Annotated in this window: 55 protein-coding genes (1 of these 55 only partly in view); 25 read left to right on the top strand and 30 right to left on the bottom strand. The window is 44.3% G+C overall.

Translation table 11 applies throughout. The features are described 5' to 3' along the window. The 15 genes in view from E2K93_RS07195 to E2K93_RS07125 are tightly spaced (at most 43 nt apart) and all read left to right on the top strand, a layout consistent with a single transcriptional unit that may run on beyond the window. On the top strand, nucleotides 1–228 hold the final stretch of the coding sequence (locus E2K93_RS07195; RefSeq protein ID WP_228445541.1) for a TIGR03013 family XrtA/PEP-CTERM system glycosyltransferase. It extends 1,155 nt beyond the left edge of the window; 228 of the gene's 1,383 nt are visible here — the last part of the coding sequence; its start codon lies beyond the left edge, outside the window; it ends in the stop codon at nucleotides 226–228. A gap of 9 nt (nucleotides 229–237) precedes the next feature. Further along, nucleotides 238–1,449 carry a TIGR04063 family PEP-CTERM/XrtA system glycosyltransferase gene (locus E2K93_RS07190; protein ID WP_135438445.1) on the top strand — a complete coding sequence of 404 codons (1,212 nt, stop codon included), beginning with the start codon at nucleotides 238–240 and terminating at the stop codon, nucleotides 1,447–1,449. Next, nucleotides 1,442–2,545 carry a glycosyltransferase gene (locus E2K93_RS07185; RefSeq protein ID WP_189637877.1) on the top strand — a complete coding sequence of 368 codons (1,104 nt, stop codon included), beginning with the start codon at nucleotides 1,442–1,444 and terminating at the stop codon, nucleotides 2,543–2,545. Before E2K93_RS07190 ends, E2K93_RS07185 begins: the two co-directional genes overlap by 8 nt. Then, on the top strand, nucleotides 2,542–3,048 hold the full coding sequence (locus E2K93_RS17870; protein WP_135438443.1) for a serine O-acetyltransferase: 507 nt from the start codon (nucleotides 2,542–2,544) through the stop codon (nucleotides 3,046–3,048). Before E2K93_RS07185 ends, E2K93_RS17870 begins: the two co-directional genes overlap by 4 nt. A gap of 2 nt (nucleotides 3,049–3,050) precedes the next feature. Continuing rightward, complete coding sequence (locus E2K93_RS07175; RefSeq protein ID WP_135438442.1) at nucleotides 3,051–4,190, top strand: glycosyltransferase family 2 protein; 1,140 nt, start codon at nucleotides 3,051–3,053, stop codon at nucleotides 4,188–4,190. Next, on the top strand, nucleotides 4,191–5,366 hold the full coding sequence (locus E2K93_RS07170) for a hypothetical protein (RefSeq protein ID WP_135438441.1): 1,176 nt from the start codon (nucleotides 4,191–4,193) through the stop codon (nucleotides 5,364–5,366). After that, nucleotides 5,366–6,358, top strand: a complete 993-nt coding sequence (locus E2K93_RS07165) for a polysaccharide deacetylase family protein (protein WP_189637876.1) — start codon at nucleotides 5,366–5,368, stop codon at nucleotides 6,356–6,358. Before E2K93_RS07170 ends, E2K93_RS07165 begins: the two co-directional genes overlap by 1 nt. Then, complete coding sequence (locus tag E2K93_RS07160) at nucleotides 6,352–7,530, top strand: hypothetical protein (RefSeq protein WP_135438439.1); 1,179 nt, start codon at nucleotides 6,352–6,354, stop codon at nucleotides 7,528–7,530. The genes E2K93_RS07165 and E2K93_RS07160 overlap by 7 nt, the downstream gene beginning before the upstream one ends. Continuing rightward, entirely contained in the window at nucleotides 7,517–9,265 is a 1,749-nt protein-coding gene (locus E2K93_RS07155) for an asparagine synthetase B family protein (protein WP_135438438.1), read from the top strand. The genes E2K93_RS07160 and E2K93_RS07155 overlap by 14 nt, the downstream gene beginning before the upstream one ends. Further along, on the top strand, nucleotides 9,262–10,209 hold the full coding sequence (locus E2K93_RS07150; protein ID WP_135438437.1) for a hypothetical protein: 948 nt from the start codon (nucleotides 9,262–9,264) through the stop codon (nucleotides 10,207–10,209). The genes E2K93_RS07155 and E2K93_RS07150 overlap by 4 nt, the downstream gene beginning before the upstream one ends. Nucleotide 10,210: 1 nt before the next feature. After that, nucleotides 10,211–11,293, top strand: coding sequence for a GNAT family N-acetyltransferase (locus tag E2K93_RS07145; protein ID WP_135438436.1), 1,083 nt, complete (start codon nucleotides 10,211–10,213; stop codon nucleotides 11,291–11,293). Further along, nucleotides 11,290–12,561, top strand: coding sequence for an O-antigen ligase family protein (locus E2K93_RS07140; RefSeq protein ID WP_135438435.1), 1,272 nt, complete (start codon nucleotides 11,290–11,292; stop codon nucleotides 12,559–12,561). Before E2K93_RS07145 ends, E2K93_RS07140 begins: the two co-directional genes overlap by 4 nt. A 2-nt stretch (nucleotides 12,562–12,563) precedes the next feature. After that, nucleotides 12,564–13,295: a hypothetical protein gene (locus E2K93_RS07135; RefSeq protein ID WP_135438434.1), complete on the top strand. Its 732-nt coding sequence runs from the start codon at nucleotides 12,564–12,566 to the stop codon at nucleotides 13,293–13,295. Between the two features lie 43 nt (nucleotides 13,296–13,338). Beyond that, nucleotides 13,339–14,346 (top strand): glycosyltransferase family 4 protein, encoded by a 1,008-nt coding sequence (locus E2K93_RS07130; protein WP_189637875.1) that lies wholly within the window; start codon nucleotides 13,339–13,341, stop codon nucleotides 14,344–14,346. Continuing rightward, nucleotides 14,343–15,842 carry a lipopolysaccharide biosynthesis protein gene (locus tag E2K93_RS07125; RefSeq protein WP_135438432.1) on the top strand — a complete coding sequence of 500 codons (1,500 nt, stop codon included), beginning with the start codon at nucleotides 14,343–14,345 and terminating at the stop codon, nucleotides 15,840–15,842. Before E2K93_RS07130 ends, E2K93_RS07125 begins: the two co-directional genes overlap by 4 nt. Nucleotides 15,843–15,849: 7 nt before the next feature. On the opposite strand, the gene E2K93_RS07120 is transcribed toward E2K93_RS07125, so the two are convergent. The 4 genes from E2K93_RS07120 to xrt form a co-directional block, all read right to left on the bottom strand. After that, the gene (locus E2K93_RS07120; RefSeq protein ID WP_135438431.1) at nucleotides 15,850–17,187 is read right to left on the bottom strand and encodes an alkaline phosphatase family protein; all 1,338 of its coding nucleotides are present in this window, start codon (nucleotides 17,185–17,187) and stop codon (nucleotides 15,850–15,852) included. A gap of 96 nt (nucleotides 17,188–17,283) precedes the next feature. Then, a complete protein-coding gene (locus E2K93_RS07115; protein WP_135438430.1) occupies nucleotides 17,284–18,771 on the bottom strand; it encodes a right-handed parallel beta-helix repeat-containing protein in 1,488 nt (495 codons plus the stop codon). A 34-nt stretch (nucleotides 18,772–18,805) separates the two neighbouring features. Further along, nucleotides 18,806–19,720, bottom strand: coding sequence for a glycosyltransferase family 1 protein (locus E2K93_RS07110; protein ID WP_135438429.1), 915 nt, complete (start codon nucleotides 19,718–19,720; stop codon nucleotides 18,806–18,808). Then, nucleotides 19,704–21,095: an exosortase gene (gene xrt, locus E2K93_RS07105; RefSeq protein ID WP_135438428.1), complete on the bottom strand. Its 1,392-nt coding sequence runs from the start codon at nucleotides 21,093–21,095 to the stop codon at nucleotides 19,704–19,706. The genes E2K93_RS07110 and xrt overlap by 17 nt, the downstream gene beginning before the upstream one ends. Nucleotides 21,096–21,221: 126 nt before the next feature. On the opposite strand from xrt, the gene prsT reads away from it, so the two are divergent. Then, a complete protein-coding gene (gene prsT, locus E2K93_RS07100; RefSeq protein ID WP_135438427.1) occupies nucleotides 21,222–23,975 on the top strand; it encodes an XrtA/PEP-CTERM system TPR-repeat protein PrsT in 2,754 nt (917 codons plus the stop codon). Beyond that, the gene (locus tag E2K93_RS07095) at nucleotides 23,956–24,747 is read left to right on the top strand and encodes a S1 family peptidase (protein WP_228445539.1); all 792 of its coding nucleotides are present in this window, start codon (nucleotides 23,956–23,958) and stop codon (nucleotides 24,745–24,747) included. Before prsT ends, E2K93_RS07095 begins: the two co-directional genes overlap by 20 nt. A 17-nt stretch (nucleotides 24,748–24,764) precedes the next feature. On the opposite strand, the gene E2K93_RS07090 is transcribed toward E2K93_RS07095, so the two are convergent. Further along, a complete protein-coding gene (locus E2K93_RS07090; protein ID WP_135438426.1) occupies nucleotides 24,765–25,580 on the bottom strand; it encodes a divergent polysaccharide deacetylase family protein in 816 nt (271 codons plus the stop codon). 368 nt (nucleotides 25,581–25,948) lie between these two features. Between E2K93_RS07090 and E2K93_RS07085 the strand changes: the two genes are divergently transcribed. Continuing rightward, a complete protein-coding gene (locus tag E2K93_RS07085) occupies nucleotides 25,949–26,509 on the top strand; it encodes an RDD family protein (protein ID WP_135438425.1) in 561 nt (186 codons plus the stop codon). Between the two features lie 68 nt (nucleotides 26,510–26,577). Here the strand turns inward: E2K93_RS07085 and E2K93_RS07080 are convergent, their stop codons facing one another. Together E2K93_RS07080 and gpmM are read right to left on the bottom strand one after the other, a co-directional pair. Continuing rightward, nucleotides 26,578–27,681 (bottom strand): murein hydrolase activator EnvC family protein, encoded by a 1,104-nt coding sequence (locus E2K93_RS07080; protein ID WP_135438424.1) that lies wholly within the window; start codon nucleotides 27,679–27,681, stop codon nucleotides 26,578–26,580. A gap of 46 nt (nucleotides 27,682–27,727) precedes the next feature. After that, nucleotides 27,728–29,272, bottom strand: coding sequence for a 2,3-bisphosphoglycerate-independent phosphoglycerate mutase (gpmM, locus tag E2K93_RS07075; RefSeq protein WP_189637874.1), 1,545 nt, complete (start codon nucleotides 29,270–29,272; stop codon nucleotides 27,728–27,730). Between the two features lie 194 nt (nucleotides 29,273–29,466). Here gpmM and E2K93_RS07070 point away from each other — a divergent pair, with 194 nt between their 5' ends. From E2K93_RS07070 to gpsA, 4 genes are read left to right on the top strand one after another with little or no spacing between them, the layout of a single operon-like run. Next, nucleotides 29,467–29,892, top strand: coding sequence for a rhodanese-like domain-containing protein (locus tag E2K93_RS07070; protein ID WP_135438422.1), 426 nt, complete (start codon nucleotides 29,467–29,469; stop codon nucleotides 29,890–29,892). Nucleotides 29,893–29,913: 21 nt separating this feature from the next. Further along, nucleotides 29,914–30,171 carry a glutaredoxin 3 gene (gene grxC, locus E2K93_RS07065; protein WP_135438421.1) on the top strand — a complete coding sequence of 86 codons (258 nt, stop codon included), beginning with the start codon at nucleotides 29,914–29,916 and terminating at the stop codon, nucleotides 30,169–30,171. A 47-nt stretch (nucleotides 30,172–30,218) separates the two neighbouring features. Continuing rightward, nucleotides 30,219–30,719 (top strand): protein-export chaperone SecB, encoded by a 501-nt coding sequence (secB, locus tag E2K93_RS07060; RefSeq protein WP_135438420.1) that lies wholly within the window; start codon nucleotides 30,219–30,221, stop codon nucleotides 30,717–30,719. After that, on the top strand, nucleotides 30,719–31,729 hold the full coding sequence (gpsA, locus tag E2K93_RS07055) for an NAD(P)H-dependent glycerol-3-phosphate dehydrogenase (protein WP_135438419.1): 1,011 nt from the start codon (nucleotides 30,719–30,721) through the stop codon (nucleotides 31,727–31,729). The genes secB and gpsA overlap by 1 nt, the downstream gene beginning before the upstream one ends. A 137-nt stretch (nucleotides 31,730–31,866) precedes the next feature. Here the strand turns inward: gpsA and rluF are convergent, their stop codons facing one another. The 3 genes from rluF to trxA form a co-directional block, all read right to left on the bottom strand. Then, nucleotides 31,867–32,769, bottom strand: coding sequence for a 23S rRNA pseudouridine(2604) synthase RluF (rluF, locus tag E2K93_RS07050; protein ID WP_416316107.1), 903 nt, complete (start codon nucleotides 32,767–32,769; stop codon nucleotides 31,867–31,869). Nucleotides 32,770–32,907: 138 nt separating this feature from the next. Then, nucleotides 32,908–34,167 carry a transcription termination factor Rho gene (gene rho, locus E2K93_RS07045; protein ID WP_135438417.1) on the bottom strand — a complete coding sequence of 420 codons (1,260 nt, stop codon included), beginning with the start codon at nucleotides 34,165–34,167 and terminating at the stop codon, nucleotides 32,908–32,910. A 222-nt stretch (nucleotides 34,168–34,389) separates the two neighbouring features. After that, nucleotides 34,390–34,713: a thioredoxin TrxA gene (gene trxA, locus E2K93_RS07040; protein WP_135438416.1), complete on the bottom strand. Its 324-nt coding sequence runs from the start codon at nucleotides 34,711–34,713 to the stop codon at nucleotides 34,390–34,392. Between the two features lie 219 nt (nucleotides 34,714–34,932). On the opposite strand from trxA, the gene rhlB reads away from it, so the two are divergent. Both rhlB and E2K93_RS07030 read left to right on the top strand, forming a co-directional pair. Continuing rightward, nucleotides 34,933–36,192 (top strand): ATP-dependent RNA helicase RhlB, encoded by a 1,260-nt coding sequence (gene rhlB, locus E2K93_RS07035; protein ID WP_135438415.1) that lies wholly within the window; start codon nucleotides 34,933–34,935, stop codon nucleotides 36,190–36,192. A gap of 5 nt (nucleotides 36,193–36,197) precedes the next feature. Beyond that, on the top strand, nucleotides 36,198–37,709 hold the full coding sequence (locus E2K93_RS07030; protein WP_228445537.1) for a guanosine-5'-triphosphate,3'-diphosphate pyrophosphatase: 1,512 nt from the start codon (nucleotides 36,198–36,200) through the stop codon (nucleotides 37,707–37,709). Nucleotides 37,710–37,773: 64 nt separating this feature from the next. Here E2K93_RS07030 and E2K93_RS07025 read toward each other — a convergent pair whose 3' ends face one another. The 7 genes from E2K93_RS07025 to tatA are packed head-to-tail and all read right to left on the bottom strand — an operon-like array spanning nucleotide 37,774 to nucleotide 42,418. After that, nucleotides 37,774–38,595, bottom strand: coding sequence for a DMT family transporter (locus E2K93_RS07025; protein WP_228445575.1), 822 nt, complete (start codon nucleotides 38,593–38,595; stop codon nucleotides 37,774–37,776). Nucleotides 38,596–38,640: 45 nt separating this feature from the next. Continuing rightward, complete coding sequence (gene hemB / locus E2K93_RS07020) at nucleotides 38,641–39,654, bottom strand: porphobilinogen synthase (protein ID WP_135438413.1); 1,014 nt, start codon at nucleotides 39,652–39,654, stop codon at nucleotides 38,641–38,643. 13 nt (nucleotides 39,655–39,667) lie between these two features. Beyond that, nucleotides 39,668–40,453: a TatD family hydrolase gene (locus tag E2K93_RS07015; protein ID WP_135438412.1), complete on the bottom strand. Its 786-nt coding sequence runs from the start codon at nucleotides 40,451–40,453 to the stop codon at nucleotides 39,668–39,670. A gap of 9 nt (nucleotides 40,454–40,462) precedes the next feature. Continuing rightward, the gene (locus E2K93_RS07010; RefSeq protein ID WP_135438411.1) at nucleotides 40,463–41,041 is read right to left on the bottom strand and encodes a hypothetical protein; all 579 of its coding nucleotides are present in this window, start codon (nucleotides 41,039–41,041) and stop codon (nucleotides 40,463–40,465) included. Between the two features lies 1 nt (nucleotide 41,042). Next, nucleotides 41,043–41,798 carry a twin-arginine translocase subunit TatC gene (gene tatC, locus E2K93_RS07005; protein WP_135438410.1) on the bottom strand — a complete coding sequence of 252 codons (756 nt, stop codon included), beginning with the start codon at nucleotides 41,796–41,798 and terminating at the stop codon, nucleotides 41,043–41,045. An 8-nt stretch (nucleotides 41,799–41,806) separates the two neighbouring features. Next, nucleotides 41,807–42,181, bottom strand: coding sequence for a Sec-independent protein translocase protein TatB (gene tatB / locus E2K93_RS07000; RefSeq protein WP_135438409.1), 375 nt, complete (start codon nucleotides 42,179–42,181; stop codon nucleotides 41,807–41,809). Nucleotides 42,182–42,184: 3 nt separating this feature from the next. Further along, nucleotides 42,185–42,418, bottom strand: coding sequence for a Sec-independent protein translocase subunit TatA (gene tatA / locus E2K93_RS06995; RefSeq protein ID WP_135438408.1), 234 nt, complete (start codon nucleotides 42,416–42,418; stop codon nucleotides 42,185–42,187). Between the two features lie 182 nt (nucleotides 42,419–42,600). On the opposite strand from tatA, the gene E2K93_RS06990 reads away from it, so the two are divergent. Then, nucleotides 42,601–43,590: a hypothetical protein gene (locus tag E2K93_RS06990; RefSeq protein ID WP_135438407.1), complete on the top strand. Its 990-nt coding sequence runs from the start codon at nucleotides 42,601–42,603 to the stop codon at nucleotides 43,588–43,590. A gap of 26 nt (nucleotides 43,591–43,616) precedes the next feature. On the opposite strand, the gene ubiB is transcribed toward E2K93_RS06990, so the two are convergent. The 13 genes from ubiB to E2K93_RS06925 all read right to left on the bottom strand — a co-directional run bounded on the left by ubiB (nucleotide 43,617) and on the right by E2K93_RS06925 (nucleotide 57,515). Beyond that, on the bottom strand, nucleotides 43,617–45,248 hold the full coding sequence (gene ubiB / locus E2K93_RS06985) for a ubiquinone biosynthesis regulatory protein kinase UbiB (protein ID WP_135438406.1): 1,632 nt from the start codon (nucleotides 45,246–45,248) through the stop codon (nucleotides 43,617–43,619). 16 nt (nucleotides 45,249–45,264) lie between these two features. Next, nucleotides 45,265–45,912: a ubiquinone biosynthesis accessory factor UbiJ gene (locus E2K93_RS06980; protein ID WP_135438405.1), complete on the bottom strand. Its 648-nt coding sequence runs from the start codon at nucleotides 45,910–45,912 to the stop codon at nucleotides 45,265–45,267. Further along, nucleotides 45,912–46,667: a bifunctional demethylmenaquinone methyltransferase/2-methoxy-6-polyprenyl-1,4-benzoquinol methylase UbiE gene (gene ubiE, locus E2K93_RS06975; protein ID WP_135438404.1), complete on the bottom strand. Its 756-nt coding sequence runs from the start codon at nucleotides 46,665–46,667 to the stop codon at nucleotides 45,912–45,914. The genes E2K93_RS06980 and ubiE overlap by 1 nt, the downstream gene beginning before the upstream one ends. 98 nt (nucleotides 46,668–46,765) lie before the next feature. Further along, nucleotides 46,766–48,844 (bottom strand): ATP-dependent DNA helicase RecG, encoded by a 2,079-nt coding sequence (gene recG / locus E2K93_RS06970; protein ID WP_228445573.1) that lies wholly within the window; start codon nucleotides 48,842–48,844, stop codon nucleotides 46,766–46,768. 186 nt (nucleotides 48,845–49,030) lie between these two features. Continuing rightward, nucleotides 49,031–49,741, bottom strand: a complete 711-nt coding sequence (gene trmH, locus E2K93_RS06965) for a tRNA (guanosine(18)-2'-O)-methyltransferase TrmH (protein ID WP_135438402.1) — start codon at nucleotides 49,739–49,741, stop codon at nucleotides 49,031–49,033. A 4-nt stretch (nucleotides 49,742–49,745) separates the two neighbouring features. After that, nucleotides 49,746–50,135: a RidA family protein gene (locus tag E2K93_RS06960; RefSeq protein WP_135438401.1), complete on the bottom strand. Its 390-nt coding sequence runs from the start codon at nucleotides 50,133–50,135 to the stop codon at nucleotides 49,746–49,748. 10 nt (nucleotides 50,136–50,145) lie between these two features. After that, entirely contained in the window at nucleotides 50,146–52,263 is a 2,118-nt protein-coding gene (gene spoT / locus E2K93_RS06955) for a bifunctional GTP diphosphokinase/guanosine-3',5'-bis pyrophosphate 3'-pyrophosphohydrolase (RefSeq protein WP_135438400.1), read from the bottom strand. A 147-nt stretch (nucleotides 52,264–52,410) separates the two neighbouring features. Beyond that, nucleotides 52,411–52,686, bottom strand: coding sequence for a DNA-directed RNA polymerase subunit omega (rpoZ, locus tag E2K93_RS06950; RefSeq protein ID WP_135438399.1), 276 nt, complete (start codon nucleotides 52,684–52,686; stop codon nucleotides 52,411–52,413). 138 nt (nucleotides 52,687–52,824) lie between these two features. After that, nucleotides 52,825–53,451, bottom strand: coding sequence for a guanylate kinase (gene gmk, locus E2K93_RS06945; protein WP_135438398.1), 627 nt, complete (start codon nucleotides 53,449–53,451; stop codon nucleotides 52,825–52,827). 135 nt (nucleotides 53,452–53,586) lie between these two features. Then, nucleotides 53,587–54,318 (bottom strand): hypothetical protein, encoded by a 732-nt coding sequence (locus tag E2K93_RS06940; protein ID WP_135438397.1) that lies wholly within the window; start codon nucleotides 54,316–54,318, stop codon nucleotides 53,587–53,589. Between the two features lie 4 nt (nucleotides 54,319–54,322). Then, nucleotides 54,323–55,249 carry an aminotransferase class IV gene (locus tag E2K93_RS06935; RefSeq protein WP_135438396.1) on the bottom strand — a complete coding sequence of 309 codons (927 nt, stop codon included), beginning with the start codon at nucleotides 55,247–55,249 and terminating at the stop codon, nucleotides 54,323–54,325. Between the two features lie 173 nt (nucleotides 55,250–55,422). After that, on the bottom strand, nucleotides 55,423–56,610 hold the full coding sequence (locus tag E2K93_RS06930; protein ID WP_135438395.1) for an amino acid aminotransferase: 1,188 nt from the start codon (nucleotides 56,608–56,610) through the stop codon (nucleotides 55,423–55,425). Nucleotides 56,611–56,810: 200 nt separating this feature from the next. Beyond that, nucleotides 56,811–57,515 (bottom strand): DUF445 domain-containing protein, encoded by a 705-nt coding sequence (locus E2K93_RS06925; protein WP_135438394.1) that lies wholly within the window; start codon nucleotides 57,513–57,515, stop codon nucleotides 56,811–56,813. Nucleotides 57,516–57,671: the final 156 nt, after the last annotated feature.

Raw genomic sequence — 57,671 nt, 5'->3', positions numbered from 1 at the left:
TTTGTCGACGAGCTAAAGCAGCATATTCCCTATTACAACGAACGACATAATGTTAAGTCTGGCCTGACTGGCTGGGCACAACTTAAATACCCTTACGGCGCAACCGTCGCCGATGCAGAGGAAAAGCTTAAATACGATCTTTATTACATCAAGCATCGCAGTTTCCTATTGGATTTGTACATTCTTATCCAAACCGCAGAAATCGTTTTATTTGGTAAGGGACGTTAGGAGATCGAGATGAAAGTGTTACATGTATTTGACTACTCTTTGCCGAACATCAGCGGTTATTCGCTGCGCTCGGATGCTATTTTACGCCACCAACGAAAGCTGGGTATCGAAACGGTGCAAATGACCAGTCAACGATACCAAGAATTTAAATCACTTAAAGAAACTGCACGAGGTATTGAGTATTTTCGTACCCCTGCAGACAGGTCTTGGTTAGCGAAAATTCCTCTGATTGGCTATGTGTTTTACGTTCGCCATTTAGCCAAGCATATTGAACAACACGTGGTAACCGAGAAGCCTGATCTTATTCAGTGCCATTCACCAATGTTGAACGCCTTGGCGGCGGTACGTGTTGCCCGTAAGCACAATATTCCTATCGCCTATGAAGTGCGCGCATTATGGGAAGATGCCGCGGTTGATACCGGTAAAGTGAAAACCAATAGCCCGATGTATCGATTGATCAAATCGGTAGAGCAAAAAGCCTTTGAAACCGTCGATGCGGTGAGCTGTATTTGTGAAGGCTTGAAAAAAGACATTCAATCGCGTGGTATTGCCAGCAACAAAATATTTATCACCCCGAATGCGGTTGATTTAAGTAAATTTCAGCCATTAGTCGAAAAAGATCCGGAGTTACTGCAACGCTACCGTCTGGAAGATAAAAAAGTGATTGCCTTTATTGGCAGCTTTTTTAAGTACGAAGGTTTGTCTTATTTACTAAAAGCCATGTCGCACATCCTCAAACAACGCAAAGATATTCATTTGCTGTTAGTTGGCGGCGGTAACGAACGTGAAAACCTAGTGGAGCAAACCATCAAGCTGAGATTGGCTGAACATGTCACCTTTGTCGACAGGGTCAGTGCCGATCAGGTTGCGCGTTATTACTCTCTCGCCGATATCATGATTTATCCACGCGAAAGTATCCGTCTTACCGAATTAGTCACGCCGTTAAAACCGTTAGAGGCTATGGCACAAAATAAACCGGTTATCGCCTCAGATATCGGTGGCCATCGTGAATTAATACAAGACGGTGAAACGGGCTATTTGGTGCCGGCGCATGACGCTAAAGCGTTAGCACAACAAGTACTAAACGTTATCGATGATGAACAGGAATTAGCGAAAATAACCGCCAATGGCCTCGATTATGTCACCGTGCAAAGAACCTGGGATGCGACCGCTGCTCAATACGCTGATGTTTATAGGAAGCTGGTTAGCGCGCATGAGTAAGTCTGTATTGGTGATTACCAATTTATATCCGGTTCCCTGGGCACCTAACCGTGCCAGTTTTAACCGTACGCAGTTTCAAAAATTGGCCCAATATCATCAACTCAATATGGTGGTCTTAGTCGGTTGGCTAGAGTGGTGGCGTCATCGTCATCAGGCAAAAAGCAGTGAACACGTGCTCTATTGCCCCTACTTTTATATCCCTAAATTTGCCCGCTCTTTGGTGCCATTTTTCCAGTACCTGAGCTTATTGTGTTTGTTATCACGGATACGTGCATTTAAAGCCTCGGCAATTTTAGCCAGCTGGGGTTACCCAGATGCAGTGGCGGTCTCGATGTTAAACCGCCATTTAAAGTTGCCGATGTTTGTCAAAGTACATGGCACAGACATTAATGAACATATTCAATATCCAAGGCGCAGACGTCTAATGCGCAAGTACCTTGGCAAAGTGCAAGGTATCTTCGTGGTTAGTAAGGACTTACAAAGCCAGCTTAAAGCGATTGGTATCGCCGACGATAAATTGTGGCTTAACTATAACGGTGTCGATCAACAATTGTTTCATCCTGAAGATAATCAGCAAGCAAACCGTTGCATATTTATCGGCAGCTTGATTGCGAGCAAAGGTGTCAACGAGCTTATCGAAGCGTTTGTGCAATTAAGTCAGGGCAATCCTGAATATCATCTTGATGTGGTTGGCGAAGGGCCGTTATATCCGCAGCTGCAACAGCAAATAATAGCCGCGAACATGCAACAGCAAATTAGCTTACATGGCAGCATCGCCGCCGATAAAGTCAGTCAATTGTTGGCTAAATCATCGCTGTTAATTCTGCCCAGTTATCGCGAAGGTGTGCCTAACGTGGTACTAGAGGCCTTTGCTTGTGGCGTGCCCGTTGTGGCAACCAATGTCGGTGGTATTCCAGAGGTTGTTACCGAACAATCCGGTATTTTGGTGCGCAAAGGTGATGCTCAGCAACTGCACGATGCGATCGAAAAAGCCATGCACAATGTCTGGGATAAACAGCAAATACTGGCGCATGCCGGTAATTTTAATTGGCAACGCAATGTTGATTTTGTGCGCCAGCGTATGGAGTTGATATGAAGCAGTTTATTGATGATATTCGCCAAAAGCAGCGCTTTTATCAAAGCCAAGGCTTTTATACCAGCTTCTTACGAGCGTTAAGCAGCGACGGTACGTTAGCGGTGATGTTGTATCGCTTAACCGGATTCTTTATTAAATATCGCTTATCACCATTAGCGTGGTTAACCCATAAGTTCAATGTGTTGACCACGGGCTGTGTGATTGGTGTACGCGCCAAATTCGACACCGGTTTTATCTTGTTACACCCAATCGGCGTGGTGATTAATTCTAAAGTTCAAGGCGGGCGCAATGTGGTTATCGAAAGTGGTGTGGTCATAGGCGATGAAAAAGGCCAAGCCCCGGTGCTTGGTGACAATGTATTTATTGGCAGTGGCGCCAAGGTAATTGGTGGTATCAGCATTGGCTCTAATGCAAAAGTTGGTGCCAATGCGGTGGTTGTTAAAGATGTCCCTGAAAACGCTACCGTGGTGGGCATTCCGGCAAAAGAAATTGTAAGGAACTAGACATGACCCTGGTATTTTTTATTTGCCTATTGCTGATCCTATATGGCTATTTTATTTATCCGGCGGTGCTGTATTGGCTGTCGCAAAAATACGGTGAAGAGCCGGGCAGTTGCAGCGATTATCCGGATGTCGCAATTGTTATTGCTGCGTTTAATGAAGAGCAAAGCATTGGCCAACGAATTGAGAATTTACAGCAATTGCAGTACCCAGGCCAATTGCACTTTTATATTGGCTCTGATGGCAGTAGCGACAATACCAATGACATTCTGGCGCAAATAGATGACCCGCGTTTGCAGGTGTTTGCATTCAGTGAAAACCGCGGAAAAATAAGTGTGCTTAACGATCTAATGGCACAAGTTGAGCAAGATATCGTGGTGTTAAGTGACGCCAATACCGAGTTTGCCATTGATGCGGTAAGCGAATTGGTCAGTGGCTTTGTCGACGGTGTTGGTGCGGTGTGCGGCAAACTGCATCTATATAACAAGCAAGATAATCAAAACCAAGACGGTATGTATTGGCGTTATGAGAACTTTCTCAAATTTCATGAATCCCGATTGGGTGCCTTACTGGGTGCCAATGGTGCTATCTATGCAATGCGCAAATCGTTGTATCAACCATTACCCAAAGACACCGTCGTCGATGATTTTACCATCGTCATGAATATTAAAAAGCAGGGCTATAAAGTTGTCTATCGCACGCTGGCAAGTGCGCGAGAAGAAGTGGCACCATCTTTGGGCGATGAGTTTGGCCGTCGTGTCCGTATTGGCTTAGGCAATTACAAAGCGTTAAAACAGTGCCTTTGGGCATTAGCCCCTGAACATGGCATTTTGGCGTGGTGTTTTTGGTCGCATAAAGTCGTGCGTTGGTTTATTCCACATATGCTGGTGTTGTTGTTATTCAGCAATTTATTTTTACTACAACATGGTTTTTTCCAGTTCACCTTATTAGCGCAAATCGTCTTTTATGGCGTTGCTTGGCATGCCATACACAAATTACAAAATCACAATTATGTCGCCAGTTTACAGGCTACAGCGGCATTTTTTCTATTAATGAACTTGGCTCTGCTAAAAGGCTTTTGGCAGTTCTGCCTTGGCAATAAGCAAGGCCAATGGCAGCGCACCGCAAGAGGGGGTGATAGCTAGATGTTTATGTTAGTTGTTCTATTACTACTGATACTCGGCTCGGTGGCGGTTTTGCGGGTCATTTATCAAAAGAATATGCATATTTGGTTGCCATCTTTCTTGCGTGCAAAGCTAAACAAGCCAAAGGTAAGCGGAACCAAGCACGTGTTGTTTTGTTTTGCCGATCATTTTGAACCTATGTGGCGTACCGATGATATTAACGTCGAGCGACGCCGCGTTGATCGCTGGTGTAAAGACTATCGCGTGATGGCAAGCAAACATAAAGACAGTGACGGTTGTGTGCCTAAACACAGCTTTTTTTATCCCGCTGAAGAATACCGTTATGAGCACTTGGCGAAATTATCCGCATTGTGTGCCGAAGGTTTTGGCGAAATCGAAATTCATTTGCATCACGACAATGATACGCCGGATAACTTTTGCCAAACCATGCGAGAATTTGCTCATACCCTACATTATGAACACGGCGCATTGCCCTATTGTTCGCAAACGGAACAAATAAAGTATGCGTTTATTCATGGTAACTGGGCCTTAGATAATTCCCGTTCAGATTGCATGTGGTGTGGGCTCGATAATGAATTGCAACTGCTTAAAGAAACCGGTTGCTATGTTGATATGACCTTGCCGTCTGCACCAAGTGAGACACAAACCCGCAAAGTAAACTCGATTTATTATGCCAGCAATGTACCTGGCAAGCGCAAGAACCATGATTGGGGAGTGGATGTACAAACCAATGTTGCTGCCAGCGGTGACTTGATGCTTATTCAGGGGCCTCTTGGCTTTAATTTTAAAATGCCGGGGCGCAAAGGTGTGCCTCATATTGAAAATGGCGATGTCAGAAAGAAATTGCCACCAATTCCAGCGCGGGTCGATTTGTGGGTAAATTCACATATTCATGTTAAAGGACGACCGGAGTGGATTTTTGTCAAAGTGCACACCCATGGCACGCAAGACGATGATATGGAGACGCTACTTGGTCGTGCTCGTGATGAAATGCATGACTATTTAGAGCAAACCTATAACGATGGTGAAAACTACCTGTTGCACTACGTTAGTGCCAGAGAGATGTACAATATTGCTAAAGCAGCGGAAGCCGGTGAACAAGGTAACCCGAATCAGTTTCGGGATTATGAATTAAATAAACCTTCATTTCGCTCGGTGGCGGTGAAGGAGGCGTAGTGAAGGATTCGATACTGCGCTTAAAAAGTCGCTTAATTCGCACTTTGAAGCTGGAAAACCTGCTGTTCAAGTTTTTGCCGAACGGCATTTATGTGTTTAATTTGCATCGTATTGGCGATCGCCATAGTTGTCAGTTTGACCGTAATATTTTTTCCTGTGGTGTCGACCAATTTGAACAATTCCTATTGCTACTAAAAGCCAGTTTTGACGTGGTCGATGTTGCGACGTTATCGCAAATTCTTGATGAACAGCAACCTATCAATAAACGTTTAGCCGTCATTACCTTTGACGATGGCTACAAAGACTGCATTGATAAAGCCGCGCCGTTATTAGTTAAATATCAATTACCTGCAGCATTTTTCATTACCACTGATTTTGTTGGCAGTGAACGCATTCCGTGGTGGGATGAAATGGCATTTTTGTTGCGCCAGTCAACTGGTCGGGTATTTAAAAGCTTGAGCACCGGGCAAGACATCAATCTGCAACCGAACACCATTGAAAAACAAATCGCGCAAGTCATATTTACCAGTAAGCGAGACAACAATCACACTCTGGTGCAGATTCTTGACGACATGCGCGAGCAGTTTCCTCAGGCGCGGGCGCAATTAGCGCAACAAAGTAACTCGTTATTTATGAACTGGCAGGATATTCACCAGTTAAAAGATATGGGCATGGACATCGGTTCGCACGCCAAAACTCATAATATTTTGGCGCGCATGAGCACAGAGCAACAACTGCATGAATTGACTCTATCTAAACAAGTTCTTGAGCAGCAACTTAATCAACCGATTAAATATCTGGCGTACCCAGTGGGGCGTTATCACTGTTTCGATCAGCACACTCTCGACAATGCAAAAGTCGCGGGATACTCATTAGCGTTTAACAATGAAAAAGGCAAAAATCGCTTTATTTCAGAACGTTACAGTATCAATCGCTACTGCTTTGATGAGGGTGATCTTTCCACTTTAAAACTGAATTGTATTGTATGGTAAAGGCAGCTAAAGCATTGATCCTAGCGACGGGACCTAATGGTCTTGGGGCTTTGCGCAGCCTGCAAAAAGCAGGCATTAGCTGTGATGTTATCGTTGATAGCCATGATGATGTCAGCTGGTATTCCCGTATCCCTGTCAACAAACAACGCTTTAATCATGACAACGAAAGCGAGTTGATGTCGCTGCTGCGCAGCTGGCCCGGTAAAAATCAGGTGCTGATTCCTACCTCCGATTGGTACGTTAATTTTATTGAACGTCATCAGCAGGTATTGTCGCAAAAGTTTAAGTATGCCTTGCCGTCAGAGTATAAAAATGGCGACTTTATCGATAAGCGCGAAGAAGTATTAAAGGTACAAGCGTTTGTCAATTTGCCAGTATCGATGACGCATTTACCTGACACCGCTGAGGCTTTGGTAGAGCAATGCCAATTGCCGATTATAATCAAACCGCGTAGCCACCAGCACAACGTTTTTGCCCGCAAAAATTTGGTGGTTAACAGCCTTGCCGAGTTGCAAGAGTTTTACCAGCAATACGCGAGTCAATTGGATATGTTTATTGGCCAACACGTTATTGCTGGCGATGACGACAGCCAATGGGTATGCAATTGTGTTTTCGACCGACAACATCAACTGGTCAGTTATTTTACATTTCAACGCTTGCAGTTATCGCCACCGCATTATGGCGTCACCTGTCATGCACGCAGCGATTATAACGAAGACATCATAGAGCAGGTATATAAGCTCGGTGTCGGTTGCCGTCTCGTTGGACCGGTTATGGTGGAGTTTAAGTTTGATGCCAGTGATGGCAAATATAAATACATTGAACTCAATCCGCGGCTTGGCATGTGCAATTATTTTGATAGTCAGTGCGGCATCAACAACGTATTCGCGTCGTATCAGGTTGCCTTGAATTTACCTGTGCCGTCTTACCAACAGCAAAATGGCTGTTACTTTTTGAGTTTTTACGAAGATTTATATTCGCGCTACCGAGATGGACAGAGCTTTGCCGACATATGCAAAGCGTATTGGCGCACCTTAGGTAGTCGTTACTTTTTTATCTATTTTAGCTGGCGCGATCCTTGGCCCGCCATGGTGGTTGGTTGCGTGCAACTTAAGCGCTCCTTTTTGGCGTTAACCCGAAAGTTTAGCAGGGGGGATAATGTTCGGCTTTAACCTGCAATTAGATATGAACAGCGATCCACTTGCTTGGCCACAATCGGCGCAAGTTGATGTCGCTGACAGCAGTCAACATTGGTTGGATGAAACCTTAGACAATGGTGATCGTCTGCTGTTATTTGGTTATTTCTGGGGATGCGCCCTAGAAGAGCTGCGTGCCGACATGCAAGCTCGACAATTTACTAAGTTATGCAATTTAGACGGTCATTTTTGCGGTGCAATCATTAGCCAAGGCAAGGTCTACTTATTTGTTGATCGCTATCGCGGCAAAGGTATGTATTGGCGCCAAGTTAAGCAACAATTGCAGCTCACCAGTCATTTACAAAATTTTCCGGTCGGTGATTTGCAGTTCAGCCAGCAAGGTTGGCAGCAATGTACCCGATTTAGGTTGGAGACTTGGTACCAAGGTTATTATTTGCATATTGATCGCTTACCAACACGAAGCTATGCGGTTATAGAAAAACATCAGCAACAGGTGTCGCAATACGATTGGAATCATACCGCGCTCAGTCAAACCAATTTTGAACAGCAATGCCAACGTACGGAGCAAGCGTTATTCAATAATTTACTGAACGCCAAAAAACAGCACCGCAAAGTGGCAATTTTGCTCAGCGGTGGCGTGGATAGTTCGCTATTGGCTGCGATGTCCAAAAAGGTGTTTGATGACTGTATTTTAGTCTCAGCCCGTTATAACAATTACCCCGGCGAATTGGCCATGGCTGCAAAATTTGCCGGCGCCTTAAAGTTGCCACATTTGGTGGTTGATATCGATGAGAAAGACATTGAGCAAGATCTGACGACCATTCTCAAGCATTATCGCAAACCATTAAGGCATTACAGTTCCTTGGTGATGATGGCCATGCTCAAAGCCATACCAAAGCAATATACCGGCATTGTTTACGGTGAAGCGGCTGATACGGTGATGGGATCGAACGCGGTAAAGAAAGCGAAAACCAGGTTAATGCTAAAACGCCGTCTACCAAAACAGTGTGCATATCTTATTGAAAAACTTGGCTTAGCCCAGTCGGGGAAATTTAAGTTTATTCGAGAGGCATTACAAAGCTCTGAAAAGTGTATTTTGTTACGCAGTTTTGCCATCCAGTTTAAACAACATTCGTTGGATTTCTGGCATTCTCAATGCCCAGAATCAATCAGTAATATGGATAAAATAGATTGCGTCAGCTTGGCTGAAGATGGGGCTCGTATCGGCGTCATGAATTTTGCAATCGACAATGAGGTGGCTCAGCATTATGACGAAACTGAGGCCATCGCTGAGCTTAGCAATAGGCAAATTATTTCGCCATTTATGGACCAACAGGTATACAACATCTCGTTGTCGTTAACCGATAAGCAGTATTTCGGCGGTAAGTGGGCTAAACCCATTTTACGACACTTAGCGAGTCAATATTATCCTCGCGATTGGCTTTATCAACAAAAGTTAGGCTTCCCCGTACCCGCCAGGCAATGGATAAAAGGTCCGTTAAAGTCTCTGGCATGCGAGGCTGAAACTATCCTCGATAGCTTGCATGTTGATTATTCGCAACTCAACCATGATGCAGATTATGAGGTGTATTGGTTGTTGGTAAATTTACACTTGTTGGCGCGTTTCAATGGCGGTAGCTACCTCACGGATTTATTTTCTCAAAGCCGTTGTAACAACAAGTCAACTGTCTCGTCCAGTGACGATGTAGGTATCAATTTTCAACGTAACAAGGAACGTGCATTAAGATGAGCATGAAATACGCCATTAAATCCCAATTGCGTCATATTGCCAATAATAGTTTGGGCCGCTTGCATCTGCGCCAACAAAGCGACAAAGAAAATATTTTGTTGTTTTCAAATCGCCGTGGTGGATCGACTTGGCTAATTGAATTGTTATCAGCGGAACCTAGAACCAAACGCAGCGTTGAGATTTTTGATGTCACCTTAAATCATAATCCGTATCGTCATCGTTTACCGCAAGCCCAAGACGGGTTTTTTGTCGATTTGAATGACAGCGAAAAACGCCAATTATTAGATTACTACCGAGATATTGAATCCGGGCAGATCGTTTACAACACGCAATGGAAGTTTTGGCAGCCACCTTATAATTTTGTTTATGATCGGCAAATATTTAAATTCTTTTACGTAAAAAACTATATTGCCGATTTCGCTGAGAATTTCAGTGGTCAAATCATTTTTCAAATGCGCCACCCTATTGCAACGGCGATGTCGATAGATAGGCTTGGCTGGCCTTGTTGCGCCAAAGCGTATCTTTCGAGCCAGCAACTGGGCAGTTTACTGACTGAGCAACAACGTCATGTCGGGCAGCAAGTTTTGCAACATGGCAGCTCGCTTGAAAAGCATGTGTTAGGTTGGTTTTTGGAAAATTGGATACCAATTAGCTTAGCGCCGAAATCATCTTGGCTGGTGCTGCAATATGAACATATGGTGCGCAAACCCGAAGATACCGCCAAACAATTAAGCTCGCAGTTGCAATTGACCGGCAGCGAGCAGTTTATGGCCAATTACCGCAAGCCATCATACAACGCATTTGACTCGCGACAAAAAATTGAACGCTATGACGAAGAGCAATTATGTGAAGGTTGGCGCGACAAATTAGACATTAGCAAGCAGCCATTACTGGCTGAGATTTTTCAGGCGTTTGATAACCCATTTTACCGGTGGGACTACTGATATGGCGTTTACGGTAAAACACATCACCAGATTAGAAAAATTGCTCCCTTATCGGCAGGCTTGGGAGCAATTGCGTCAAGAGGTTAATCTTGGATTTTGTAGTAGCTTTGATTGGTTGTACTTATGGGCCGAACGTTATCTGAAAAAATCCGATAAGCTGGCGGTGCAATTGTATTATAACGAGCAAAAGCTGGTTGCTGTAATACCTATTTATTTTCAATCGACTTGGTCAGGACTGGAGTTGTTTTTCCTTGGTCAAGGCGAGTCTGAGCATGAAGAGGTCGCCAGCGAATTTCAGGATTTTTTACTCGACTCGACATACCAACAAGAAGTGTTTACCGCCTTTAATCGTTACCTTAAATCAATAACGAACCTACAACGGTTGCAGTTCAGTCAAGTGTTAAGCAACAGTCATTGTGCTCAGTTTTGCCAAAATTATTTGCCTGCAGATGCTGATGTTGTTGAGAGCGCAAGTCGCGTACGTTACTTTTTGCCGGTCGCCAATTATTCTCGTTCCATTAACAGTGCCAGCGCACGCCGAAAAATGCTTAAGAACCTCTCTGAATACGGCTTGACCTTGGTCTTGCCCGATAGCATCAAAGAGGTTGAAAACATGTATCAACAATTGGTGGCGCTGCATCAATCGGCATGGCGCGCCAAACAAAAGCCTGGCGCATTTAGTAGCGCTCGCTTTATTGAATTTCATCGTCAGTATATTCGCAAACTTTGGCAACAAAGACGGATTATGATGTTTGCATTACAACGCCAGCAGCAAACCGTAGGTGTTTTCTATGGCGTTATCGACGGCGATATTCTCAGTTATTATCAAAGTGGCCTTGATATTCACGAGGTCAACAACATTGGCTATGTGATGCACGCTCAAGCGTTAACTTTGGCGGAATCTGACGGCCTTACACAGTACGACTTGATGGCAGCATCATCGGTGAGCTATAAGCGTTTTATCACCTCCAATACGGAACCAGTGGTTAGTTTACGCTGCCGCTTTTCGGCAAAAAACTGGGCACAGCGGTTGTTGGCGCTTAAAGACAAGTTGATGGTCAATTTCAGGAGACCGGTGATATGACCTTCCTGATCCTGTGCTTGTACTTTGTCTTCGTCATTATTCGTCCACACGAATGGTTTAAAGCGACCGAAGAATGGGAAGTGGCGCGATATACGGTATTAGTCTGTGCCGTGGCTTATGTCATGTTTGAGGATAATAAGTTCTGGCCTAAACAACTGACTTTATTGTTAGGGGTGGCGCTGGCTATTTTATTGTCGATGCTGTTCACCGGCTGGGTTGGCGGTGGTGTTACTCGTATGGGTATCTTCTTTTTCTCATCGGTGATTCCGGTGCTGCTTATCGGCAATATCGTTAAACATCAATGGCAGGTAGAGTGGCTGATGCGCATCATGGTGCTGGCGACCTGTATCATGGTCTATCACGGCTATGTGCAGATGAATTCCCCACTTGGTATCGGTTGGTCTGGGCAAGGCTTGATCATGGATCGCGCCACCTATATTGGTGTTTACAGCGATCCAAATGACTTTGGTATGTATGTGCTTATCACCTTGCCAATGATGTTTTATTTGCTAGGACAAAGCCAAAGCTTTTTCGGCAAGAATTACTATCGCTTGGCGATATTAGCAAGCATGTATGGTATATGGATTTCAAATTCCCGAGGCACCCTAGTTGGTGCTTTAGTACTTGCTGGTTATTACTTTTATAAGAAGTTTGGCATGGTTAAATCGTCGATTGTCGGTGTTATTACCTTTCCGGCGATTTTATGGGTAACCGGCAAGTTTAGAACCATCGATTTGGATGAAAATTCAGCACAAGATCGGGTCTTAGCCTGGTATGACGGCTTTCATATGTTTCTCGATAATGTGCTGTTTGGTATAGGCAAGGGCTGGTTCACCGATTTTCACGAACTGACCGCACATAATTCGTATATTTTGGTGATGGCAGAGCTGGGGCTATTCGGCTTTGTTTTTTGGTTTGGTTGCCTTTGCTTTTCTATGTTGCAGATGTCCGGCGTGTTTGCCGATAAGGTCAGCAAAATACAAACCACCATGTTTTACAGTTTATTAGCATTCGCGTCGACCGGGTTTTTCTTGTCTCGAAGCTTTTCTAATATTCTCTATATCCTGCTTGGTTTAAGTGCCGCAGTGTGGTGGCAAAAATACCATCAGGATAAAGAAAGCAAACCGTCAACGAAAAAACTGAAAGGTGATGAGCAGACATTTGACATTGCTGAAGTGCAAACGAAACAAATGAGCATGGCGTTGGTGATAGCACCGATTGCCGTCGTATTTATTTATTTAGTCATTAAGATTTTGTTAATTATATAACGATGAAAGAAAAATTTAAGAAAGCTATATCAATTTTCAAGCAAATGATGGATATGCCCAGCGTATCTATAGACTTGCAGTTGGATAAAACAGGCAGTAATGATCCGTTTTTTAAACAGATCACTGAAGAGTTTTATAGTAATGCTATGTCGCGACACAATAAGTACTTTTTAGTGCGGCAGTTGCAATACGGTGTTGCCTTATTTGCGGCACCTGAGGCGGACAAAGACTACTTTATGAGTATCGAAAGTTCTGCCAGACGCAATTATCGCAAAGCGGTGCGCTTTAACTATGAAACCCGGCCAATTAATTTCAACGAACATTTGGACGATATTTGGGATATTCGCAAATCGGCTAAAGTTCGACAAGGCAAAATGCCGACTGACTTTATCAGCCAAAGACCGCATGAGCGCACCATCCACAACAGTAACAATGAGTACCATGACTATTGTTATTACGGCGTTTTCGATGAAAACCAAAAACTCGTTGCTTATGCAGGATTTTTAATTGCCGGTCAGTTGTGCATGCTTGAACATATCTACGGTCACGCCGATGTACAAAAACTCGGGGTGGTGCCACAGCTTATTATTGATGCCTACCAAGACATTACCGAACGCCATCCACAGGTAAATTTCTATGCCTATGGTTCATTTTTTGGTGCCAGTGATAACTTAAAACGATTTAAAAAGAAGATGGGTTTCAAGCCATACCGTGTTGATTGGCAGCTGAATTGATAACAAGACAATGAAAATAGTGCATGTGGTGAGTAGTTTGAATATGGGAGGAGCTGAACGCTTTGTCGTTGATCTTGCCTGTTTTCAACGTCAGCAGATGCACGACGACAGCATCATCTTATCCATGGGGCAAAGCTCTGATGCGCTATTTGAGCAAGTTAACAACAGCTCACAAAAATTGCTATTAGCGAGTAAGGTAGGGCAAATAAGAGCGATATGCCAAGACGCCGATGTTGTTCATGTGCACTCAAGTTACTGTTTATTCAGAGTCACCTTAGCGCTCATCGGTTTAACAGCGAAAATGGTTTACACCCGCCATAACCAACATCCATTACTGAGTCTTAAGTGGCGAGTATTGTATCGATTGGTGTTTATGCGATTGCATAAAGCCATCTTTGTTAGTGACGCCGCGCAAAAAAAATTCGTCACACACTATCCTCAATACCAAGATAAAACCCAAGTGGTGTTAAATGGCTTGTCGGCGATTGATATCAGCCGCGAAAAAGGCAGCGAGCAAGGGCTATTAAACATCGTTCATGTGGGGCGCTTTGTTGCCTTAAAATCGCAACATGTGCTAATTGAAGCGATCAGTAAATTACCGCTACCGAGTCGCCAAAAACTGGCGGTGAATTTTTATGGCGACGGCCCTTTAATGGCACAAAATCAGCAGCGTGCAGCGGCCTTTGGGCTTGAGCAAATCAGCCACTTTCACGGCAATGTGCAAGATAGAGAGAAGATATATCAAAACGCCGACCTGTTAGTCGTCACCTCAGAAACCGAAGGTTTATCCCTGGTCATTCTTGAAGCCTTTAGTTGTGGCGTACCCTGTGTTGCCAGTCGTGTTGGCGGTAATGTTGAATTGGTAAAACCGCAGCAAACGGGCTGGCTTTATGAGTATGCAGACAGTGATGCACTGGCACGTATCATTAATGATGTGATTACCGAGCCCGCTAAATTAGAGCAGGCTGCGACCCATTGTAAAGAGTACTTTTTTGCTCACTTTACCATGGATGTTTGCGCACAAAATTATCATCAGGTGTACCAGTCATGAGAGCCATAATGCAAACCGCAATGGCCGGTTTTCACCTATACAGTGAGTACATCTGTGGCATGCTGATATCGATCACCATTGCCCGTTCATTGACTACCGCGGAATACGGATTGTATTCCAGCATTATTTTTGTTGCCAGTGTTTTTACCTTGTCGGTTAACGCTGGCATGAACATCAATGTCACCAAGTTTGTTGCCGAAGTGAAGCACAAATCGCCGGATTACTTAGCGGCATTTTTTCACTTAGTGAATCGCTTGTTTTTAATACGCCTGTGTATCGCCATTAGCATTATTGCTCTGGTGATTTGGTTTGATTTTGACTTTGGTGTTTCCGCCAGTTTGGTGGCGTTTATTCTGTTGGGGGCGTCATTTAAAGCGCGTTACATGTTGAATTTGGCGATAATGAAAGGCATTCGCCGCTTTGATAAAGTCGCCTTGGTAAGCTTGATTGTAAACCCTCTTAACCTATTGGCGGTGATCATCTGTGCGGTGTTATTACCGGGATTGACTAATTTCTTAATTATTTACGCGGTCACCTGTTTATTGTTTTGGCTAGTAGTGATTCGTATTAGCAATGACCTGCCCAGTGCGCAGTTTAATGAGCAATTTGAGCAGCACTATCGAAGCCGCTTTATCAAACAGATGATCAGTGCCACGTTTGTGGTGATTTTTGCCGGTTTTACCTTTCGTCAAAGTCAGGTGTTAGTCTTACAAAGCAGTGATTTTCTCGAAGCCGCAGGCTTTTTTAACATCGCCTTTATTCTCTCCGGCGCGGCAATAACATTGGTGCCGGGTATCTACAAAGAGATTTTGCTACCTAAGATTGTCGTTGCCAGAGAAAACAAGGCCGCCGTCGGTGAGGTGTTACAAGCTGAACGCTATTTGATTATTCTCGCCGGTCTGGTGATATTTCCGCTGATTATCTACGCCAAAGAAGTGATTGCTCTGTTGTATGGTGAGCGTTATATGGCAGCGGTGCAACCATTGCAATGGTTGATGTTTTTCAAATTTATTGGCTTATTAAAAGAGGGAGCCAATTTGACCCTGATAAGCCATGACAAGCAAGATGTGCTTGCCTGGGTAAACGCTGGGGTGTTTGCCTTGATGTGTTTGCTTAGCCTGCTGTTAGTCAGTAATTATGGCTTGATGGCGGCGGTTTGGGTCTATGGCAGCTTATCGATCGTGCAATTGATTGGTTATATGCGATTTGCCAAACCGTTTGATTATAAAATGATGCCAATAACAAGCTTGTTACGCATCCTTATTCCAGGCATATGCATGGCACTTGTGGTGATGTTTTTGAATCGCTATATGGATGGTTGGTGGCGCGTTATACCAGGTAGCATAGTGTTTATTATTGGCTACGTACATTTACTGGTATTTTTCCGCGCCTTTGATACCACGGGGCAGCGCTTATTTCATTCCTTACAACGCAAGTCGCCACAACCACTTAAAATCTACTTTCGTTGGGCGAGCCAGCGTTTAACGCCAGAATAATCAGCGATTAAAATTGTTCAAGAATTACCGACGTCGCTTGCGTTAACTTAATGCGTTCTGCATTGCTGTCGCTGGCCTGTTGTTGTGACACCCAAAAAATGCCATCAGGGTGGTGCATGCCACTTTTGATATTGTCCGCCATATAGAAATAGTCAAAGAATCTATGCTGCTGACCGTCAATAACAAATTGACTGTTTTCATCGACTAAGCTATTCGCGGCACAGCCAGCGAAGACCTTATCGTCTTCCAGCACCAGTTTAAGAAATGGGGCGCCATCGGCAAAGGTAACGCCTTGTAATGCCTGATAGGCGGTCTCAGCTTGTTGCGTGTCGTTGAAACGCATATGGAACTGATGTGACATCACAGGGCTGACATCGAGTAATCCGTCGAAGTTAAATAAACTGACCACCTGGTCAAAATCAGTTGGTCGATAAAAGCGTCTACCACCATGCTCTTCTTCGGCAGTGAACGGTTGTTGGCTCAGCGCTGAAGATAAGACGATACAGGTATCTTTATCGGCCATTTTCATAATCCGGCCTAATAATTGGTCATGATTTTGATAGGCATACTCGATAGCACTACCAAACTCTTCGAGTTCTTTTTCACTGGCTTTTACCGCGAATTTTTGCGGCTCCATATAGCGCCAGTATTTATGTTGAAAATGCGCCGTTGAATTAGAGAAAAATACCGAAAAATGTGGGTTGAATTTCTTTAAGCCATAGCTGAATAAATCAAGCTGCAACCAATCAAGAATGGTGGCTTTGCGCCAGGCGCACGAGTCGCCGGTGTAGCGTTTCCAAAATACCGAGGCAATATGCTTAAGGGTGGCGATGGATAAACCACGGCGCAGCATAAAGGTTAAAAATTGCAGATAGCTTGCCGCACCCAGTTGAAATTTTTCATTGGAATGTTCCTGCACGTTGGCTCGAACAAAATTGAAAAACGTATTAAATTCTGCTGGAGACGCTTTGCTGTCCAGACTCCAAGGGTCTGGTAATGCCCAAATATTAGGGTCATTGCTGTCGTATTTAATGTTCATGCCACCGCATAACCAAGAGCGAAGGCCTTTTTTCGATAAGCGATCCCATATCGAGCTTTGTTTGAGGTTTTGCGCTTCGCCTAAACGAAATACCTTATGTTCATCATAGGCAACCCCAGTATGTAAGGTAACCCATTGGATCCAAGGCTCTAAGTATTCAACGTCACAGTTGGCATCGGTGATAAATTTTTGGCTTTGCGCTGCTAAGCGCGAAAAATTAGGAAGTTTGCCTTGCTGACAAAACTTATCTATCAGGCTAGGACAGAGCTCATTAAACTCAACCAAAATGACTTTTTTAGATTTCACGGTAACCCCAGAAAATGGTTATTTTTTTAAAGTGTAGACCTTAGATAGCATCTTCGCTAAATCAACAAGGCCCAGCGGTTTAGTAAATTTCATCGACTACTTATTTGTCTCATATTCGATCGCACCAATACTGTACGGCGGTGTGCGTGGACGACCTAATATATCGTGTAACGGCACTGCTTTTGACTCATCTAATGCCAGCTTTTGCGGCTGCTTAGGCGGCGTCAAATCATTGATGATTTTCTTAAATACTTGCTCAATTGAAGTCGAACCATCGGCAAAGCTTTTGCTTTTACTTAGGTAAATTGGCGACACTAAGGTTTGTTGCAATGTGATGCCGGTATCAAATTCGCGCAGATCGTCATCATCACTGGCATTAACCACATCAAGTAGTGAATACGGTGCGCCTTCTTCGCCATTAAAAACGATATTATTACTAAGCAGATAGTCATCCACATCACCATATTCGGTATCGGTGAAGTCATTGCTCATTTGATAATCACCAGAGCCCATGGTGCCTGTGGCGTCGGAATAAATGTTGTAACGCATGTTAATGTCAGTTGGCACCTTATTGTTGCCTTCGACACTGACTCGCAGCGCATAGGCATTACTGGGTAAGTCACCGATCACGGTGTTATGGTCAAAGTTTATTTTGTGAGCGCCTTTTACGGCAAACGGTGAGCGCATCGAAATCTTACTATTACCAATAAGTAAGTTATTGAATATGTTGATGTCTTCGGCTTCGAAGTAAGGCTTGCCATCTTCGCCGACTAAGATAAACCCATGGCCATGTGAACCTTGCCAATTAAAGAAAATATTGCCATCAATATTAATGTTGGTACTACCAAAGAAGCGGTCATCTTCGTTATTACTGTCTTTGATAACTATGTAACTGGATGATTTTTTTGTTATTTCGCGATTGCTTGCGGGAAAGTCATTAAAGAACACATTATGGCGAACGTGGACATCAGCAACCGAATTAATATCAATATGCTCGTCTGAATTGCCTTGGTTATAGAACATATTGCAATTGATCAAAATGTTGTGCGCGCCATAGTTTATCTTTAACAAATCATTGTTATAGCTATCGTGAATGATATTGTTAACTAGGCTAATACCATGCACGTTTTCTGTACCCCAAGCATCAATGTGCACCACCACCGGGCGAGCACCTGGCCCTTTATGGGAAATCTCAAAGCCTTGAATACGAATGTTTGCAGCAGCCTTAACCAGCGCCAATACCCGTTTTTGCGCGGTTAGTTTAGCGCCATAAGGCACTTCCGATTTGATGGTGATGCCTTTTTTAAATGTCTTACTGATTTTAACTGGGCCTTCATAGACTCCGGGGCGGACCACAATCAGGCTATCGTCTTGGGCTTTAAATACCGCAAAGGCAATATTGCGCCAAGGGTTGTTGATAGTGCCTTTACCTTTGTAGTCATGGCCATCAAGGGCGACGTAATAAGTCTGCTGATGTTTCGGCTCAGGTTCACACAGAGGTGGCGTATCCGTGCCATAGGCTTTGCCGGTGTGGCAAACCATCGAGCAAAGCAAGATAATGGCAAAATTTCGCATAAAAAGCATAGTTAACAACCTCTTTGTTAAGTATTGCAGACAATCAGCTGGCAGCCAGTTGCGTTAGCAAGGTTTGTGTCCATTTTTGCGGTGTAAAGTGATCCAATGCATAGCGACGGGCATCAGGATTAGCGCCGTTAATTGAATCGAGTACATCAATTATTTGTTCATTGCTTTTCGCAAAATGGCCATGCACGCGCGGGTAGTTACTGATCACTTGCAGGCCATATTGCTGTGCTTCAACCACCATGCGTGAATAGCCATCATGGCTAGTGATGCGAATTAAAAAATGGCTCTGACAATACAATTCATGCATCTGCTCTTGGTCAACGATGCCTATTGATTTTACGTTGTGGGATAGGCCGAGTTGTTTATCTGGATGACCGACAAAAATGAACTGATATTCAGCAAGCTTTTCGGCTAATTCAATCATTTGTTGAGTTTTATAAAGCCATTCCCTGTGCTCATTTGAGTAAATGATGATGGTCTTTGGTTTTTGCTGCCATCTGTGTTCAATGTGTTGCTCCGTTAATTGCAAACACTGATAATACAGGGGCGATGGCGCTTCCCAAGAGTTAATGTTTTTAAACCCCATGTTATGCAAATCATCGCCAAGCCATGAAGCGGAGACAAGATTACAATCCAATGTCGTTTTTAGGATAGGTAGCGCCCAAAGTCGTTGCCAAGCACTGAGTTTTTTCAGGTTTAGCACATCGGTACCCATCCATCGCCGCATCACCTTTGGGTAGCCTTTGAGTTTAAAGCGTAAGGCTAATTTAATGCCGAGCAGTAAATCGACTTTGGCAAACAACACGGCGCTGTCTTTAACTGGATACTGAGCCAATTCGTCATAGTTACTACAGTATTTTATTTGCTCGACGTCTTTGGTCATTTGCCGCCATTGTTCAATCAGACGCCCATTGCCAAAAATAAGCACACGCTTACATTGTGGCTTCATTGGCTATCTTCTCTTGTTCAAGGCATTGCGTGGTTTTACATCGAGACATTTGCCAATGGATACTGCTGCGGCTATCCGTTGTCATAAAATGTTTTAGTCTGGCTAATTTCAGTGCCAGTGAACTGGTAAATTGAGCATCATGTAATTGGTAACGATAGGTGATTTTTGCTTCGTCATTACCGCGGCGCACAATCACTTGGTTGCCCTGCTCGTTTTGATAGCGGCGCACAACGTGCCAGCCTTCAGGGACAATTTTGTTGAGATAAAAATCCGGCTTACAATCTAATTCTTTGCAGTCAAACCAAATACGATATTCAATCGTTTGCTGTATGTCGGTTTCGCTTTGCGTGACGTCAATGGATGAAAAATAGCTAATTTGAGGTGACGGTAAGGTCTCTATTTGCGTCAACACTTGTGTTGACTTGTGCACAGTCGCTAAAAATGAAGACGACAAAAACAAACCAATAATAAACACCGATACTGTTGGCAGTGATACGCTAGCGACCGGTTTGGTGCTGTTAGCCTCATCGTCTTGCTGGCTTTGCTCTTGGCTTTGCTTTTTGGCAATAGCGTTCTCAAGATGCGTACCGTATTTAAATAAAATGAACAGGAATGGAATATACAGATACCAACCAAAGTTATTATGATCGTCAATTAAATCCGATGTCATTTGCGTATATTCACCGACCAATATCAATGCGGTGATGCGTATCCAGTTAGTCAACAATGCACCAGCAATGGCCACCGCCAAAAATTTCACCGCGCTTTGCCAATGGCGCAAATACAGCAAAATATACAGATGCGCCAAAGCCAGTGACACCAATAAATAGCGTAAGCCACTGCAGCCGTTCGCAATTTTAAATATGCCAGCGGGAATGGTGACCAACTCTTGCTCAATAAAGAACGGAATGCCTGAAAAACTTAATAGTACGCCGGTTGCAACGACAGAAATCGATTGCAATATATCGGTAAAGCCGCCCCATACCGGAAGCAAATAGATTGGGTAGAAACTGGCGGCAAGTGTGGCGATATTGCAGCGAAAAAACAACATAATGCCACTAACGCACAATAATAACATCGACAACCAGTAACCGAGACTGAGCTGTGCTCGTACCGAAATAAATAACAGTATGCCAACGCCGATAAAAATAACGCAGGCAGGCAAACTCAACGCCTGACGAGAGATTAACTCGCCACGTTTTTGTAATTGCCAAAACATAAAGGCAACAATGAACGGGATCAGATAGGCGTGCGAATAGCTGCCGTCATCAAAGCTATGACGCCATATGGTTATGGTTATTTGCTGATTGACGATGGCAACACTCAAAAATATCAGTGCGATCAGCATCAGCGGTGCTACCCGGAAATTCATCATGCTATTGTTGTTTTTGTTTAAGTTAGGTTTTAAAACGCTTTACATTAGGTCTAGCTCATAACTTTGAAAATTTCATCTATACTTTCATTGTTCGAATAATAATCAACAGAACTTCAAGGAAGTGGGATGCTAAAAACGTTAAAACCGGCACTCTTGGTTGCCGCTCTAGTGGCGTGCTCAGGCCAAAAGACCGCAGATGAATATGTCCAATCCGCACTGGCATACATTGAGCAAAATGAAGTTTCGGCTGCAATCGTCGAATTAAAGAATGCGATTCAACTCGATCCTAAATCTAATGATGCCAGATTTATCCTGGCACAAATGTATATGCAAACCGGTAATTTTGATGGTGCTGAAAAAGAATTTCAGCGCAGTCTTGATAATGGTTTTGATATCAACCGGATTATGATCCTGCAAGTTCGTATTGCCTTACTTAAAGCAGAATCCGATCGTGTCCTCGAATGGACCAATGATGATCGTGTTGCCCAACTCCATCCAGAAAAGAAAACCGAACTATTAGCCGTCGCGGGTATTGGTTTAACCTACCTAAGTCGCTTTAATGATGGTTTTGAATTATTGGCGAGAGTGATGAAAGAAGGCTCGGAAGACTCTGTGCATTTTACCATGGCTAAAGCGTGGATGGCGGCCAATGAAGGTCAGAAAAAAGAGGCCATCGAAGAAATTAAGCCTTTAGTTAGCCAAGATAATTCGTTTGATGATGTCAAAATCTTATTGGCAAATTTGTACGCTCTTGATGACAATGCGGAACTCGCAGCGGCTGAGCTAAAACCTATTTTAGACCGTCACGGCAACAACATTTTCGTGCGCTTACTGTACGTCAATATGTTGGTTAAAAGTGGCGAACTCGAAGAAGCTGAGATGCATACCAGCTCATTACTGAAGATGTCGCCTACCTCGCCGTCTATTAATGAGTTGAAAGCGGAAATTAGCTTACGCGAAGGTAAATATAAAGAGGCTGCTGAATATGCGACTGTCGCGCTAACCAGTATGCCAAGCTTACACAAAGCCAATCTAATTGCCGGTATCAGCCATTACAAAACCGACAATATGGAAATGGCCTATCACCATTTGGCACAAATCGAAAATCGCCTGCCAAAAACGCATGTGGCGCAACAAGTGTTGACGCAAGTGAAGTTAAGACTGGGTTATATCGATGATGCGATTGCCAATATCGACACCGTCAACTCCTTATCTCCTAGCGACTTTGCGACCTTAGCGAATGCGTCGGTTGAGTTATTGCGCAGTGGCGATAAAGACAAAGCAAGAGATTACATCAAACGCCTGGAGAACATCGAAGGGGATGACCCTGAAATGATGAGCCGCCGCGGTAGTTTGAAACTATCTGTAGAAGATGACTCAGGTATTAAGGATCTTAATAACGCATTAAGGATTGACCCGAATATGTCGGAAGCCCGATTGGCGTTAATCTATCATTATATGCAAAGCGACAACAATGAACTGGCCATGGTCGAAGCCGACCGTTGGATAGAAGAAGTACCAGACAGTGAAGGCGGTTATTTGGCGCGCGGTGTGGTTTGGCGAGAGATAGGTCAACCTGAAAAAGCCAAGCAAGCCTTTGAACAGGCATTGGTGGTTAAGCCAGATTCTATGGGCGCGCACTTTAATTTGGCACAACTGAACAATCGATTAGAGCAATATGATCTGGCTCTGGTTCATGTTGAAAAGGTCTTGGCTAGAAACCCTGAACATCGAGGTGCGTTACGAACCGCGGTCAATATGGCGCCTAAGATTGATGATGATAAAATTATCGACTTCCTAACGCAATTATCGCAAGACAACCCTGACAGCCTGACCATTGCTATTGCTCGGGCGCAAGCCTATGACAATATCGGTCAAGAAGAGCAAGCGTTGCAGCAGTTAGAAAGACTGCAAACCCAGTTTGATGACGATCCAAGATTATTATCGGCATTAGCCAAAGTGGCTATCCGCAGTGAAGACTTTGTCAAAGCAGAGAAAACCTTCGCTAAGTTGGTGAAAATCAGCCCAAGAAATTTCACCGCGCAATTGGGTTTATTGATGGCGCTTGAAAACCAAGGCAAAAACCAACAAGCCTATACTGAGGTAAAAAAAGCGCAAGATATATTCCCTAATGCCGCGATGCTGAAGTTTTTTGAAGTTAACTATTTGTATAAGACCAAATCCTATCGAGAAGCCGAAAAACGTTTGGCCAAAATCGATCCAAAAACACTTGAGCCGAAACCTTATTGGGCACTTTCAACCAAGATTCAAAGTCGCCTGCAACAATGGGACAAAGCGGCTCATAGTGCAGCAAATTGGTACGAGGTAGACAAGGGCTTTGCCAGTGCTTCTTCCTATGCACGAGTGTTACAAAAAACCGGCAATCATCAAAAAGCTATGCAAGTAGCGCGTCAAGCACAGACCGATCATGGTGACAATGCTATGGTGCAGGGCTTATTGGCCGAGCTACAACTGGAACAAGACCCTGCGTCAGCCTTGCAGTACTACCAACGCATGGCGACTAAAAGTCCGGATAACTTCGCTATCCAAAATAATTTGGCCTGGGCTGCAATTCAAGCCAATGATTTGGAGCTGGGTCTAGGCGCGGCCCAAAAAGCGGCGAAACTAGCACCTGAAAACCCGCATGTACTCGATACGCTGGCGTATGCCTATATGCGTAATGGTGAATACAAGCAGGCTGACTTACTGATGCGCAGAGTGCAAGAAGAGCTGCCAAATAATGAAGAAGTGAAAATTCATTATGCGGAATTACTGGTGCACCTGAAGAAATTTGAACAAGCGAAAAAGCTGCTTGATAGCATCAGCGATAGTGAAGATAAACAGCAAGTAGTGCGTTTGTATGAAACCAATAAGGGCTAGTGTTACGGCACTGATGTGCCTACTGGCTTGTTTGCTGTCACCATTGGTTAACGCTGATAGCAAGCTGATAGAGACAATCAAGCAAATTAAGCCAGGCATTGTTGGTGTTGGTATATATCAACCGACAGGTAAGCCACAGAGTCGCCTATACGGCACAGGGTTTGTGATTGGTAATGGTCGCTATGTGGTGACCAATTACCATGTGTTGCAGCGGCTTGATGCCGAAACAAAGCAACAACAAGTGGTGTTCTCTGGGACGGGGCCAAAAGCGAAAGTGCATCAAGCGACGTTATTGGCCTTTTCAGAAGTCGATGATTTAGCGGTGTTAAAATTACAAAGCGGTAAATTGGCACCGATTCCGTTAGCCGATAAGCAAACTTTAGCGGAAGGCAGCGATATCGCCTTTACCGGCTTTCCTATTGGCGCGGTTCTAGGCCTATATCCGGTCACTCACAAAGGCATGATCGCCAGTATCACCCCAGATGTGATCCCATTACACGGTAGTAAGCAATTAACGCCAGCGATGATCAAAAAGCTGAAAAACCCCAAGCTAGTGTATCAACTTGATGCGACAGCTTATCCGGGCAACAGCGGCAGTCCAGTCTATATGCCTGAGTCTGGTAAAGTGGTGGCGATAATTAATAAGGTGTTGGTGCGCAACGGCAAAGAGTCGGTGATCAGTGCGCCAAGCGGAATTACCTACGCAATACCGGTAAAATATCTATTTGCATTGCTAACGGCAAATAACATCGATGTATTTGCCGCCTCTTAATTGATTTATTTCAGAATTTACTGCGGCGAAAGTTGTTCGCTTTGATCCGCTTGATTGGTTTGCGCGGTCACATCAATATTGCTGTCGCTTTGTTGATTATTAACCAACTGACTTGCCGGCAATAACGTCGATAAATCGACCAACTCAATGTTGTGTTGTCTTAAGGTTGGAATCAATCGTTTCAATACTCGCATGGTCGCCGGATGCGGATGACCAATAGCTATCGCCTCGCCATTCTTCTGACTAATACGAATCATCTTTTTGAATTGCTGTTCGATATATTGCTCATCGATTTTATTGTCGAGGAAAATATGACGATGCAGGGTTGGTACGCCGCGTCTTTGGGCGACAAATTCAGCCTGCGAATAACGACTGGTTCTTGAGTCCAAGAAAAACAAATCATTATCTTTAAGCACTTCCATGGTCCAAGACATAGGCTCAGATTTTTGCGTTAGCAGGCTGCCCATATGATTATTGACGCCGATGATATGTGGTATATCGGCAATCGATGCTTGCAGGGTCTTAATAACATTGCTCTTGTCCATCTTTGAGGTAATGGCACCTGGACCAAGTAACAAGTTATTGATCGACTCCATTGGCACATGCAATAGAATTTCACGTTGTTGTTGATTACCAAGTTCGGCTAATTGTCGGCCGTATGGTGTATGCGGCAACACCGAAAACGTGACTTGCTTAGGCAAGTCGAGAGCGGATTTATCCGAAGAGCGGTAGCCAATATCGTCAATGACGATAGCCAGCTTATTTGAGCCCGTTGTATTGGCTGCTGCACTTGCAGATACAAAAATAAATAATAAGGAGAAAAGTATACGCACGAGAAATTCTTATTTTTATATTTAGTGTGTTTTTTTATTTGGCAATCGCTTGCCACACAGCTGATTTTTATCAAGCATGTACCTACTTTAACTCATAGTTGCGAAACAAATCCACACTCTTTTCACATTTGTAATTCAATCAGTCATAAATTGTGCAAACCCTTGTTTACTTTGTTTTTTCATAAATATAACAAAGCCTTTATTTATCTGGGTTACAGAGCGAAAAGATTCAGTTGCATATTGATTACATGTTTAAATAAGAGTATGTTTTAAGCGACTCAAATAATCCGCTTACCTGCAATAAAAATAATAAAAGGGCCTAAGCCTGTTGATTGTTGAATAAACAAATTTTTTCTGGGGGAGAAGCCGTGTCTTATCAATATGCCAGTGCTTGGCAACGTTTAATGGCCAATGCCATCGATGGCTTAATACTACTTTTACCTATGCTACTGCTGTCATCTTTAGCATTTATCGATATCAGTGTTGCGGTATTGGCAACCGTCATCGGCTATGGCTTGTTTTGGTATTACAGCTATTACTTTCATGGCAAATACGGCGCAACCTTTGGTAAGCACTTTATGGGCATTATCGTGCTCGATCGCCAAGGTAATCGTTTTACCTATCGCACTGCGTTCGTGCGTGGTTTGATTGATATGTTATTTGCCATTGTGATTGGCGCAGTGGCTTTGCAAGCGTTGTTTGCTATGGACTTTAGTCATTTCCAAAGTCTCGGTTTTTTTGCTCGAGAAGCCTATCACGAGTCGTTTAAACCAGATTATATGAATCTAATCATCAATCTTTATGGTTATTGGTTATTAAGTGAATTTTTGCTGATGCACAGCAATAAAAATCGCCAGGCGATTGCCGATATGATGGCGGATACGATTGTTGTGGTAAAACAGAAAAGTAAAGTCAGTGCCGTTGCTTAACGGCACCTAAGTCTATAACGGCACCTAAGTCTTTAAAGACACCTAAGTCTTTAACGACACCTAAGCCTTTAACGGCACCAGAGTTTTGGATTAACAGGTTTGCCTTTGTGGCGAATTTCAAAATACACACCAGACTGGCTGACCCCACCACTTTGACCGACAAGCGCTATTGGTTCGCCAATCTCAACACGATCTCCGACGTTCTTTAATAGTGCTTGGTTATGGCCATACAGACTCATGTAACCGTCACCATGGTCAACCACGATGACCAAGCCGTAACCTTTGAGCCAGTCAGAAAATAACACGGTACCATCGTGAATGGCTTTAATATCGCGGCCAACAGGGGCATTCATCATCACCCCTTTCCAACGTAAATAGCCTTGTTTTTTGGTACCAAAGCTGTGGGCGATACGGCCTCTTACGGGCCATTTCAGTTTACGTTTGAGCTTGCTTAAACCGGTTAGCTCTTTTTGTTTTTGCAGCTGCGCTTGAATACGTGCCAAGGTTTGAATCAAGGACTTCTCTTCACCTTCCAGCTTGTTTAAACGCTGCTTCGAGGTAAGGATTTTTGAATTGAGCGACTTAAGGGTTTTTTCGCGCTCGCCTTGATTGGCCAACATTTGTTGTTGTTGCTGCTTTTGCTCTTGTGCCAGAGCCTGTAATTTATCCGCTTGTATTTGCTGTTCTTGCTCGACATCCGCCAGTTGTTGCAGGATATCTTGAAAGTTGCCGATGCTTTGCATACGGGCATCATTGAGGTAGCTGTAGTACGTTAGGGTGCGTTGCACCTGTTCCGGCTTTTGCTGGTTAAGCAGCAGTTTAAGGTAATCATGATGACCCGATGAATAAGCCGAACGGATTTGCTCCGCGAGTAAGCCTTCTTGTTGTTGCTTTTGTTTTTGCAGCTGTTGTTGTTGCTGTCGTAAGTCGGCAATCTTGGCGCGGGTTTGAGTTTGCTGGGTATTGGTGTCTTTGACCTTACGGGCGACACTGGCGATGGCCAAATCGTCCTTTCGCAATTGCTTTTGAATGCTTTCGACTTGCTGATTATTCTGCTGCAATTGGTCTTTGTGCGAGGCAATTTGCTTTTTTACATCACTCAGATCTTGGCGAGTATCTTGCTTTTGCTGCTCTGTCGCCAAACTAGAAATAGGCAAAAAACAGCAAAGCATAAGTGCTTTGCTGTACCTTGACCATGTTCTGTGCAATATACGCGCGCTAGTCACTTAGGCGCATCAATGGAGTACCTGTCATCTCTTTCGGCTGCTCCATTGCCATTAAATGTAATAAGGTTGGTGCAATGTCACTAAGCGCGCCGCTTTTCGCGACATTGGCATGACGACCAACATAAATAAGCGGCACCGGCTCGGTGGTATGTGCGGTATGTGCTTGGCCTGTTTCGTTATTGACCATCATTTCCGCATTACCATGATCGGCAGTAATCAAACATTCGCCACCGTTACGCTCCAGTGCTTCAACCACACGACCAATGGCGCTGTCGACCGCTTCACATGCGGTAACCGCGGCATCGAACTTACCAGTATGGCCAACCATATCGCCATTCGGGTAGTTACAGACAATTAAATCGTACTTGGCAGATTCAATGGCTTCAATAAGCTTGTCGGTCAAGATGCCTGAATTCATCTCAGGTTGTAAGTCATAGGTTGCGACTTGCGGTGATGGCACTAAGATGCGCTCTTCACCAGCAAAGGTGTCTTCCCGTCCACCACTAAAGAAGAAGGTGACGTGGGCATATTTTTCAGTTTCAGAGATTCTAAGTTGTGTCTTGTCGTGATTTTGCAACCACTCACCCAATACATTAACTAAGTCTTCCGGTGGAAATGCAACGCTGGTATCAATGTCTGCGGCGTATTCAGTTAACATCACAAAATCGGCAATCTGTGGTACTTTTTTACGTTCAAAACCGCTAAAGTCGGCGTCAGTAAAACAGCGAGTAAATTGACGTGCACGGTCTGCTCTGAAATTCATAAAGATCATCGCATCGCCATCATTGACTTCAATGGCATCACCATTGTCATCAAGAATACGAGTAGCGCTAACGAACTCATCGTTTTCATCGCGTTGGTAGGCAGCTTGTAAACCCGACACCGCATCATCTGCAGTATAAGATGCTTCACCACTAACCATAAGGTTGTAGGCTTGCTCTACACGCTCCCAGCGCTGATCTCGGTCCATGGCATAATAACGGCCGATTAATGAGGCAACTTGGCCATTGCCAAGCTCTGCGAATTTGTCTTGTGCTTTTTGCAGTGACGATTGAGCACTGCGTGGCGGCGTATCACGGCCATCCAAAAAGGCATGCAAGTAGACTTTCTCAGCACCGCGTTGTTTCGCCATATCCAATAACTCAAAAATATGCTCTTCGTGACTGTGCACACCACCAGGTGACATCAGACCGAATACATGCACTGCTTTGCCTTTGCTTTGTGCGGCATCGATAGCGTTTACTAAGGCACTGGTTTCAGCAAAATCGCCATCGGCGATGGATTTGGTGATACGAGTGAAATCTTGATAAACAATACGTCCTGCGCCTAAATTAACGTGACCAACTTCCGAGTTACCCATTTGTCCTTCTGGTAAGCCAACGGCCATACCAGATGTTTGAATCAACATGCTTGGACGGGTATCGAAAAGTTCGTCCATTACCGGTGTTTTGGCATGAAAAATAGCATTAGATTCACGGTTTTCACGATATCCCCAACCATCAAGGATCAGAAGTACCGTGGTTTTTTTCTTACTCATCAAAAAGCCCCAAATATGAATGGAATGTTAACAAGACGGCGATTATCGCTTGATTCTGCCAAATAACATAGCAAAGCGCCATAGGCTTAGCCAATTCTCGGCTATATTTTTTCATTATACTGGATTCTTTAAAAGCAATCGGTATACTTGACCATCAATTTATTTGTAAGTTTTTCTACAGAGATACGCATTAAATGGATCAGTATTTAACCTTTGCCACAAACAACCCAATGTTAAGCATGTTGTGGTTGGCGATAGCCACTTTACTTTTGTTTTCTTTTATCAAAGGTAAGTTGTCAAAAGTAAAAGAAGTTAACAACCAAGAGTTAACATTATTGGTTAACCGTGAAGATGGTGTGATTGTTGATATTCGTAGTGAATCTGAGTTTAAAAAGGGCCATATTGTTGGTTCTAAGCAGCTGTCACAAGAAAAAATTAACAATAATACATTTCAAGGCCTTGAAAATAGTAAAGACAAACCCATTATAGTGGTATGTACTGCTGGATTAACAGCGGCCAAAGCGGCTAACGCTATGGCTAAAGCTGGATTTGACAAGGTAAGTGTACTAAAAGGTGGTTTCAGTGCCTGGCAAGGTGCAAACTTACCGGTAGCCAAGTAATTTTCGCTTTCAGGAATAAAAATGGCCAAGGTTGAAATTTATACCCGTCAGACTTGTGGTTTTTGTGTTAGAGCAAAAATGTTGCTGCAACAAAAACAAGTAGAGTTCTCGGAAATCAGTATTGATGAGTTTCCTGAAAAACGGGCGGAAATGATTGAACGCAGTCAAGGTCGAATGACGGTGCCGCAAATTTTCATCAATGATAAGCCCATAGGCGGCTGTGATGATTTGTTTGACTTGCATTACGACGGTAGCCTTGACGCACTATTAAACAAATGAATGAGCTTGTATAAAACAAGCCAAGTAAATAATTTTAGGAAGTAAACATGTCTGAAGAAATTCAAAACCCAGAAGCAAACGGTGCTGCAGAGCAAACACAACCACAATTTGCGATTCAACGCATCTACACAAAAGATGTATCTTTTGAAACTCCTGCAAGCCCTGCAGTGTTCCAAAAAGAATGGCAACCAGAAATCAAGCTTGACCTAGACACACGTTCTACTCAGCTTGCAGAAGGTACTTACGAAGTGATTTTAGCATTAACTGTTACTGCTAAATTAGACGAAGAAGTCGCTTTCTTATGTGAAGTTCAACAGGCTGGTATCTTCTCTGTTGCTAACATGCCAGAACCACAACTAGCACACACGCTAGGTTCGTTCTGCCCGAACACATTATTCCCATACGCTCGTGAAACCGTTGCTAGCCTTGTTTCTCGTGGTACATTCCCACAGTTGAACCTTGCACCAGTAAACTTTGACGCGCTATTTGCTTCATACGTACAAAAACGTGCTGCTGAAGCTGGTGAGCAACAACAAGCAGACGCTTAATGTCAGCCGATCGAGCAGATATTAGCGTAATAGGCGCAGGGTCTTACGGCACTGCGCTTGCTTTTTGCTTGGCCCGCAATGGTCACAAGACCATGTTATGGGGGCGCAATTCTGAGCAGGCTGCAACCATGCAAGCTGCTCGCAGTAACGACCGATACCTTCCTGGTTTCACCTTTCCTGAATCACTAACCGTAGAAGCAGATCTGCAGCGAGCTGTAGCGGCGAGTAACAATATCTTGTTGGTTGTGCCTAGTCATGCCTTCACCGATATGTTGCACCTGATAAAGCCAATGCTAACGGCTGAGCATAAATTAGCTTGGGCCACCAAAGGTCTCGACCCTGAACAGGGCCGATTGTTAAGTGAAGTGGCTGTCGAAGTGTTAGGGGATGATATGTCTCTGGCGGTGGTCTCTGGTCCATCATTTGCAAAAGAGATGGCTGCCGGCTTGCCAACCGCGATTTCGGTTGCTTCAGCAGACAATGACTTTGCTGATACCTTATCTGAATTGTTGCATTGCGAACGTTCATTTCGGGTATATCAGAATGAAGACTTCATCGGTGTGCAATTAGGTGGTGCGGTTAAAAACGTTATCGCTATTGGTGCCGGTATGGCAGATGGTATTGGCTTTGGTGCTAATGCGCGAACGGCCTTGATCACTCGAGGCTTAGCGGAAATGTCACGTCTTGGTGCTGCCGTTGGTGCCCAGCCACAAACCTTTATGGGTATGGCAGGGTTAGGTGATTTGGTACTAACCTGTACCGATAATCAATCTCGAAACCGCCGATTTGGCTTAGCACTTGGTAACGGCGAGACCGTTGACAAGGCAATGGCTGATATTGGTCAGGTGGTCGAAGGTTACCGCAATACCAAAGAAGTGCATATGCTGGCCAACCGCGTCGGTGTCGAAATGCCGATTGTTGAAGCTGTGTTTCAGGTGCTGTATAACGGCAAACCTGCGCAAGAAGCGGCGTTGGATTTGTTAGGACGTGATCGTAAAAGCGAGTCTTAACGACAAAGCAAGATGCTAATATCGAAATAGATATGCTAATAAATAGTGAAAAACGCCTGTAGGATCTACCTTCAGGCGTTTTTTATTGTTGGTTGGTTTCGCTATTTTTAAGAGCTATTGATACCCGCTACACTGGCTTACTTGTTTAGGGTTAATTTACCTTTAAGCCGAGGTTTTTGTGAGTAAGGGCTTTTCTTCGATTTGTCTTGGTTGCGCTGACTACGATGTTTGTCGTTTTTCTGCTGCGACTTCTTGGCTCGATCGTTTGTGCCAGCATCCTTATTATCGCTGTGTCTTACTGCTGGTTTTACTTCTTTACCTAGATTTTGTTCGGCTCTTAATGAGGTCTTACGCGAGCCCGATACGGCATCATTAATCTGCTGCATTTCTTTACTGGTTAAATAACGCCATTGCCCAGGTTTTAACTGACCAAGTGAAATCGACATAATGCGACTGCGCTTTAGCTTTTTTACCTCATAATCTAAATATTCACACATTCGGCGAATTTGTCGGTTTAGACCTTGGGTTAAGATGATTTTAAAGCTGTACTTGCTTAGCACCTCTATTTCGCAGGGCTTAGTGATGGTACCTAAAATAGGTACACCTTGTGCCATACGCTTGGCGAATCTCTCGCTTAGCGGCTTATCTACGGTAACCAAATATTCTTTGTCATGGGCGTTTTCGGCACGCAATATCTTATTAACGATATCACCGTCATTGGTGAGGAATATCAAGCCTTCTGATGGTTTATCAAGACGACCGATAGGAAATATGCGCTGTCTGTGACCGATGGCGTCGACGATATTCCCTCTGACGTTACGCTCGGTAGTACAGGTGATGCCAATCGGCTTGTTATAGGCAATGTAAATACGATCCGACTTATTGTCGGCAACCGCGTCTATCGGTTTACCGTTAACCTTGACGACATCGCCGGGCATAACCTTAGTGCCTAATTCGGGCGTACTACCATTAATGGTCACCCGATTTTGTTCGATTAGCTTGTCTGCCTCACGGCGAGAACAAAAACCGCTGTCGCTAATGTATTTGTTAAGGCGCTTGCCGTTGTCTGTACTCAAGATCTGGTCTCTGTCGAAATTTGTGGCGTAATTATCGCTTAATTAGCAAAAAAAAGCATAAAAAAACCGGTCATTCGACCGGTTTTTGCTTATCTAGTGAGGCTATTTACGCTTCATCGCATTAAAGAATTCATCGTTGGTCTTGGTCATCGCCAATTTATCGATTAAAAACTCCATTGCGTCAATCTCGCCCATTTCATGAACGATCTTGCGTAATATCCATAGTTTTTGCAGTTCTTCCTGCTTGGTAAGCATCTCTTCACGACGAGTACCAGAGCGGTTAAAGTGAATCGCAGGGAATACACGTTTCTCGGCAATCTTGCGCGACAAATGCAATTCCATGTTACCGGTACCTTTAAATTCTTCGTAGATTACTTCATCCATTTTCGAACCGGTATCAACAAGTGCGGTTGCGATAATGGTTAAGCTACCACCTTCTTCGATGTTACGAGCCGCACCAAAGAATCGTTTTGGACGATGCAAGGCGTTGGCGTCAACACCACCGGTTAGGATTTTACCTGATGAAGGAATTACGGTGTTATAAGCACGCGCTAAACGGGTAATAGAATCGAGAAGAATGACAACGTCTTTCTTGTGTTCGGTTAGACGCTTGGCCTTTTCGATAACCATTTCGGCTACTTGTACGTGACGGCTGGCTGGCTCATCAAACGTTGAGGCAACGACTTCGCCTTTAACCAAGCGCTGCATCTCGGTAACTTCTTCCGGACGCTCATCGATAAGCAATACCATCAATTCACAGTCTGGGTGATTGTGGGCAATACTTTGCGCAATGTTTTGCAGTAATAATGTCTTACCGGCTTTTGGTGGTGCAACGATCAAACCACGTTGACCTTTACCAATTGGCGATGCCAAGTCTAGAACACGGGCGGTGATATCTTCGGTACTGCCGTTACCACGCTCCATGGTTAGACGTTCATTTGGATGAACTGGTGTTAAGTTTTCAAATAGGATCTTAGTACGTGAATTCTCAGGCTTATCAAAGTTAACTTCATTAACTTTCAATAGCGCAAAGTATCGCTCGCCATCTTTTGGCGGACGAATCTTACCAAATACGGTGTCACCGGTGCGCAAGCTAAAGCGGCGAATTTGGCTTGGCGATACATAAATATCATCTGGGCCAGCTAAGAATGATGAATCTGCGCTACGCAAGAAACCAAAGCCATCCTGAAGAATTTCCAGAACCCCTCCACCAAAAATGTCTTCACCACTTTTTGCATGGGCTTTCAGGATAGCGAAGATAACGTCTTGTTTGCGATTACGAGCAAGATGCTCAAGATTCATGCTTTCTGCTAGCTTTAATAGCTCGCCGATAGGTTTATCTTTTAATTCGATTAGGTTCATAGTGAGGGGTCTTTTGGTTTTAGTTTATTTTTTGCTTAAAGCTATTTCGGGTTTAGAACAAGGAATAACGGCCGAAACGAAAAGAGTCTTAAAAAAGAATTCAGGTATGTACAGGTTTTAACTTAGCATTAAATTTACGTTTGGTAAAGTTAGCAGTTACTTGCGGCGAATTTTAAGCAAATAAAATAAAAAAGGCCAACGATTGTTGGCCTTTTTCACTAATTAAACGTTAGCGTCTAAAAACTCTTTTAATTGGTTTTTAGAAAGGGCGCCAACTTTGGTATCTGCTACTTCACCATTTTTGAATAGTAGAAGAGTTGGGATACCACGAATACCAAATTTCTGCGGTGACGCAGAATGTTGGTCGATGTTTAATTTCGCAACCGTAACTTTACCGTCATATTCGTCGGCAATTTCATTTAGGATAGGAGCGATCATTTTACATGGACCACACCACTCAGCCCAGAAATCAACAAGTACTGGGGTAGCTGAATTAACAACGTCATCAAAGCTGTCATCTGTCAGCTGTACAATTTTATCGCTCATTTTTTTCTCCAATATGCATGCGACTTGCGCAATGATTTGCAATATTTACCGATATTGGGCCTTAGCGCAATAAATACAAGGGTTAAAATTCAAATTATTGCTAAAATTTTTGTTTTATCGAATTAACTTGTTTATATCTGTACAAAAGCAGATATAAATATCTCATTCTGTTAAGATATTGCTTAATCAAATAAAATTTCATTGTGATCGAAAAAAGGCATGAATAAGACACATTTAACCGACATAAAGTTCAGCGAGCTTGGCCTCAACGACAAAGTGGTCGCCGGTCTTGATAAGATGGGCTTTCACAACTGCACCATGATTCAGGCACAGTCCTTACCTATTCTACTGACAGGTAAAGATATCGCTGGTCAGGCGCAAACAGGTGAAGGCAAAACCATTGCCTTTTTGGCAGCCACATTTCATCACTTGTTGCAAACCAAGGATCCTGGTCATAATAAGCCGCGTGCGATTATTATGGCGCCGACCCGTGAATTGGCGATTCAAATTGCTAATGACGCGAAAGAAATGGCAGAAAGCGCAGGTATGCGCCTTGGTGTTATTTACGGTGGTGAAGGCTATGAGAGTCAAAAACAAACATTACAAAAGGGTGTCGATGTTTTAATCGGTACCTGTGGTCGTTTGATTGACTATTACAAGCAAGGTATTTATCGCCTCGATAATATTGAAGTTGTGGTACTTGATGAAGCGGATCGCATGTTCGACCTTGGCTTCATTAAAGATATTCGTTATATGTTCCGTCGTATGCCAGAAGCGAAACAACGCCTTAATATGTTGTATTCGGCAACCTTATCTTATCGAGTTAAGGAATTGGCGTTTGAGCATATGAATGAGCCGGTGAGTGTTGAAGTTGCCCCTGAGCAAAAAACCAATATTCGTATTACCGAAGAATTATTCTATCCATCTAACGAAGATAAGATGGCCTTGTTGCAAACCATTATGGAAGAAGAATGGCCGGATAAAGCCATTGTCTTTGCTAATACCAAACACGTTTGTGAAAAAATCTATTCTCACTTGCAAGCCGATAAACATCGCGTTGGTTTGTTAACCGGTGATGTTGCGCAAAACAAACGCTTGAAGATTCTAGATAACTTTACCAAAGGTCATCTTGATATTTTGGTGGCGACCGATGTTGCCGCACGTGGTTTGCATATTCCTGCGGTTACCCACGTATTTAACTACGACTTACCAGACGATTGTGAAGATTACGTGCATCGTATTGGCCGTACCGGTCGTGCTGGTGCAACAGGCCATGCGATCAGTTTAGCCTGTGAAGAGTATGTTTTTAACTTGCCAGCAATCGAAGAGTATATCGATCACAGTTTACCGGTAAGTAAGTATGATCCAGATGCATTACTAACCGATTTACCAAAACCAAAACCTCGACCTCGACGTCATCGTCCAGGGCCGAAACGTGGTGGTCGTGGCGGTAATCAACGCGGTAACGCGTCGAGATAGTCACCGTGAGTACTGTACCAACCCCGTCTTGTTCACAGCCTTTATATGCGGTGATTGATCTCGGGTCGAACTCGTTTCATATGTTAATCGCGCGTCTTGTCGCTGACAGCGTGCAAGTGGTTGATAAAGTAAAACGTAAAGTTCGTTTGGCATCAGGACTCGATGATGATAATCAACTCGACGCCAAGTCGATGGCAAGGGGCTGGGAGTGTCTCAGCTTTTTTGCCGAACGTCTGCAAGATATCCCCAAACAAAATATTAAGGTCGTTGCCACAGCGACCTTACGTCTAGCCAATAATCGTCAACAATTTCTTGATAAAGCCGAACAAGTACTCGGTCATTCTATTGAGGTGATTTCTGGCGAGCAAGAAGCCGAAAATATCTACTTGGGCGTTGCTCACACAACCTGCAGTGCCGACAAACGTTTGGTGATTGATATCGGTGGCGCCAGTACTGAACTGGTGGTCGGTAGCGGCTTTGACAGCAAACTCGCGTGCTCGTTAGATATGGGCTGCGTTACCTTCAATAATGCCTTTTTTGCTCAAGGTGCGTTAACTGAATCCGCTTTCACTGCGGCGATTAGCCAAGCCCGGACTATCTTATCGACGCAAAAAGCCGCGTATCAGCAGCAAGGTTGGGATGTGGCACTTGGCGTTTCAGGTACATTGCAAGCGGTTGCCGAAATCTTAACAGGACAAGGCTTAGTGCAGCGTCTGACGTTAGCCAATCTGCAAGCCATTAAACAGCAAGTGATCGGCTGTGAGCATATAGACCGCCTCGATATTGTCGGCTTACAAACTGAACGCAAACCAGTATTTGCGCCGGGTTTGGCGATTCTTATTGCCATATTCCTCGAACTTGAAGTGAGCGAAGTACAAATTGCCGGTGGCGCTATCCGCGAAGGTGTTTTGTATGAATTACTGCCTAATATGCGCAACGTTAACATCAGACAACGCACCTTATCAGGGCTGATTCAACGCTTTAGCATCGACGAACGTCACGCCTATCGTGTTGCCAATATCGCCGACAATGCCTTTAGCCAGGTGCAAAAAGACTGGTCATTATCACCAGCGCTTGCGAGTATTTTACAATCCGCTTGTGCCTTGCACGAAATCGGTTTGTTATTGGAATACAAAGCCAGTAAAAAACATGCACAATACATCATCGAACATGCCGACTTGGCCGGTTTTAGTAATGCCGAACGGATGTTATTAATCGCTTTAATTGGCAATCACAAAACCGAGTTAAATCTTTCCTTGTTGAACAAGCAAAGCTATACCGACAAACAAACGGCAATTTATCTTATCGTTATTTTGCGCTTGGCGGTGATTTTGTCAAAACGTCGAAAAGATGATGTGATGCCAAGTTTTGGTATTCAAGGTGAAAAGGCAGGTGCGACATTGTCATTACCTGAGTCGTTTATAAAATCACACCCTTTGATCTCTGCGGAATTAAAACAAGAAGTTCGCGATATCAGCGAATGTCAGTTTACGCTGCAAGTAATCACTAGCGCATAACCACTAATCATAATCACTAACCATAACCACTATCCATATCCAATAACCATAACCGCTGATTGAGCTAATCAGAGCTAGATTGTCCCGATTTAACACTTGCCCAAGCACAAGTACTGACAATCAATAATGCGCCAACAATGGTTAATACCGTAACCGATTCTCCCAACAATAAATACGCGGCAAAAATGCCATACACCGGCTCTAGGGTAAAACTGAGACTAACGGTAAATGCCGGAATAAAGCGCAGGCTATAAATGATCAGTGAATGGGTAAAAGCGGTAAAAAACACCCCCAAGACAATAAATAATAACCAATCGTTTAGACTTGGTGATTGCTGCAATAGTAACAGCCATGGACTGAGCAACAGCAGTGCGCTGCCTTGCTGGTAAAAGCTTATCAACACCGGATTTTGTTGTTGTACGTAATGGCGATTAAACACCGTAAGTAAGGCAAAACAAACCGCTGAAAACAAACCCAGCAATAGCCCAAACCAAGCGGTTGATGTCAGATTATCGGCGGCCACCACTAAGTAGATCCCAAACAAGCATAACAAACCTTGCAGCAATAACAGCGGCTGTATCCGGGTGCGATATAAGACAAAGTTGAGCAGCGGTACATACAAAGGAAAGGTAGCAAACGTAAGCAGGCCTATGGCGACGCTAGTGAGCTGAATCGATTGGAAAAAGCTCCACCAATGCAATGCCAGCAATGCCCCGCTTATGGCCAGTCGCTGGGCTAAGGTTTTACTGATGGTCAGATTAATGCGTTTCAAGCGGCAATAAATATAAAGCGCCAAGGTGGCAAATAAACAGCGCCCCCAGACGATATACAGCGCAGGTAGGTCTATCCATTTGGCAAACAAGGCACATACGGCGAGCAAAAAAATCGCCGTATGTAATAGCGCAAAGGATTGCCGTACGCTGGTTATGGCTTAGGCCTCTTTTAACCAGCGCGCCACTTGCTTGGCGAAGTAGGTCAATATGCCGTCGGCGCCGGCACGTTTAAATGACAACAAACCTTCCATCACGCATGGCTTTTCTGCCAGCCAACCATTTTGAATGGCAGCCATATGCATGGCGTATTCACCGCTTACTTGGTAGGCATAGGTTGGCACCTGAAAGTTATCTTTAACACGACGCACAATGTCCAAATATGGCATGCCCGGTTTGACCATAACCATATCCGCGCCTTCATGAATATCTTGCGCGATTTCATGCAATGCTTCATCGGAATTGGCCGGATCCATCTGATAAGAAAACTTATTGCCGCCTTTGATGTTGCTAGACGAGCCTACCGCATCACGAAACGGACCGTAGTAGTTCGACGCGTACTTGGCAGAATAGGCTAATATGCGCGTATTGACGTGACCATGTTGTTCAAGTGCTCCACGAATCGCACCAATGCGACCATCCATCATATCCGACGGGGCAACCACATCGGCGCCAGCTTTGGCATGAGATAAGGCTTGCTTGACCAAGATGTCTTTAGTGACGTCATTAAGCACATAGCCTTCATCATCAATAATGCCGTCCTGACCATGGGTGGTAAACGGGTCAAGTGCGACGTCGGTGATAACCCCAAGCTCTGGAAACTTGGCTTTAAGGGCCCTAACGGTACGTTGTGCCAAACCGTCATCGCTATAGGCTTCTTCTGCCATTAACGACTTTTTGTCTTGTGGTGTTACCGGGAAGATGGCGATGGCTGGGATACCAAGCTCAACCAATTCTTGTGCTTCTTCTAATAACAGATCGATACTTTTGCGCTCAACGCCGGGCATCGATGGCACGGCTTCGCATTGTTGTTCGCCTTCAAGGACAAACACCGGGTAAATCAAATCATTAACGGTTAACTGATTTTCAGCCATCAAGCGACGAGAAAAGTCATCGCGGCGCATACGACGCATACGTCGAGCGGGAAATTGGCCGAATTGATTTACGTTATTCATGGTAACAAAACTCCTAGCAAGATAAGGCAAACAGTTGTTCACTATTGCGCGTTGCGTGTTCAATTAACAGGTGTTCTTCCACCTGCATCGCCGTTGCCAAGGTGCTGACAACATGCGCTAAATATTTTGGTTCATTGCGACTCGATTTGGGTCTCGGTCGAATGTTCTTTGGTGTTAAGTATGGCGCGTCGGTTTCTACCATAATACGATCGAGGGGAATATAGCGCGCGATATCATACAGTTCACTGCCACGTTTGCTATCGCATATCCAACCGGTAATACCGATATACAAGCCCATATCTAAACACTGTTTTAATTGCGCTAAGTCACCAGTAAAACAGTGGCTAACACCACCAGGAATTTGCGACCAATACTGCAGCAAGATATCTTGCCAGGTAGCAAACGCATCACGTTGATGCAAAAACAGTGGCATCTTTAACTCTGCCGCTAACGCCAATTGCTCAGCGAAGACGGTTTGTTGGTTTTCTGGTGTGGAAAAATTGCGGTTAAAATCAAGACCGCACTCACCGACCGCTTTGACTTTAGGTTGTTCGAGTAGACTGCGCAGTTTTTCGAGGTAATCACGACTGACATTGTCGGCGTCATGTGGGTGCACACCGGCCGTGCTGAATAGATTATCAAACTGCTGAGATAAGATTGCCGCTTGTTGGCTTTCATTAACGTTGGTGCCGGTGATTAACATCTTTTCGACACCGGCTAAACGGGCGTTGGCAATAACGTCTGAGCGATCTTTATCAAATCGACTGTTGGTCAGGTTTACACCAATATCAACAAGCACAGGGCAACCCTATTTTGTTCTTTTCACTTTCACAGTGCGATTTGAGCCTTCAACATTTAAAACAAATGAATTAAAGACACCACGGCTGATCTTTACGTCTTGACCGGCTTTGAATTTTAGCTTTTCAGAAGAAATGGTTTGCCATTTCTGGCCGTTATCAAACCATAACGTCCACTTGCCATGAATGCTTTTTTTGGCCTTTTCAATAGTGAACGATACCGATTCAGTGTCTTCTTCTTGTTGCGTTTTTTTATGCTCTAAACCAAAGCCTGCTTCAATTTCGGCGGCACTGATTTGTTCTTCTTGCTTTTCAATCTTAACAGGAATGATCGGTTCTGAGATCAGCTGTGTAGCTTCAGCAGATGATGACGAAATAACCAAGGGTTGCTCTGGCACGTCGTCGCTGCTACTCACAGCATTGTCGCTGCGTATGGTTTCTCTCGATTGAATCGACTTAGCGACTCTGTCGTAACAGGCAAGGCGATCGTCATTGTTATTGATGTTGCTGCAATCTAACCAACGCTGGTTGTCAAACGCCATGGCGTTGCTGCAAGCGAATATTGTTATTGTTAAAAGTAAACGTTTCATCTTACTCACCTATTTGAGCTGTATCGTCCTGCTCATCACGGGGACGATAAAAGGAGGCAAAAACCAGTCCAAGTTCGAACAGTAACCACATGGGTAATGCCAATAATGTTTGCGAAATAATGTCTGGCGGCGTTAATAGCATACCGACCACAAATACACCGACAATAACGTACGGTCGTTTCGCTCTTAAGCTAGCGACACTGCTAAAGCCAGTCCAGCACATCAGAATAATAGCGATTGGTATTTCAAACGCGGCGCCAAAGGCGAAAAATAGTTTCAGAACAAAATCGAGATAACTGGAGATATCAGTAGCGATGGTAACCCCTTCTGGAGCGACGCTGCTGAAAAACGAAAATGCTAAAGGAAATACCACAAAATACGCAAACGACACACCACCGTAAAACAACAGGCTAGAACCAAGTAATAATGGCGCCACTAAGCGCTTTTCATTGGCGTAAAGTCCCGGTGCGATAAAGCTCCATACTTGATAGAGGATGTAGGGCATGGCAACAAATATCGACACCACCATGGTGAGCTTAAACGGTGCGAAAAACGGTGAGGCGACATCTGTGGCAATCATATTGCTGCCTTCGGGCATTACCGCAAGCAGCGGTTCGGCAAGGTATTGATATATGTCTTGGGCAAAATACGCCAAGCATAAAAACACCAACAAGACACTGACAACCATGGCCAAAAGCCTAGATCTCAGTTCAAGTAAATGTTCAAAAAGAGAAGAGCCGGAAGATGCGTTTGTCATCAGTTAAATCACTTGTTTACGTTGTCGCTGTTCGAGTCAGTCTCAACAGTAGGGGAATCTGGTGTGGCTTTAGGCTCACTATCCTTTGATTTGGCATAGGGCCTATTGGCTTGCTCAGCCGCGCTTTTTAATTGATCGACTGATTGTTGCAAATCAGTGGGTAAATTATCCATGCCTTGTTGCTCGGCTTTGCGCAAATTTTCGTGGAGCTCGTGAATACGTAACTCTTCTTTTAACTCGGTTTGCACATTGGAACTAAATTGTTTGATATTGCGGAGCCAACCTCTCACCGTGCGTATCGCTACCGGCATGCGCTCAGGGCCGAGCACAATTAACCCCATAACAGCAATAACAGTCAGCTCCCAAAAACCAATGTCGAACATAAATTACGCCTGATCTTTTTCTTTAGTCGTAATGTTTTCGTCGCTTTTCGGCGCTTCTTTCAGTTGTTCTACTTTGTCATCTTCGGTTTCGGCTTTGTTGTCATCACTTACCGAATTTTTAAAGCCTTTTACGGCTGAACCCAAGTCACTGCCTATGTTGCGTAACTTTTTGGTTCCGAACAACAAAATGATAATTGCAAAAATGATTAACAGTTGCCAGATACTAATGCCACCCATACGCTTTTCCCAATATATTGATATCTACTGTAAGTTTGCGTCATATCATATCAATTTACAAACCTTAATGCCTAACGTTTAATCTATAAGTTACAAATTATTTGCATGATTCTTATTGATTTTTTGTCATTTTGTTAACATGGTTATACTTAGATATAGGATGTCTGTGACCAACTAAGTAAATGAGAATAAAGGGGAATTGGATCCTAGCTGGATTTTTGCTGATTTCAGGTCCTGGGTTTGCTACTGAAGAGCTAACACCAGACGAGCAAGAATACGCTGAAACGATGATAATTTATCCGGATCCAGAACAAGACTGGCTATTTGGCTTTCACAATACCATAAGCGATTCCGTTTTTGGTACGGCTCAGTGGTTCGATAAATTCTTTGCGACCGATGAAGCGGAAGAGATTTCCCCTAAGGCGTTGGCACGCATTCGCCTAGGTTATGAGCCACGAGCTCGTAACTTTGATGTGTTTACGCAAAAGTTTCGCTTGCGCCTTAAGCTGCCACATCTTGAAGATAAAGTGGACTTGTTATTGTCCGATGACGACGATGACGGCAGTGATGTCAATAAACAAGGTGGTGGTCGAGTCGCAAACCGCGACAAAGACGAAGATACCTTTACCGCCGCATTGCGGTTGATCAACGTTGATAACATTGGCGAATTCGTCGATACCCGAATCGGTATATCCGGTGGTGATATTTTCGTTAAATCGAGGGCTAAGATAACGTATGACTTTGGCACCAAGCACCAATTAGAGATTCAACCATCGATTTATTATTATATTGATGACGGCTTTGGTAGCCGATTTTTTACCGAATATGATTATAACTTCGCCGAAAAACGGCAATTTCGCGCCAATTACAGCATTCGCACATCTGAGTCATTTAACGGCTATCGCTGGCGCAATGGCTATCATTACCTTTATCAAATAGACAGATATCGCGCCACCAGTTTGGGGGTGGTTATTAATGGTGAAAACAATGGTGACCGCGGCTTTTTAGTCGATAATTACTTACTTAATTATCGCTTTCGTATGAACGCCTATCGACGCTGGTTATTTTTCGAGATAGAGCCGTTTGTGGAATGGCCAGAAGAAGAAGACTATAAGGCAACACCGGGTATTGCCTTTCGCATTGAAGGTTACTTTGAGAAAAAGCCTGACTAGTTAGAACGACGCTAAGTGCAGCTGCACTAGCGAATTCGGCGCATAGACAACGCCAAGACAAAGGTACTCAATCCTGCACATACCGCCGCACTCACCCCGTGTTCAAAAGAATACAACACCGCGCTGGTGATCATCAGTGAACAACCAATAATGGCCAGACGCAAACGTTTAAACTGCTTGTGCTGACGGTGTTGCATCTCCGCCAACAACAGCTGTTGCTGCTCGGCATTCTTATGGCCAGAATCTAGGTACTGATAGACCATATTCGGTAGCTCAGGCATTTTCTCTGCCCAATATGGTAGGTTCTCTTTAATCGAGTTGAACAAGGCTTTCGGGCCCATTTGCTCTTTTACCCAGTCTTCCAAAAATGGCTTGGCGGTTTTCCATAAATCCAATTGTGGATATAGCTGTCTACCAAGACCTTCGATATAAAGTAAGGTTTTTTGCAATAACACCAACTGTGGCTGCACTTCCATATTAAAGCGACGCGCGGTATTAAACAGGTTAACCAGCACTTGGCCAAAGGATATTTCGGCTAACGGTTTTTCAAAAATCGGTTCGCAAACGGTGCGAATAGCAAATTCAAATTCATCAATGCTGGTGTCTCGCGGTACCCAACCAGAATCGACGTGCAATTGCGCCACCTTGTGATAATCACGATTGAAAAAGGCGACAAAGTTTTCTGCCAAATAGCGTTTATCTTCTTTATTCAAGGTACCGACAATACCGCAATCAATGGCTATCCAGGTTGGGTCGTCGACATTGGTGACATCAACAAAGACATTACCTGGGTGCATATCAGCGTGGAAAAAGCTGTCTCTGAATACTTGCGTGAAAAACACTTCAACGCCACGTTCTGCCAATAATGGCATATTGACATTGAGCTCATGAAGTTTATCGACTTCGCCGACACCAACACCGTAAATGCGCTCCATCACCATGACGTTTTTACTGCAGTATTCAGAATAGACTTCCGGTACGTGCAGTATAGGGTCGCCTTCAAAATTGCGTTTTAATTGAATCGCATTGGCAGCTTCACGCAGCAGATCAAGCTCATCAATGATGGTTTTTTTGTATTCATTGACCACTTCCACCGGGCGCAGGCGTTTGCCTTCGGTATAAAAGCGGCTAAGCAATGCAGCGAAGGTTTGCATGACATGAATATCGGCATGAATAACTTTTTCGATACGTGGGCGAATAACCTTAATCACCACGTTTTTTTCGTCACCATCGATAGTCATCAAAGCCGCATGCACTTGCGCTATTGACGCTGACGCGAGTGGTTGTGTGTCAAAATCGCTGAAGGTTTGCTGAAATTTTTCTTCGCCTATGGCATCAACAATGATGCGTTTGGCTTGCTCGCCGTCAAAGGCATTCACTTTATCTTGCAGCAAGGCCAGCTCTTTCGCCAAATCATCAGATAGCAAATCTCTGCGGGTAGACAGCATTTGGCCAAACTTAATAAACACCGGCCCCAGTGATTCAATCGCTAATCTAAAACGCTGCTCAACTGGCTTGTCTTTGTGTTTATTACGCAGCCAAAACAATGACGCGCGCGCCACTTTGGCGGCGAATGGTAGTCGCTCACGCGGAATTAGCTCATCCAAACCATAGGTCAGGAAGGTTTTGACGATTTTATAAAGGCGTTTGCTGCGCACCCGAATTTCTACCCTATTATTTTGTTAGTTTGGCCAATATGGAATTGAGCTGTTGTTGTAAAGTATCAGTCTGCTTAGCGAGTTCTGCAACTTGTTGATTAAAATCTAATATTTCTGGTTCGGTGACCACTAATCGGGCCTCATGAAGAAAATATTCGCTGGCATCTTCGCTGATTTGTTGTTTGGCAAAATTGATCTTACGTTGCAACCAATCAAGCAGTTTAGTTAATTGATGAGTTGGTACATCACCGATGCGTTCGGCCAGTAATGTTTGCCAATCGATGTCTAGATTTTCCTGAATCGCGGCAAATTGTTGAGCGACTTTAACATCACCAATGATGTCGAGCTCGCCGGATTTTATCAGCGAGGTCAGTAATTCAAGATCTTTGAGTTTGATCAAGGTGTCTAAATTGGTGGCAATAAGACAATCATCATTGAGCTTATTGGCGATGACACTGATGTGTTGATTACTGACGTGAAAGGTCAGCGGAAAGCCAACTTCATTAATCAGTAATGTTAACGAGCGATTTTCGAGTTTGTCCAGAGCTGCAGCCGTGTTGTTATCCAACGCCAATAAGTGATTGGCAAGGGTTTCTAACAATGCCGTCACCGCTTGTTTGGGCATCAGTTGATCGAGCGTCGCTGTCGCCTCTGTGTCGTTCATTAGAACTTGTAACCTTTGTGCAGGGCTACGATGCCACCCGTCAGGTTATGGTAGCTGGTTTGTTCAAAACCAACATCTTCCATCATCTGCTTCAAGGTTTCTTGGTCAGGGTGCATGCGAATCGATTCCGCCAGATATTGATAACTTTCGCCATCTTTAGCAACCAACTCACCCATTTTTGGCAAGATATTAAATGAATAAAAGTCGTAGGCTTTATTTAGCAACTCGTGTTCAGGTTTGGAAAACTCCAATACCAATAAACGACCGCCAGGCTTCAGAACACGAAAGATAGAGGCCAATGCCTTGTCTTTGTTGGTGACGTTACGCAGGCCAAAGGCGATGGTAACAATGTCAAAGCTGTTGTCTTCAAAAGGCAATGCTTCGGCGTTGGCTTGTACATAATCGACGTTGCCAACGATGCCTCTGTCACGTAATTTGTCGCGACCAACTTGCAGCATGGATGAGTTGATATCCGCTAAAATGACCTTGCCTGTTGGGCCGGTCAATTTGGAAAATTTTGCGGTTAGATCACCGGTACCGCCAGCTAAATCAAGGATATGATTTCCTGGGCGCACGCCACTGGCATCGATAGTAAAACGTTTCCACAATCTGTGCACGCCAAACGACATTAAATCGTTCATTACGTCATATTGCTTGGCGACCGAATGAAACACTCCGGCAACCATAGATTCTTTATCGTCTTTGCTAACGGTTTTATAACCAAAATGGGTGGTGTCTTTATTGTCGTTACTCATTGGAAATGCTTGCTTTTGCCTAAACCAGGGTATGTGCTTAGTGTAAAGGATTATTGCGGGTAGGGAAAATAGTTTTAACAATAACAAGGCACTAATTATTAGGCGTTAGAGTACTTTTCCTTGTTGGCCAGCCAGCGTTCTATCAGTTTTTGTGCCAAAGCTGGGTGTTGTTTCCATAGCAGGTAGGCCTGTTGTTGAATCTCAGGAATAAGATCGCCATCACGCACCAGATCGGCAATTTTAAGTTCGGCCAAGCCGGTTTGTCGGGTTCCTAATAATTCCCCCGGACCACGGATTTCCAAATCTTTTTGCGCAATATAAAAACCATCATTGGACTCACGCAATACGCCAAGTCGTTTGGTTGCGGTTTTCGATAATGGGTTCTTGTACATCAATACACAGTGCGAAGCGACACTGCCACGACCGACACGACCGCGCAGCTGATGCAGTTGTGCTAAACCCAGTCGTTCTGGATTTTCAATGATCATTAAGCTGGCATTAGGCACATCAACACCCACTTCAATAACGGTTGTGGCCACCAATAGATGAATGTTGCCTGCTTTGAATTCGTCCATAACAGCTTGTTTTTCATCGGCTTTCATGCGGCCATGAACTAAGCCAACTTTAAGCTCAGCAAGTTGCTGTTGTAAATGCTCCGCGGTATCTTCGGCGGCCTGACATTCAAGTACTTCCGACTCTTCAATAAGGGTACATACCCAATAGGCTTGGCGGTTGTCGTGCAAACAATTGTGTCTAACCCGTTCTATCACCTGGTCGCGACGCAAGTCCGGTATGGCGACGGTTTGTATAGGCGTTCTGCCTGGCGGTAATTCATCGATGATTGAAGTATCTAGATCCGCATAGGCGGTCATCGCCAATGTTCTCGGAATCGGTGTTGCGGTCATGATCAATTGATGTGGATAGCAGCCATCAAACATGCCTTTTTCGCGCAAGGCTAAGCGTTGCTGTACGCCAAATCGGTGTTGCTCATCAATGATGGCCAAGGCCATATTGTGAAATTCAACTTGTTCTTGAAACAAGGCATGGGTGCCGACCACCATTTGCAGAGCACCGCTTTTAATATCTTCCAGTGCTTGTCGTTTTTCTTTGACTTTGGCTTTACTGGCCAGCCATCCGACGCGAATGCCAAGCGGTTCAAACCATTTACTAAAGTTAATCGCGTGCTGCTCGGCCAATATTTCAGTTGGTGCCATCAATGACACCTGATAGCCCTGACCAATAGCGGTTAATGCCGCCAGTGCCGCAACCAAGGTTTTACCTGAGCCAACATCACCTTGTACGAGACGCATCATTGGTATGTCTTGCTGCAAATCGTTGCGGATATCGGCAACTACGCGACTTTGCGCACCGGTAGGTGAAAACGGCAGGGTATCGAGAAACTTTGCTTGCAGCGACTCGTCTATTTGCATCGCTTTGGCGGGCAGTTTGTCACTGGATTGTCGTAGCTTGAGCATGCTTAAGTTATGAGCCAGTAATTCTTCGCGAATAAGCCGTATTTGCGCCGGATGACGGCCTTCTTCTAACAATAAAGTAGACACATCAGGGGTTGGCTTGTGAATCAGTTGAATTGCTTGTGCCAGCGTCAGGCCTTCATTAGAAAAACCTTCTGGTAATAACTCTTCAACACTGCCACGGTCAAGACGCACTAAAGCTTGTTCGCAGATATTGCGAATACTGATTTGTCGTAAACCGTCGGTGGTCGAGTAAACCGGTGTCAGTGTTTCTTCAACTTGCGGCGTATCTTGGTCTTGTTCTGCGCTTTTGTATTCGGGGTGGATAATTTCGAAACCACGGCCACCGCGCTGGATTTCACCAAAACAACGGATCATCTTGCCGGGCACTAAATTGGCCTTTTGTGCTGCCGAAAAGTGGAAGAAGCGCAGGGTTAACTCACCACTGCCATCGTTGATACGCACCAATAACATACGGCGCTTGCCAAACTGAATATTGCTGTCGACGACCTCGCCGATAACCGAGGTGTGAATGCCAGGCATCAAATCTCGGATTTGATAAATGCGGGTGCGATCTTCGTAACGAATGGGCAGATGAAACAGTAAGTCTTGAACCGTATACAGGCCGAGTTTTTCAAGCTTGGTGGCAATGCTCGGACCAACGCCTTTAAGAACCGTTACCGGGATATTTGCCAAATTTTGCAATCCCTCGCGTGCTGCGACGGCTCGATTGTCAGTCATGATTATTGTTATCGCCAATCCGGTTTAGCTGCGGTGTTTAGTCACAAATCACAGTGGCACATTGGGTTGTGCCACTTGATGTTTTACAACTTGATATTGAACGTCCTATTAAACAGGGTATAGCAATAACGATCAATAGCGTAACGGGTATTAATCGTCTAGGTCTTGCCAGGATTCTTTGTTCATTTGCATTTTGTGCCACCATTCGTCGCTGGCAACAATTTGTCCGTCGGCGTCGATTTGTGGGTAAGGCAGACCTTTGCGCTGACATGCTTGCGCAAAAATTGGGTGACCACCTTCAAATAAAACGCGATTGCGTTGCTCTTGGCTTAGCTCAGATGGGGTATCGTACATACCTGCGGCTTGGCGCTGGCGTTGTGCTTCGTACAAGGTGACGGCACAAGCAACACTAACGTTCAATGATTGCACCATACCAACCATAGGAATAATGATATCTTGGTCTGCCATGGCTAGAGCTTCATCAGACGCACCAAATTTTTCTTGGCCAAGAATAACCGCAGTAGGTTTGGTGTAATCAATCTCACGATAATCGACCGCAGTGTCCGATAGGTTGGTCACCAAAATTTGCATGCCTTGCTCTTTCAATCGAGTTAAGGCTTCTTTGGTGCTGCTGTAATTATGCAGGTTAACCCAGTTTTGCGAGCCTAATGCGGTACCACCGCCAACGCGCATGGTTTCGTTCTTCCATACCGCATGCACATCGTTACAGCCGACGGCATCGCAGGTACGAACGACCGCGGCAAGGTTGTGAGGCTTGTGAATGCCTTCCATACAAACCGTCAGATCGACCTGACGTTTGTTTAGCATATCGAGTATGCGCTTGTGTCTTTCTGGAGTCATAACGTTAGTTTAGGTTAGGAAGTTCCATTACACCGTCGATTTCAATATCAACGCCTTTAGGTAATTGGCTTACACCAATTGCTGCACGAGCTGGGTACGGTTGTGCAAAGTACTGGCTCATGATCTCATTAACGGTGGCAAAGTTGCTTAGGTCGGTCATGAAAATATTAACCTTAACCATGTCATTTAGGTCGCCACCTGCCGCGGTACATACCGCCGACAAGTTTTTAAACACTTGATGGGTTTGCGCTTCAAAACCGCCATCAACCACGGCCATAGATTGTGGTTCTAATGGGATTTGTCCTGACAAGTAAACGGTGTTATTAACCTTTACCGCCTGACTGTACGTACCTATTGCACTTGGTGCGTTTTCGGTGCTGATAATTGTCTTCATAGTAATCTCTTTACTTTCTTGGTCTGAATACGCGCTGCACATCTTGCATGATTTTTATCTTACGGATGATGTTGGCGATATGGATTCGATCACGACAGGTGATCTCCATGGTAATCAGATACAGGTTCGAATCTTTTTCTTCGGTATTTAAGGTACGAATATGCGAATCGGCCTTGGTAATTATCGAGGTTAACTTTGACAACGCACCTTGATGGTTGATGATTTCAACTCGCAGTGATGCCAAAAACTCGTGATCGATATCTGCATCCCATTTTACTGGGAAGAATTTACCCAATTCTTTTTCGCGACCTTTGATATTACGACAGCCATCCTGATGAACCATCAAGCCTTTGCCTGAGCTCATGTAGGCGACAATGTCATCGCCTGGGATTGGGTGACAGCATTTACCATAGGTAACCAGCATGCCTTCTGAACCTTTGATTGGCATTTTCGCTTTGCCGAAACTCGGTTCATTGTTGTCACTGGTAAATTCACCGGTTAAACGACGGGCAATACCAATACTTAAAACGTTACCTAAACCAATGTTGATCATCAACTCGTCTAGGTTTTTATAGCCTGCTTCGGTGACCACTTCATGAACCACATGCTCGCTGATATCTTCGAGCTTGGTTGCCGCTAGGGCGTGGGTGAGTAATCGACGGCCAAGATTTAATGATTCATTTTGTTCCATCGAACGCAGGTAATTGCGAATTTGCATACGCGCTTTAGCGGTTACCACAAAGTTCAACCAGGTTGCGTTCGGACGGGCACCACTTGAGGTGATGATCTCTACCGTTTGTCCCGAGTTCAGCGGCTTGCGCAATGGATACGGTTTACGTTCCACTTTGGCACCAACACAACTGTTACCAACGTCAGTATGTACCGCATAAGCAAAATCGACCGCGGTTGCACCCATTGGCAATTCAATGATTTTGCCGTCTGGGGTAAACACGTAGATTTCTTCCGGGAACATATCGGTTTTTACGTTTTCGATAAATTCAAAACTACTACCAGCGCTTTGTTGCAACTCCATCAGGCTTTGCATCCACTTGCGGGCGCGAACTTGTGCGGTAGTACCGTCGTTCTCGTCGCCTTTTTGTTTGTATACCCAATGCGCCGCAACCCCTCGGTCGGCCATGTGATCCATATCCAGAGTACGGATTTGGATTTCAACAGGGATACCGTGTGGGCCAATCAATGAGGTATGCAGTGACTGGTAACCATTACTTTTAGGAATGGCGATATAGTCTTTAAAGCGGGTTTCAATGGGTTTGAATAGGTTATGAACCGCACCAAGTGCGCGGTAGCAGGTGTCAAACTTGTTATCGACAATAATACGGAACGCGTAAATGTCCATAACTTCGTTGAACATCAGCTCTTTATTGAGCATTTTGCGGTAAATCGAATACAAGTGTTTTTCACGGCCAACTACTTGTGCTTCAATGCCAGACTCTGACAAACGCGCTTCGATTTCTTCGCGGATATTCTCGATGATTTCTTTACGATTACCACGCGCTTGCGAGACCGCTGCCTTAAGGGCGCGGTGACGCATTGGGTATAAGCCTTCAAAACCAAGAATTTCTAATTCATTTTTAATGCCATGAATACCAAGACGGTTGGCGATTGGGGCGTAAATTTCAAGGGTTTCACGCGCAATGCGACGACGTTTTTCAGGACGCAAGGCGCCTAAGGTGCGCATGTTATGAGTACGGTCAGCCAGCTTGATCAAAATAACCCGGATATCTTGCACCATGGCCATGATCATTTTGCGGAAGTTTTCCGCTTGCATCTCTTGCTTGTTACTAAACTTAATTTTGTCTAGTTTACTGACGCCTTCAACCAGTTCTGCAACGGTGTTGCCGAATTGTTCAGCCAATTCGTCACCGGTAACATCGGTATCTTCAATTACGTCATGCAGCAAGGCTGCCATTAAAGTCTCATGATCGAGGTGCATCTCGGCCAAGTTGCGAGCAACCGCAACTGGGTGGGTGATATATGGGTCACCACTGGAACGCATTTGCCCATCATGAGCGTCATGGGCAACAATATAGGCCTGTTTAAGCTGTTCGATTTGGTCGGCAGCTAAATAGGTTTCTGCAAGTTTTTTTAACGGTTCAAAAAGGTACACTTAATGCTCCAACGCCTTTTTATTCGCAGTTTTGATAAGATAAATACTTGGAAATGCACGGATATTCTAAAGATACCCTTAAATCGCAAGAAAGCCAATGACAAACGCCATTGGCTTCCTATAAAACAGAGTTAAGAGAATGTTCTCTTAAACTTGGTTACCAACGATTGCGGCAACGGCTGCAAGTTCAGCAGATTCTTGTTGAACCTGTTCTTGACGATCAGCGTTGTCCATAATATCGTTGTTGATCAGGTCAGCTTCAATTTCACGAAGCGCCAAAACAGTTGGTTTGTCGTTTTCAATTTCAACTAATGCATCTTTACCACCAGTTGCGATTTGACGTGCACGACGTGATGCAATAAGTACCAAGTCAAAACGGTTGCCAACTTTATCAACTGCATCTTCAACAGTAACGCGAGCCATTCATTTACTCCACAAAGCTAATTTTAATCAATAAGTAGCATAGTTTACTAAATGCTTAATCTTTATGCTAGATCTTTGTTGATCAAAATATCGATCAACTCAGCGATAAGTCTAGCCTGTTTGCATGGGATGTGTTGTTTATTCCGCAAGTAATGCGTCAAACAAAGCCGCATGCTTTTGTGCTTGCTGCGATCGTTTCAAGCGCTGGTTGCTGATCACGATTTGTAAATCCGTTACCGCTTGCTCAAAATCGTCATTAACGATTATGTAATCGAACTCTTGATAATGCGAACATTCTGATTGTGCTTGCGCCATGCGATCAGCGATCACCTCATCACTGTCTTGACCACGGCTGCGCAGGCGTGATTCCAGTTCTTGGCGTGATGGTGGGCAGATAAATATAGTGGTTACTGTTGGCTTTTTCATGCGCACTTGCTGTGCACCTTGCCAGTCAATATCAAGGAACACATCAATGCCTTGGGCTAATTGAGCATCAATCGCCGCTTCACTGGTGCCATAATAATTACCAAACACTTCAGCCCACTCATAAAATTCGCCGGCGGCAATTTTTTGTTCAAACTCTGCTTTGCTGACAAAGTGATAATGAACACCGTTTTCCTCTCCTGGACGAGGGGCACGGGTGGTATGCGAGACAGAGACTTGCATCTTTCTGCCGTTTGATTGTTGTAGAAGTGCCTTGATTAGGCTGGACTTACCTGCGCCACTTGGTGCCGACAGGATAAACAGGTTACCAGAAACCGTCACGTTGAATCCTCAAAATATTGCATGTGCTATTAAGCATGGCATTGTAGCGCAAAAGCGACAAATGGACTATATCTATTGCCGCTATCAGCGCCGTAAACACCGCCGTATACCGCGCGCTAAGTTAATCGCGTTTAGTTAATCGTCAACCGGCTGTAATCGTTTGCTATACAAGTCATGATAATAGGGCATATTCTCTTCTGCCAGTAACAGATGTTGCTCATTAAGCTGCAAATCGGGTTCACTGAACTTAGCAAAGCCAGTGGAGTTCTCCACATTGTGATACCAATGACTGGCCCAGACGCCATCACTGTCACGACGACCTTTTGGCCAGTTGAGCATGTTTTCCTCAAAGTCGATTTGTAATTGCTGACATAGCGCCTTTAACATGCCACGCGGGTTAAGTAGCACATCTTTACTGTCGATAATCGGAATTTGCTGACCACTGATGTCGGATATTTGTTTATACAACTGATGCTGTTTGATAATGCCAATATCGTCATTGTTTACCGTCGGCATTTTCTTAATGTAAGAATTAATCACATACCGTGGGTCACGAATTAAAAAACAGTGGGTAAAGTCTTTGCACCAGTGAAAGTCGACGTCATCAAGCATGTGATGGGTCATCATTTTTTGATAGCACACCGGCTCGTCGAAATCCGCCGCCATTTGGCTGGCGACCGTTTGCCAGTCATTGGCCTGATCTGCCATGACTTCAGCAGCCATTGGGTGGTCGAGGCCTGTTTGCGCCAGATAATAACCATAAAACGGTTCATCAACGACGCAGGTATCGCTGCGATTTTCAAATGAACGCATCATCGCCGTCGAGATATTGCGTGGTCCTGACCACATCGCGATATGTTTGCTCATCGACTTACTCCTGTGGACATTCTTTGGCGATACGTTGCAAATACAGTTGCTGCAGTTTTTGCACCATGGCGCCTTTACCGTGCTCGGCAAACTCGCCTATTTCACGACCATCAACGCTTTGCACTGGCGTCACCCCGGCGAAGGTGCCGGTAACAAACGCTTCTTCAGCGCCGTAGACTTCCGACAAGGTGAAGTTCTTCTCATACACCTCTATGCCATTTTCTTTACACAGGTCGATGATGTTGCTGCGGGTGATGCCTGATAAACAGTAATCGCCGGTTGAAGTCCACACCTGATTATCACGGACGATAAAAAAGTGGGTCGAATTGCAGGTCGAGACAAAGCCATGTGGGTCTAGCATCAAGGCTTCATCGGCACCGGCTTTGGTGGCTTGAATACAACCAAAAATACAATTTAATTTAGAATGACTGTTAAGCTTTTGGTCTTGCACATCAGGGTAACCACGACGCACATACACGGTATACAGGTTTAAACCGTTATCTGCGGTTTCAGGCGCCGGCATTTTATATTCAGGAATAATAACAATAGTGGCCGAGCTGATGGTTACTCGAGGGTCTTGATACGGCGTCGATTTAACGCCGCGACTTACCATCAAGCGAATGTGTACATGGTCGTGCATATCATTGGCGTTACAGGTGGTGATGATACGCTCTATTAATTCTTCTTTGCTGATACCGATATCCATATCCAGTGCTTTGGCACCTTCGTATAGGCGGCGCATATGCTTGTCGATAAATGGCAATTTACCGTGGTGCAGTCGTAACCCTTCCCACACGCCGTCACCGAGAATAAAGCCAGAATCGAAAACCGATATTTTGGCTTCATCGCGGTGAAATAACTCACCATTAATGTTGATCTTGATATCCTGATTACGTGGATCGGCGTTTGAGTGATGACTTCCTTTGCCCATAAATGACCTCGAAACTGACTGGCAGAAAAATGAATAACGGGAAAATTAACTTAGCGGTTATTTTGGTGGTGGTCAAATTATCATCTTACTGGCTTTCAGCTGTTGCCGATTTTATTACAGGCATAAAAAAAGCTTCCCGAAGGAAGCTTTATAAATTCAATTAATGTGCTGAATTACAATACTTTAGCAATGCTTTTTGCTAAGTAATCTACATTTGAATTGGCGATACCAGCAATACTCATGCGGCTTGAACCAACCATGTAAATGCTGAATTCATCTTGCAGGCGTTGTACTTGCTCTGGGGTAATACCTAGGAATGAAAACATACCTTTTTGTTCGGTAATAAAGCTAAAGTCACGAGACACGCCTTGCTCGCTTAATTTGTCGACCAATAACTGACGGTTACCGTTGATGCGGTTACGCATTTCTGCCAGTTCTTGATGCCATTGTGTGGTCAATTCTGCTGAATCAAGAATGGTTTCAACGATGGCTGCACCGTGCGCTGGTGGCATAGAGTAAATACAACGAACCACGCTAAGCAATACCGAGTTGGCGATATCGGTTACGGTGCTGTCTTTACCAATGATTGAACACGCACCAATGCGCTCACGGTATAAACCGAAGTTTTTCGAACATGAGCTGGCTAAGATCATTTCATCAACCGAGTCAGCCATTAGGCGTACGCCATACGCATCTTCGTTAAGACCGTCACCAAAACCTTGGTAAGCCATGTCAATTAATGGCGTAAAGCCTTTTTCTTTGGCTAGCTCAACCATTTCTTGCCATTGCTGCTGGTTAAGGTCCATGCCGCTTGGGTTGTGACAACAGGCGTGGAACAATACCACGTCGTCGCTCGCCACATTGGCAATGGCCGCTTTCATTTCAGCAAATTTCAGGTTTTTGTTTTCGAAATCGTAGTATGGGTAGGTTTTTACAGTCAAACCTGATGCTTGGAATAAACCTGTGTGGTTAGCCCATGTCGGGTCACTTACCCAAATTGTTGCGCCAGGCTTGCATGAGCGAATAAACTCAGCAGCAACACGCAATGCACCGGTACCACCTGGTGTCGAAACGGTACGAACTCGATTTTCACTGATCACGCGGTGTTCGCCGAACACCAACTCAGTCATTTTCTCGTTGAACAAGGCTGAGCCTGTTGGACCGATGTAGACTTTGGTGTCTTCATTATCGAAACGGAATTTTTCAGCAGTCTTTACACAATCTAGAATCGCAGTGTGACCTGCTTCATTTTTGTAAACACCAACACCCAAGTCAATTTTGTTTGGGTTTTCGTCTAGTCTGTACTTAGCCAGCAGGCCCAAAATAGGGTCGGCAGGTAACGCTGATAAATTACCGAACATAGTCGTGATTTCCTGAAATTAAAATGCCTGACGACGTAACATGCCGCAAGCTAGAATTGTTAAAGGCCAAGGATATATCAGAAAGCGTTTAAAATTAAGACAAAAAGCGCGAAAACTTGGCTATTTTTGCGCTTTTTTTTAAGTCTTGTGGCTTGGTATTGCAAAAACGCCATCAAAAAGCTGAAAAGTATCAGATTTTTTTAGAAAAGTAGCGCACTCACTAGACCGATAAGGGCACCAAAAACACCACCCCAAACAACCAACCAGCCAAGGTGTTTGCGGATCATATCTTGGATGATTTGTTTGACGATTTGTGGCGTTAGCTCATCAAGGCGTTTGTTGATGATCGCCTCAACCTTGTCACGCACTGAATCGATAACATTAGGTTGTTCAAGTTCGGCTCTGACCATTTCATGAAATTTATCGCTGCTGGAAATCTCAACTAGCGATGCCTGCATCTTTTCAATAAACGACTGTTTTAATGGTAATAATGCGTCGGTGCCGCCAAACATAGCGAGCATATTGGCAAACGGCGATTCTTCAATGGTCTTAACCAGTGAATCAAAGGCTGGCTCAAGATCAACTTTGCTAATGATATTGGTTAAATCGAAATCGCTGGCTCTGCCGTCTTTTTCAGACAAGAAACGATCAATATTTTGCTCAGTAAAAAATTGCGTCATCATTAAGTCGCGAATACCGGTTTTGAACTCTTCAAAACGGTCGGGGATCACACCTGAGCCATATAAAAACGGCACTTTTTCAAACAACATGTGAATCGCCAAGGTATTGGTGATGGCACCGGACAATGCAAATAGGCCGGTATAAAAGACAAGATCATTGGCTATAACGTAACCGATAACGGTGACGATAAGGGCTAGGCCATTGGTGATCAGGGATTTATTCATTTTTATTGGTCAAAGTAAGTCACAGAATGAGGCAATGTTACAAGGGCTGTTACGGGCTTTCAACTGCGACGTTTATGTTGTCGTCGTAATAGCCGATAAATTGCTGTTGTCAAAGAAGTTGTGAGAGACGTTATGTGAGAATTTATAAGAGAAGTA

This window comes from Thalassotalea sp. HSM 43, assembly GCF_004752005.1.
Classification (GTDB): domain Bacteria; phylum Pseudomonadota; class Gammaproteobacteria; order Enterobacterales; family Alteromonadaceae; genus Thalassotalea_A.
This window is presented reverse-complemented; position numbering and strand designations above follow the sequence as displayed.

Bases quoted from the DNA above. Each gene is read 5' to 3' on its own strand.
- E2K93_RS06935 (WP_135438396.1), bottom strand. From the start codon at position 55,249: ATGGGCAAAGGAAGTCATCACTCAAACGCCGATCCACGTAATCAGGAT.
- E2K93_RS07145 (WP_135438436.1), top strand. From the start codon at position 10,211: ATGGCGTTTACGGTAAAACACATCACCAGATTAGAAAAATTGCTCCCT.
- ubiE (WP_135438404.1), bottom strand. From the start codon at position 46,667: ATGAGTAACGACAATAAAGACACCACCCATTTTGGTTATAAAACCGTT.
- trxA (WP_135438416.1), bottom strand. From the start codon at position 34,713: ATGAGCGATAAAATTGTACAGCTGACAGATGACAGCTTTGATGACGTT.
- tatB (WP_135438409.1), bottom strand. From the start codon at position 42,181: ATGTTCGACATTGGTTTTTGGGAGCTGACTGTTATTGCTGTTATGGGG.
- E2K93_RS06990 (WP_135438407.1), top strand. From the start codon at position 42,601: ATGAGAATAAAGGGGAATTGGATCCTAGCTGGATTTTTGCTGATTTCA.
- rhlB (WP_135438415.1), top strand. From the start codon at position 34,933: ATGAATAAGACACATTTAACCGACATAAAGTTCAGCGAGCTTGGCCTC.
- hemB (WP_135438413.1), bottom strand. From the start codon at position 39,654: ATGAATAACGTAAATCAATTCGGCCAATTTCCCGCTCGACGTATGCGT.
- E2K93_RS07070 (WP_135438422.1), top strand. From the start codon at position 29,467: ATGGATCAGTATTTAACCTTTGCCACAAACAACCCAATGTTAAGCATG.
- rho (WP_135438417.1), bottom strand. From the start codon at position 34,167: ATGAACCTAATCGAATTAAAAGATAAACCTATCGGCGAGCTATTAAAG.
- E2K93_RS07130 (WP_189637875.1), top strand. From the start codon at position 13,339: ATGGGAGGAGCTGAACGCTTTGTCGTTGATCTTGCCTGTTTTCAACGT.
- E2K93_RS06925 (WP_135438394.1), bottom strand. From the start codon at position 57,515: ATGAATAAATCCCTGATCACCAATGGCCTAGCCCTTATCGTCACCGTT.
- xrt (WP_135438428.1), bottom strand. From the start codon at position 21,095: ATGATGAATTTCCGGGTAGCACCGCTGATGCTGATCGCACTGATATTT.
- E2K93_RS06940 (WP_135438397.1), bottom strand. From the start codon at position 54,318: ATGAGCAAACATATCGCGATGTGGTCAGGACCACGCAATATCTCGACG.
- secB (WP_135438420.1), top strand. From the start codon at position 30,219: ATGTCTGAAGAAATTCAAAACCCAGAAGCAAACGGTGCTGCAGAGCAA.
- E2K93_RS07190 (WP_135438445.1), top strand. From the start codon at position 238: ATGAAAGTGTTACATGTATTTGACTACTCTTTGCCGAACATCAGCGGT.
- gpsA (WP_135438419.1), top strand. From the start codon at position 30,719: ATGTCAGCCGATCGAGCAGATATTAGCGTAATAGGCGCAGGGTCTTAC.
- E2K93_RS06930 (WP_135438395.1), bottom strand. From the start codon at position 56,610: ATGTTCGGTAATTTATCAGCGTTACCTGCCGACCCTATTTTGGGCCTG.
- E2K93_RS07150 (WP_135438437.1), top strand. From the start codon at position 9,262: ATGAGCATGAAATACGCCATTAAATCCCAATTGCGTCATATTGCCAAT.
- prsT (WP_135438427.1), top strand. From the start codon at position 21,222: ATGCTAAAAACGTTAAAACCGGCACTCTTGGTTGCCGCTCTAGTGGCG.
- E2K93_RS07135 (WP_135438434.1), top strand. From the start codon at position 12,564: ATGAAAGAAAAATTTAAGAAAGCTATATCAATTTTCAAGCAAATGATG.
- E2K93_RS07185 (WP_189637877.1), top strand. From the start codon at position 1,442: ATGAGTAAGTCTGTATTGGTGATTACCAATTTATATCCGGTTCCCTGG.
- E2K93_RS07010 (WP_135438411.1), bottom strand. From the start codon at position 41,041: ATGAAACGTTTACTTTTAACAATAACAATATTCGCTTGCAGCAACGCC.
- grxC (WP_135438421.1), top strand. From the start codon at position 29,914: ATGGCCAAGGTTGAAATTTATACCCGTCAGACTTGTGGTTTTTGTGTT.
- E2K93_RS07155 (WP_135438438.1), top strand. From the start codon at position 7,517: ATGTTCGGCTTTAACCTGCAATTAGATATGAACAGCGATCCACTTGCT.
- E2K93_RS07140 (WP_135438435.1), top strand. From the start codon at position 11,290: ATGACCTTCCTGATCCTGTGCTTGTACTTTGTCTTCGTCATTATTCGT.
- E2K93_RS07160 (WP_135438439.1), top strand. From the start codon at position 6,352: ATGGTAAAGGCAGCTAAAGCATTGATCCTAGCGACGGGACCTAATGGT.
- rpoZ (WP_135438399.1), bottom strand. From the start codon at position 52,686: ATGGCTCGCGTTACTGTTGAAGATGCAGTTGATAAAGTTGGCAACCGT.
- E2K93_RS07125 (WP_135438432.1), top strand. From the start codon at position 14,343: ATGAGAGCCATAATGCAAACCGCAATGGCCGGTTTTCACCTATACAGT.
- E2K93_RS06960 (WP_135438401.1), bottom strand. From the start codon at position 50,135: ATGAAGACAATTATCAGCACCGAAAACGCACCAAGTGCAATAGGTACG.
- E2K93_RS07115 (WP_135438430.1), bottom strand. From the start codon at position 18,771: ATGCTTTTTATGCGAAATTTTGCCATTATCTTGCTTTGCTCGATGGTT.
- tatC (WP_135438410.1), bottom strand. From the start codon at position 41,798: ATGACAAACGCATCTTCCGGCTCTTCTCTTTTTGAACATTTACTTGAA.
- E2K93_RS07175 (WP_135438442.1), top strand. From the start codon at position 3,051: ATGACCCTGGTATTTTTTATTTGCCTATTGCTGATCCTATATGGCTAT.
- E2K93_RS06980 (WP_135438405.1), bottom strand. From the start codon at position 45,912: ATGAACGACACAGAGGCGACAGCGACGCTCGATCAACTGATGCCCAAA.
- E2K93_RS17870 (WP_135438443.1), top strand. From the start codon at position 2,542: ATGAAGCAGTTTATTGATGATATTCGCCAAAAGCAGCGCTTTTATCAA.
- tatA (WP_135438408.1), bottom strand. From the start codon at position 42,418: ATGGGTGGCATTAGTATCTGGCAACTGTTAATCATTTTTGCAATTATC.
- E2K93_RS07110 (WP_135438429.1), bottom strand. From the start codon at position 19,720: ATGAAGCCACAATGTAAGCGTGTGCTTATTTTTGGCAATGGGCGTCTG.
- gpmM (WP_189637874.1), bottom strand. From the start codon at position 29,272: ATGAGTAAGAAAAAAACCACGGTACTTCTGATCCTTGATGGTTGGGGA.
- E2K93_RS07170 (WP_135438441.1), top strand. From the start codon at position 4,191: ATGTTTATGTTAGTTGTTCTATTACTACTGATACTCGGCTCGGTGGCG.
- trmH (WP_135438402.1), bottom strand. From the start codon at position 49,741: ATGACTCCAGAAAGACACAAGCGCATACTCGATATGCTAAACAAACGT.
- E2K93_RS07095 (WP_228445539.1), top strand. From the start codon at position 23,956: ATGAAACCAATAAGGGCTAGTGTTACGGCACTGATGTGCCTACTGGCT.
- E2K93_RS07080 (WP_135438424.1), bottom strand. From the start codon at position 27,681: ATGCTTTGCTGTTTTTTGCCTATTTCTAGTTTGGCGACAGAGCAGCAA.